40 protein-coding genes and 10 pseudogenes (1 of these 50 cut by a window edge) are annotated in these 57,671 nt (G+C 67.3%); 23 read left to right on the top strand and 27 right to left on the bottom strand.

Annotation, left to right across the window (positions count from 1 at the left end; translation table 11 throughout):
• Positions 1 to 48: 48 nt before the first annotated feature.
• The 3 genes and pseudogenes from MUG78_RS11205 to MUG78_RS11195 all read left to right on the top strand — a co-directional run bounded on the left by MUG78_RS11205 (position 49) and on the right by MUG78_RS11195 (position 3,018).
• Positions 49 to 1,011, top strand: coding sequence for an SDR family NAD(P)-dependent oxidoreductase (locus MUG78_RS11205; RefSeq protein ID WP_246994810.1), 963 nt, complete (start codon positions 49 to 51; stop codon positions 1,009 to 1,011).
• A gap of 61 nt (positions 1,012 to 1,072) precedes the next feature.
• Entirely contained in the window at positions 1,073 to 1,504 is a 432-nt protein-coding gene (locus MUG78_RS11200; RefSeq protein ID WP_246994808.1) for an SRPBCC family protein, read from the top strand.
• 36 nt (positions 1,505 to 1,540) lie between these two features.
• Positions 1,541 to 3,018: pseudogene (locus MUG78_RS11195) on the top strand (SDR family oxidoreductase).
• Positions 3,019 to 3,087: 69 nt separating this feature from the next.
• Here MUG78_RS11195 and MUG78_RS11190 read toward each other — a convergent pair.
• The 4 genes from MUG78_RS11190 to MUG78_RS11175 form a co-directional block, all read right to left on the bottom strand.
• Positions 3,088 to 3,411 carry a DUF3017 domain-containing protein gene (locus MUG78_RS11190; RefSeq protein WP_246994805.1) on the bottom strand — a complete coding sequence of 108 codons (324 nt, stop codon included), beginning with the start codon at positions 3,409 to 3,411 and terminating at the stop codon, positions 3,088 to 3,090.
• Positions 3,408 to 4,271, bottom strand: coding sequence for a bifunctional methylenetetrahydrofolate dehydrogenase/methenyltetrahydrofolate cyclohydrolase (locus MUG78_RS11185; protein ID WP_246994804.1), 864 nt, complete (start codon positions 4,269 to 4,271; stop codon positions 3,408 to 3,410). The genes MUG78_RS11190 and MUG78_RS11185 overlap by 4 nt, the downstream gene beginning before the upstream one ends.
• Before the next feature lie 83 nt (positions 4,272 to 4,354).
• Complete coding sequence (locus MUG78_RS11180) at positions 4,355 to 4,834, bottom strand: PASTA domain-containing protein (RefSeq protein WP_246994802.1); 480 nt, start codon at positions 4,832 to 4,834, stop codon at positions 4,355 to 4,357.
• A 265-nt stretch (positions 4,835 to 5,099) separates the two neighbouring features.
• Positions 5,100 to 6,476, bottom strand: a complete 1,377-nt coding sequence (locus MUG78_RS11175; protein WP_246994800.1) for an HNH endonuclease signature motif containing protein — start codon at positions 6,474 to 6,476, stop codon at positions 5,100 to 5,102.
• Positions 6,477 to 6,912: 436 nt separating this feature from the next.
• Here MUG78_RS11175 and MUG78_RS11170 point away from each other — a divergent pair, with 436 nt between their 5' ends.
• Positions 6,913 to 7,149: a YgaP-like transmembrane domain gene (locus MUG78_RS11170; protein WP_246994798.1), complete on the top strand. Its 237-nt coding sequence runs from the start codon at positions 6,913 to 6,915 to the stop codon at positions 7,147 to 7,149.
• 34 nt (positions 7,150 to 7,183) lie between these two features.
• Positions 7,184 to 7,666, top strand: coding sequence for a tRNA (cytidine(34)-2'-O)-methyltransferase (locus tag MUG78_RS11165; protein ID WP_246994795.1), 483 nt, complete (start codon positions 7,184 to 7,186; stop codon positions 7,664 to 7,666).
• 31 nt (positions 7,667 to 7,697) lie between these two features.
• Here the strand turns inward: MUG78_RS11165 and nagB are convergent, their stop codons facing one another.
• The 3 genes from nagB to MUG78_RS11150 all read right to left on the bottom strand — a co-directional run bounded on the left by nagB (position 7,698) and on the right by MUG78_RS11150 (position 13,041).
• Entirely contained in the window at positions 7,698 to 8,453 is a 756-nt protein-coding gene (gene nagB / locus MUG78_RS11160; RefSeq protein WP_246994793.1) for a glucosamine-6-phosphate deaminase, read from the bottom strand.
• Positions 8,454 to 8,523: 70 nt separating this feature from the next.
• The gene (locus tag MUG78_RS11155; protein WP_246994791.1) at positions 8,524 to 11,775 is read right to left on the bottom strand and encodes an error-prone DNA polymerase; all 3,252 of its coding nucleotides are present in this window, start codon (positions 11,773 to 11,775) and stop codon (positions 8,524 to 8,526) included.
• A 15-nt stretch (positions 11,776 to 11,790) separates the two neighbouring features.
• Positions 11,791 to 13,041: an MFS transporter gene (locus MUG78_RS11150; protein WP_246994789.1), complete on the bottom strand. Its 1,251-nt coding sequence runs from the start codon at positions 13,039 to 13,041 to the stop codon at positions 11,791 to 11,793.
• A 71-nt stretch (positions 13,042 to 13,112) separates the two neighbouring features.
• Between MUG78_RS11150 and MUG78_RS11145 the strand changes: the two genes are divergently transcribed.
• The 3 genes from MUG78_RS11145 (at position 13,113) to MUG78_RS11135 (ending at position 16,701) form a co-directional block, all read left to right on the top strand.
• Entirely contained in the window at positions 13,113 to 14,978 is a 1,866-nt protein-coding gene (locus tag MUG78_RS11145; RefSeq protein ID WP_246994787.1) for an SDR family oxidoreductase, read from the top strand.
• Between the two features lie 33 nt (positions 14,979 to 15,011).
• The gene (locus tag MUG78_RS11140) at positions 15,012 to 16,133 is read left to right on the top strand and encodes an alanine racemase (RefSeq protein WP_246994785.1); all 1,122 of its coding nucleotides are present in this window, start codon (positions 15,012 to 15,014) and stop codon (positions 16,131 to 16,133) included.
• Between the two features lie 196 nt (positions 16,134 to 16,329).
• Positions 16,330 to 16,701 carry a DUF1801 domain-containing protein gene (locus MUG78_RS11135; protein WP_246994783.1) on the top strand — a complete coding sequence of 124 codons (372 nt, stop codon included), beginning with the start codon at positions 16,330 to 16,332 and terminating at the stop codon, positions 16,699 to 16,701.
• Positions 16,702 to 16,747: 46 nt separating this feature from the next.
• Here the strand turns inward: MUG78_RS11135 and MUG78_RS11130 are convergent, their stop codons facing one another.
• Positions 16,748 to 18,352, bottom strand: coding sequence for a DNA polymerase Y family protein (locus tag MUG78_RS11130; RefSeq protein ID WP_246996979.1), 1,605 nt, complete (start codon positions 18,350 to 18,352; stop codon positions 16,748 to 16,750).
• Positions 18,353 to 18,369: 17 nt separating this feature from the next.
• Positions 18,370 to 19,170 carry a DnaE2-dependent mutagenesis accessory factor ImuA' gene (gene imuA' / locus MUG78_RS11125; protein ID WP_246994781.1) on the bottom strand — a complete coding sequence of 267 codons (801 nt, stop codon included), beginning with the start codon at positions 19,168 to 19,170 and terminating at the stop codon, positions 18,370 to 18,372.
• A gap of 120 nt (positions 19,171 to 19,290) precedes the next feature.
• On the opposite strand from imuA', the gene MUG78_RS11120 reads away from it, so the two are divergent.
• Together MUG78_RS11120 and MUG78_RS11115 are read left to right on the top strand one after the other, a co-directional pair.
• Complete coding sequence (locus MUG78_RS11120; protein WP_246994779.1) at positions 19,291 to 19,845, top strand: hypothetical protein; 555 nt, start codon at positions 19,291 to 19,293, stop codon at positions 19,843 to 19,845.
• A gap of 11 nt (positions 19,846 to 19,856) precedes the next feature.
• Positions 19,857 to 20,495 (top strand): hypothetical protein, encoded by a 639-nt coding sequence (locus MUG78_RS11115; RefSeq protein ID WP_246994777.1) that lies wholly within the window; start codon positions 19,857 to 19,859, stop codon positions 20,493 to 20,495.
• Here MUG78_RS11115 and MUG78_RS11110 read toward each other — a convergent pair.
• The gene (locus MUG78_RS11110; RefSeq protein ID WP_246994775.1) at positions 20,461 to 21,117 is read right to left on the bottom strand and encodes a response regulator; all 657 of its coding nucleotides are present in this window, start codon (positions 21,115 to 21,117) and stop codon (positions 20,461 to 20,463) included. The two genes, MUG78_RS11115 and MUG78_RS11110, sit on opposite strands and share 35 nt — an antisense overlap.
• Positions 21,114 to 22,334 (bottom strand): sensor histidine kinase, encoded by a 1,221-nt coding sequence (locus tag MUG78_RS11105; RefSeq protein WP_246994773.1) that lies wholly within the window; start codon positions 22,332 to 22,334, stop codon positions 21,114 to 21,116. The genes MUG78_RS11110 and MUG78_RS11105 overlap by 4 nt, the downstream gene beginning before the upstream one ends.
• Positions 22,335 to 22,450: 116 nt before the next feature.
• Between MUG78_RS11105 and MUG78_RS18445 the strand changes: the two are divergent.
• The 3 genes and pseudogenes from MUG78_RS18445 to MUG78_RS11095 all read left to right on the top strand — a co-directional run.
• Positions 22,451 to 22,594 (top strand): annotated as a pseudogene (locus tag MUG78_RS18445) (PspC domain-containing protein); the annotation flags it as partial.
• A 598-nt stretch (positions 22,595 to 23,192) separates the two neighbouring features.
• Complete coding sequence (locus MUG78_RS11100) at positions 23,193 to 23,699, top strand: LiaF domain-containing protein (RefSeq protein ID WP_246994771.1); 507 nt, start codon at positions 23,193 to 23,195, stop codon at positions 23,697 to 23,699.
• Positions 23,696 to 23,920, top strand: coding sequence for a hypothetical protein (locus MUG78_RS11095; RefSeq protein ID WP_246994769.1), 225 nt, complete (start codon positions 23,696 to 23,698; stop codon positions 23,918 to 23,920). The genes MUG78_RS11100 and MUG78_RS11095 overlap by 4 nt, the downstream gene beginning before the upstream one ends.
• Positions 23,921 to 24,025: 105 nt before the next feature.
• On the opposite strand, the pseudogene MUG78_RS11090 reads toward MUG78_RS11095, so the two are convergent.
• Positions 24,026 to 25,340, bottom strand: a pseudogene (locus tag MUG78_RS11090) (ISL3 family transposase).
• A gap of 99 nt (positions 25,341 to 25,439) precedes the next feature.
• Positions 25,440 to 25,886, bottom strand: a complete 447-nt coding sequence (locus MUG78_RS11085; protein ID WP_246994767.1) for a DUF732 domain-containing protein — start codon at positions 25,884 to 25,886, stop codon at positions 25,440 to 25,442.
• A gap of 285 nt (positions 25,887 to 26,171) precedes the next feature.
• Here MUG78_RS11085 and MUG78_RS11080 point away from each other — a divergent pair, with 285 nt between their 5' ends.
• The gene (locus MUG78_RS11080) at positions 26,172 to 26,528 is read left to right on the top strand and encodes a hypothetical protein (RefSeq protein ID WP_246994765.1); all 357 of its coding nucleotides are present in this window, start codon (positions 26,172 to 26,174) and stop codon (positions 26,526 to 26,528) included.
• A gap of 22 nt (positions 26,529 to 26,550) precedes the next feature.
• On the opposite strand, the gene MUG78_RS11075 is transcribed toward MUG78_RS11080, so the two are convergent.
• The 8 genes from MUG78_RS11075 to guaA all read right to left on the bottom strand — a co-directional run bounded on the left by MUG78_RS11075 (position 26,551) and on the right by guaA (position 33,529).
• Positions 26,551 to 26,958: a hypothetical protein gene (locus MUG78_RS11075; RefSeq protein ID WP_246994763.1), complete on the bottom strand. Its 408-nt coding sequence runs from the start codon at positions 26,956 to 26,958 to the stop codon at positions 26,551 to 26,553.
• A gap of 239 nt (positions 26,959 to 27,197) precedes the next feature.
• The gene (locus tag MUG78_RS11070; RefSeq protein ID WP_246994760.1) at positions 27,198 to 27,752 is read right to left on the bottom strand and encodes a VapC50 family PIN domain-containing toxin; all 555 of its coding nucleotides are present in this window, start codon (positions 27,750 to 27,752) and stop codon (positions 27,198 to 27,200) included.
• 3 nt (positions 27,753 to 27,755) lie between these two features.
• Entirely contained in the window at positions 27,756 to 28,217 is a 462-nt protein-coding gene (locus MUG78_RS11065) for a helix-turn-helix domain-containing protein (protein ID WP_246994758.1), read from the bottom strand.
• A 94-nt stretch (positions 28,218 to 28,311) separates the two neighbouring features.
• On the bottom strand, positions 28,312 to 28,959 hold the full coding sequence (locus tag MUG78_RS11060) for a hypothetical protein (RefSeq protein WP_246994756.1): 648 nt from the start codon (positions 28,957 to 28,959) through the stop codon (positions 28,312 to 28,314).
• An 11-nt stretch (positions 28,960 to 28,970) separates the two neighbouring features.
• The gene (locus MUG78_RS18300) at positions 28,971 to 29,930 is read right to left on the bottom strand and encodes a macro domain-containing protein (RefSeq protein WP_308221354.1); all 960 of its coding nucleotides are present in this window, start codon (positions 29,928 to 29,930) and stop codon (positions 28,971 to 28,973) included.
• Positions 29,931 to 30,003: 73 nt separating this feature from the next.
• Positions 30,004 to 31,581: a hypothetical protein gene (locus MUG78_RS11050; RefSeq protein ID WP_246996977.1), complete on the bottom strand. Its 1,578-nt coding sequence runs from the start codon at positions 31,579 to 31,581 to the stop codon at positions 30,004 to 30,006.
• A 193-nt stretch (positions 31,582 to 31,774) separates the two neighbouring features.
• Positions 31,775 to 31,909 carry a hypothetical protein gene (locus MUG78_RS18135; RefSeq protein ID WP_281499823.1) on the bottom strand — a complete coding sequence of 45 codons (135 nt, stop codon included), beginning with the start codon at positions 31,907 to 31,909 and terminating at the stop codon, positions 31,775 to 31,777.
• A 33-nt stretch (positions 31,910 to 31,942) separates the two neighbouring features.
• Entirely contained in the window at positions 31,943 to 33,529 is a 1,587-nt protein-coding gene (gene guaA / locus MUG78_RS11045; protein ID WP_246994754.1) for a glutamine-hydrolyzing GMP synthase, read from the bottom strand.
• A gap of 337 nt (positions 33,530 to 33,866) precedes the next feature.
• On the opposite strand from guaA, the gene MUG78_RS11040 reads away from it, so the two are divergent.
• From MUG78_RS11040 to MUG78_RS11015, 6 genes are all read left to right on the top strand, one after another.
• Entirely contained in the window at positions 33,867 to 34,208 is a 342-nt protein-coding gene (locus tag MUG78_RS11040; protein WP_246994752.1) for a hypothetical protein, read from the top strand.
• 295 nt (positions 34,209 to 34,503) lie between these two features.
• Positions 34,504 to 39,654: a DEAD/DEAH box helicase family protein gene (locus tag MUG78_RS11035; RefSeq protein WP_246994750.1), complete on the top strand. Its 5,151-nt coding sequence runs from the start codon at positions 34,504 to 34,506 to the stop codon at positions 39,652 to 39,654.
• 3 nt (positions 39,655 to 39,657) lie between these two features.
• The gene (locus MUG78_RS11030; RefSeq protein WP_246994748.1) at positions 39,658 to 42,477 is read left to right on the top strand and encodes a DUF8741 domain-containing protein; all 2,820 of its coding nucleotides are present in this window, start codon (positions 39,658 to 39,660) and stop codon (positions 42,475 to 42,477) included.
• Positions 42,474 to 46,379, top strand: a complete 3,906-nt coding sequence (locus MUG78_RS11025) for an Eco57I restriction-modification methylase domain-containing protein (protein ID WP_246994746.1) — start codon at positions 42,474 to 42,476, stop codon at positions 46,377 to 46,379. The genes MUG78_RS11030 and MUG78_RS11025 overlap by 4 nt, the downstream gene beginning before the upstream one ends.
• Complete coding sequence (locus MUG78_RS11020) at positions 46,376 to 48,616, top strand: McrB family protein (protein ID WP_246994744.1); 2,241 nt, start codon at positions 46,376 to 46,378, stop codon at positions 48,614 to 48,616. Before MUG78_RS11025 ends, MUG78_RS11020 begins: the two co-directional genes overlap by 4 nt.
• The gene (locus MUG78_RS11015; RefSeq protein ID WP_246994742.1) at positions 48,579 to 49,862 is read left to right on the top strand and encodes an McrC family protein; all 1,284 of its coding nucleotides are present in this window, start codon (positions 48,579 to 48,581) and stop codon (positions 49,860 to 49,862) included. Before MUG78_RS11020 ends, MUG78_RS11015 begins: the two co-directional genes overlap by 38 nt.
• 217 nt (positions 49,863 to 50,079) lie before the next feature.
• On the opposite strand, the pseudogene MUG78_RS11010 reads toward MUG78_RS11015, so the two are convergent.
• A pseudogene (locus MUG78_RS11010) lies at positions 50,080 to 50,643 on the bottom strand (transposase); the annotation flags it as partial.
• Here MUG78_RS11010 and MUG78_RS11005 point away from each other — a divergent pair.
• The 3 pseudogenes from MUG78_RS11005 to MUG78_RS10995 all read left to right on the top strand — a co-directional run.
• Positions 50,590 to 50,799: pseudogene (locus MUG78_RS11005) on the top strand (transposase); the annotation flags it as partial. The pseudogenes MUG78_RS11010 and MUG78_RS11005 overlap by 54 nt on opposite strands.
• 75 nt (positions 50,800 to 50,874) lie before the next feature.
• Positions 50,875 to 52,230: pseudogene (locus tag MUG78_RS11000) on the top strand (ISL3 family transposase).
• 18 nt (positions 52,231 to 52,248) lie between these two features.
• A pseudogene (locus MUG78_RS10995) lies at positions 52,249 to 53,301 on the top strand (IS256 family transposase); the annotation flags it as partial.
• Between the two features lie 41 nt (positions 53,302 to 53,342).
• Here the strand turns inward: MUG78_RS10995 and MUG78_RS10990 are convergent.
• From MUG78_RS10990 to MUG78_RS10970, 5 genes and pseudogenes are all read right to left on the bottom strand, one after another.
• Positions 53,343 to 53,801: pseudogene (locus MUG78_RS10990) on the bottom strand (helix-turn-helix domain-containing protein); the annotation flags it as partial.
• Positions 53,802 to 54,247: 446 nt separating this feature from the next.
• A pseudogene (locus tag MUG78_RS10985) lies at positions 54,248 to 55,366 on the bottom strand (ISL3 family transposase); the annotation flags it as partial.
• A gap of 78 nt (positions 55,367 to 55,444) precedes the next feature.
• Complete coding sequence (locus MUG78_RS10980) at positions 55,445 to 56,698, bottom strand: IS256 family transposase (RefSeq protein WP_246996975.1); 1,254 nt, start codon at positions 56,696 to 56,698, stop codon at positions 55,445 to 55,447.
• A gap of 146 nt (positions 56,699 to 56,844) precedes the next feature.
• A pseudogene (locus MUG78_RS10975) lies at positions 56,845 to 57,045 on the bottom strand (ISL3 family transposase); the annotation flags it as partial.
• A gap of 133 nt (positions 57,046 to 57,178) precedes the next feature.
• Positions 57,179 to 57,671, bottom strand: the 3' portion of a protein-coding gene (locus MUG78_RS10970; protein WP_246996808.1) for an IS30 family transposase. 527 nt of this gene lie beyond the right edge of the window; the window shows 493 of its 1,020 coding nt (coding positions 528-1,020); its start codon lies beyond the right edge, outside the window — the gene reads right to left on this strand; the stop codon is at positions 57,179 to 57,181.

The raw sequence follows: 57,671 nt of genomic DNA, 5'->3' as shown, positions 1-57,671 counted from the left end.
CCCCATGGCAGATGCCGACGCATGGCCCGCACGTGAGGCGTCGACCCGGTGACGGCCGCCGCCGCCTTCGACGCGGTGCTGGACCGCACGGTCGCACCGGGCTACTCCCGGTTCGGCTTCGCCGCCCGCCGACGCTGTTGGCCAGACGACGATCCGGCTCCCGGTGCCCTTCTCGGTCGCACCGCCCTGGTCACCGGCGCCAATTCGGGCATCGGCAAGGCGATCGCCGCGGGTCTGGCGGAGTTGGGCGCGACCGTGCTGATGACGGTCCGCGACCGCGAACGCGGCGAGGCGGCCCGCCGGGACGTCCTGGCGCAGCTGCCGGACGCGGATCTGGTGGTGGAGCAGTGCGACGTCGCCGATCTCGCCGCGGTGCGCCGGTTCGCCGACTCTTTGATCGACCGGCACGTCCGGCTGGACCTGGCCATCCACAACGCCGGGGTGCTCCCCGCGCAGCGCACCGAGGGCCCGGACGGGCACGAACTGTCGTTGACCACTCATGTGCTGGGCCCGATCCTGCTCACCGAACTGCTGCTTCCCGCGCTGGCCGCGTCCCCGGATCCAAGGGTGGTGCTGATGTCGTCGGGCGGCATGTACGCCCAGCCGCTGCCCGACGGCGACGTGGAGTACCGCTCGGGCGAGTACCGGGGCGCCGCCGCCTACGCGCGCAGCAAACGCATCCAGGTGGCGCTCACCCCGCTGCTGGCCCAGCGTTGGGCTAGCAGCGGCGTGACGGTCGCGGCCATGCATCCCGGGTGGGCCGACACCCCCGGCCTGGCCGACGCACTGCCCGGCTTCCGGCGTCTGACCCGGCCGCTGCTGCGCACCGCCGAGCAGGCCGCCGACACCGCTGTCTGGCTGTCGGCTACCGCGCCGACTCCCCCGTCGGGCCTGTTCTGGCACGACCGCCGCCCGCGCCCCACCCACTACCGGCCCGGCACCCGGTACGACGACGCCGCACTGCACCGAGTGTGGCGCCAGTGCGCCGTCGCCGCCGGGCTCGCCCGGTAGGCCCACGCACGGACACCACCATCATCGATGCCGAGAATCGGCCGACCGAAAGGACTCTCCCATGATCGACATGCAGCGTGAAGTGACCACCATGGCACCGCCGGCAGCGGTCTTCGATTACCTCGCCGACTTCCGCACCACCGAACAGTGGGACCCCGGCACCGTCCGCACGGTCCGCGTCGAAGGTGACGGCGGGGTGGGTACCCGCTATGCCAACACCTCGGAATTCCTGGGGCGCACCAGCGACGTGACCTACGAGGTGATCGACCTGGTCCCCGGCACCTCGATCCGGCTTCGGGGCGAGAATCACGCCCTGATCGCCCACGACACCATCACGGTGTCCCCGCACGGGGGCGGCTCGCTGGTGACCTACCGCGTCCAGTTCGACTTCCAGGGCCGCCTGCGCTGGGCCGAGCCGCTGCTGCGACTGGGCGTGCGCCGCCTGCTCGACAAGGGGGCGCACAGCATGGGTCGCGAACTGGCCCGCCTCTGACCTGTCGACCCACCCACCTCGCAGCAGGGAGCAGCAATGACAGATACCGGACCGCGCGGGCTGCGGGTACTGGTCACCGGTGCCACCGGCTACATCGGCGGACGCTTGGCGCCCCGACTGCTCGCGGCCGGCCACCGGGTCCGCGCGCTGGCCCGGGATCCGGCCAAGATCAGCGATGTGCCGTGGGCCGCGGACGTGGAGGTGATGCGCGGGGACCTGAACGACCCGGCCTCCCTCGAGGCCGCTTGCCGGGACGTCGATGTGGTCTACTACCTGGTCCACTCGATGGCCGGCGGCGGCGACTTCGCCGACGCGGAACAGCGCGGCGCTAAGAACCTGGCGGCCGCCGCGCGGCGAGCCGGGGTCGGCCGCATCGTCTACCTCGGCGGCCTGCACCCGGCCACCGGGCATCTGTCGACGCACCTGAGGTCGCGGCAGCAGGTCGGCCAGATCCTGATCGATTCCGGGATACCCACCCTGGTGTTGCAGGCCGGCGTGGTGATCGGTTCGGGGTCGGCGTCGTTCGAGATGATCCGTCACTTGGCCGACCGTCTGCCGGTGATGACCACTCCGCGGTGGGTGAATAACCGCATCCAGCCGATCGCGATCCGCGACGTACTCCACTATCTGGTGGCGGCGGCCACGGCGCCGCTGCCGCGCAGTCGGACTTTCGACATCGGCGGGCCCGATGTGCTGCGGTACGGCGAGATGCTGCAGGTGTACGCCGACGTGGCGGGGCTGCTCCGCCGCCGGATCCTGGTGCTCCCGGTCCTGACGCCGACGCTGGCCGGGCTGTGGATCGGGTTGGTGACGCCGATACCGCCGTCGCTGGGGCGGGCCCTGATCGAGTCCCTGCGCACCGAGGCCATCGTCACCGAACACGACATCGACGACGTCATCTCTCCGCCGGAGGGCGGTACCACCGGCTACCGGGAAGCCGTGGCGCTGGCGCTGGCGCGCATCGAGAACGGCGAGGTGGAGACCACGTGGGCCAACGCCTCACCGACCGCCGCTCCGGCCGATCCCCTGCCGTCGGACCCGTCCTGGGCCGGCGACGTGGTGCACACCGACGACCGCTCCCTGGTCTGCGACGCCCCGATCGAGCGAGTGTGGCAGGTGGTCGAGGGCATCGGTGGCGAACACGGGTGGTACTCGTTCCCGCTGGCGTGGACGGTGCGGGCTGGCTGGACCGGCTCACCGGCGGGGTGGGGTTGGCGCGGGGGCGCCGCGACCCGCACGTGTTGTACACCGGCGAGGCCCTGGACTTCTGGCGGGTCGAACGCATCGAGCGGCCCCGGCTGCTGCGGTTGCGCGCGGAGATGCGGACCCCGGGCGGCGCGTGGCTGCAGTGGGAATTGGAACCGCGCCCCGACGGCACGACGCTGCTGCGTCAGCGGGCCATCTTCTTTCCGAAGGGGCTCGCCGGCCAGCTCTACTGGTACGCCCTGGTGCCGTTCCACGGCATCATCTTCACCGGCATGATCGCCAACATCGCCGGCGCCGCGGACCGCTGACCCGGGCGTGAGTCCAGAGAACGGGCGCCGCCGCAGATGGTGCGGCGGCAGCTGCGTGCCGTTCGGCAGTTACAGCTGGTCGCCGGTGCCGAGGGAGTCGATGGAGGTGGCCAGCCAGATCACGAGCAGGCCCATCGACGCGAGAGCGCCGATGTCGAACGGTCGGCTGCGTACCTGCAGCAGGCCCACCTTGTCGGTGGGCACCAAGGTGCGCAGCAGGGCACCGAGAAGCAGCGCGGCGCCGAAGGCCACGCTGCCACGGCGCCACCGGTCGAACAGCACCAGGATCGCGGCTACCCCGACCACGGCCAGGACCGCGAAGAACGGAATCTGCCGCACCACGCGTCGCCACAGCCGCGCACGGCGCAGGGAGTCGACCTCGTAGGCGGTCACTGCGAGCGGGCCGCCAAGTCGGCTTCGGCGCGCTCCACGACGTTGACCAGCAGGAAGGCGCGGGTCAGCGGACCCACACCGCCCGGGTTCGGGGAGACGGCGCCCGCGACGTCCCAGACGTCCGGGGCCACGTCGCCGAGGAGCCCGTCGGGTCCGCGGCTCACGCCGACGTCGATCACGGCCGCACCCGGCTTCACCATGTCGGCGGTGATCAGGTGCGCGACGCCGGCGGCGGCGATGACGATGTCGGCGCGGCGCACTTCGGCGGCCAGATCGCGGGTGCCGGTGTGGCACAGCGTCACGGTCGCGTTCTCGCTGCGGCGCGTCAGCAGCAGGCCGATCGGACGGCCGATGGTGATGCCGCGGCCCACCACGACGACGTGCGCGCCGTCGAGCTCGATGTTGTAGCGACGGAGCAGGTGCACCACGCCGCGCGGCGTGCACGGCAGGGTGGAGTCGCGACCGATCACCAGGCGACCGAGGTTGATCGGGTGCAGGCCGTCGGCGTCCTTCTCCGGAGCGATCCGCTCGAGCGCGACGTTCTCGTCGAGGTGCTTGGGCAGCGGCAGCTGCACGATGTAGCCGGTGCACGCCGGGTCGGCGTTCAGCTCGTCGATCGCCGCGTTGAGCTCTTCGGTGGTCGCGTCGGCCGGCAGGTCACGGCGGATCGACGCGACGCCGACCTTCGCGCAGTCGGCGTGCTTGCCCTTGACGTACGAATGCGAGCCCGGATCGTCGCCCACCAGGATGGTGCCGAGGCCGGGCGTGATGCCCGCCGCACGCAGTGCTTCAACGCGTTGGGAGAGGTCGGTGAAGATCTCGTCGCGGGTGGTCTTGCCGTCCAGTCGAATCGCCGTCACGGTTTCCTATTGTTCCATTTACCGCGCCGATTCCCCATTGCGGCATGCGCGGAAGGTGACGCGGGACGGATCAGCGGGCCGGATCAGCAGGGGTTCGGCTCGCCCTTCTTGACCACCGAGAGGACCGCGTCGCCCTCCCCGATCGGCTCGCCAGCCGCGGGACGCTGCGCGACGACCACCCAGTTCCGATCCCACATCTGCTCGCGGGCCTGCCCGGTGGCGTCCTCGCTGCGCGAGAAGTAGACGCCGTTCTCCTGGATCTTGTTCTGCGCCGACTGCAGGTCCATGCAGACCACGTCGGGCATCTTGCCCTTGGCCGAGTTCTGTTGTCCCTGGGCGTCATTGGCCGCCGACTTGGGCGCGGCACTGCTCGACGATGCGGCCCCGCCGGTGTCGTCGGAGTCCTTCACGGTCGGGACGGTCGACGACGCAGCGCGGCTTACCGACTCGGTCACGGTGACCGTCGTCGCCGGCTGCTCCGACGACGATCCGCACCCGCTGACCGCCAGCACTCCGCACACCCCGACGACCAGCGCCCCCGCGCGCATTCCTGACCAACGCATGGTCCAGTTCTACCAGCGCCGTGCGACATCCCCCGACCCCCGACCGGCTCCGGGCAGCGTCCATCGCCCCCGGAGCCTGAGGAAGGGCCGAGGGATGTCGTTCACACAATGGAATTCTCAAACAACACATCGCGCCGGGACCCGCTCCCGACACTGCATACAGGTAGTTCTAGGTCTCGCCGCCGCGGCGAGAATCATTCGCACACAAGGTGCTTGGGACTACTGAGAGACTTCAGATCGTGAAACAGGCGTCGCAGGTGCGGAGTCAGGCCGCACCCGGCAACAACGTCAGCGTGCGCCGCGCGTTCGATGGAATCGGTTCCCGGAACCGCTGCGGGTGGTCCGGATCGGCCGGTGGCACGAACCAGGGGTGGCGGTCGTGCCCGATGAACACTTCCCACCCACCGTGGTGAATCAGCATGTGGTGGCGTCGGCAGAGCAAGACGCCGTTGTCGAGGCACGTCTGCCCGCCATGCTCCCAATGCTCGACGTGGTGACCGTCGCACCACGACGGCGGCGCACCGCACCCGGGGAACGCGCAGCCGCGGTCGCGCAGCACGAGCGCCTTCCGTATCGCCGGGGTGAACAGGCGCTTCTCCCGGCCCACGCTCAGCGGCACGCCGTGCTCGTCCATCAGCGCCACCGCCACGGAAGCCTCGCACATGATCAGTTCCGCGGTGCGCGCCGAGACCGGCCCGCCGAAGCCGAGCCACGGCACCGGGGTGTCGCTGTCGGCGAACGGAATCGCAATCGTCTGTCCCGCAACGGAATCGAGCACCTGCCCGTTCATCACCACGGCCGCCGGCACAGACAGCGTGACGTGCGGCAGCACTCCCCCGGACTCCGGGCGCTCCGAGTGCGCGAGATAAGTCCGCACCACCTGGGTCATCGCATCCGCGCGCCGCCGCTTGGCGGAGCGCTTGTCGTGCGAGCCGTCCGGTTCCGGCACCGGCCGGGTCAGCGGATCCAGCGCCGCGAACAGTTCTTCCGCGGCCACGGTGTCCAGGTCGATGGTCACCGCGACGCGTCCGTCGTCGGTGCGGTCCATCGTCATCTCGTTCAGGTCATCGCGCTCAGCGACCGGCACCTGCCCGTCCGCGACCTCGACCGGCGCGAGCTTGATCGCCCACGCGCGCGCCTTCTCCTTCACCCGGGCAGGCGTGGTCTGCACCATCAGCGAATGCACCACTCGCGCACGATCCTCCTCGGAGAGGTCCACCCGGCCTTCCACATGGCCCACACCGGTCACCACGGCATCGCCCTTCTCCGCCGACACCGCGCCATCCCGAATCCCGCGCGTCACCGCCCGCAGGCCCTCATCCGCGATCGCCCACCCGACCCGGACCGCACGATGGGCCACAGCCGGGGCCGCGCCCAGTTCGGTCATGATCGCCGCAGCGGATCGCACATGCTTCCGCGCCGGCAGCCCGCTCCGTTCGATCGCCGCGCACACCGCAGCCACCGAGTAATCGACGACGTTGCGCAACCGCAGCACCGCTGCGGCTATCGCGAGCAGTTCCCGGTCGTCGTCCACCGCGCGAACCCGCGCCAAGAAGCGCGCCAGATTGTCGACGCTGTCGTCGTTGTCGGTCACATCGTCGACCAGGAAGTCGGCGAGTTCGGTCAGGCCTGCTGCGTCCACTTTGGAGCACCTCCGGGTAGGAGAACGGGTCCAGCGGTGAACCGGTCGAGCTGCGCCACGGTCGGTCGCACAGCCACTCGATTCGATAGACGGGCAGAGGTATCCGCATCGTCTAACTCCAAGCTACGCCTCATATTCGATTAGCACAACAGTTCGTCGAAACTTTTTTCGAGCAATTTTCCGAAAGCCCCTACCGGGTAAAACAGAGGACTTTCGCCAAATTTACGCCCGGCCGCCGACACTCCCCGGCGCCATTCAGTCGCATGACTGCCACCCACGGCCCGCCGTGGCCACTATGACCAAGGCGCCCCCCGCGGACGCCGGTGATCACCCTCCACCGGGGTCGTCGCGCCTGGATTTCATACCCCATGGGGTATACAGTGGAGCGCAACGCCCCTCGAAGGGCCACGAACCGACACGAACCCAAGGAGCCACCATGTCGATCTCGCGCTACAAGAACTCCACGCTCACCGTCGACCGCATGGTCCCCGCACTGGCGTCCCTCATGCTCTTCATCAGCATCGCCCTGGTGGCCACCCTCGGCCCGTGGTGGCTGTTCTTCACCGGCTTCATCGCGCTGAACCTCGGGTTCTACGCGTACGCCGGCTGGTGCCCCGCCTCGCTGATCATGGAGAAAGTCGGACTCGGCCGCTACGCCGTCTGCACCCGCTGATCCCCGCGCGCCGCAAGGCGCGATAATGGGAAGCGTGCCCGAGCCCGAGTTCCAGCTGAAGATCGTCTACTACCAGCCGTGCATCCCACCCAACACCGGCAACGCGATCCGCATCGCGGCCAATACCGGCGCGGAGCTGCACCTCATCGAACCGCTGGGGTTCACGATGACCGATCAGCAGGTCCGTCGGGCCGGGCTCGACTACCACGAGATGGCGAACGTGACGGTCCACCCGGACCTGGAAACCGCGTGGGCCACCATGCAACCCCAGCGCGTCTTCGCCTTCACCGCGCACGCCGACACGTTCTTCACCGAGGTGCAGTACCAGCCCGGCGACGTACTGCTGTTCGGCCCGGAACCCACCGGGCTGCCCGACGAGGTGCTGAACCACCCGCTGATCACCGCGCAGCTCCGCATTCCGATGCTCGCGGGCCGTCGTTCCATGAACCTGGCCAACGCGACCAGCGTCGCCCTCTACGAGGCGTGGCGCCAGCAGGGCTTCGCCGGCGCCGTCTGAGTCAGGGCGCCCTGGGCCAGGGCTCCCTGAGTCAGGGCGCGAGCTTGTTCTCGTAGGCGTTGAGGTAGTACTCGACGTCGCGCAGCTTGATGGCCGCGGCACGATCCACCACCACCGTGGCGTGCGCGTGCCACTGCAAGATCGACGCCGGGCACGACGCCGACAGCGGACCCTCGACGGCCGCGGCGATCGCGGCGGCCTTGCCCTCCCCCGTGGCCACGAGCACGAGCCGTCGTGCCTCGGTGATGGTGCCCAGCCCCTGCGTGATGGCGTGCCGCGGCACATCGTCGAGCGAGTCGAAGAACCGCGCGTTGTCCATGCGCGTCTTGTGGGCGAGCGTCTTGAGGCGGGTCCGCGAGGTGAGCGACGACGACGGCTCGTTGAAACCGATGTGCCCGTTGCTGCCGATGCCGAGGATCTGCACGTCCACCGGGCCGACCCGTCCGATGAGCTCGTCGTAGTCGCGCGCGGCGGCCCGCGGGTCGGCGGCCATGGTGTCGGGCAGGTGGACGTCGCCGATGTCGATGTGCCCGGTGAAGTTGTCGTGGATGAACCGCGTGTACGACTCCGGGTGGTCGGCCGGCAGGCCCACGTACTCGTCGAGCAGCACCGCGGTGACCCCCGCGAACGACAGTCCCTCGTCGCGATGCCGCCGGATCAGCTCCCGGTAGGTCGGCAGCGGTGACGAGCCGGTCGCCAAGCCCAGGGTCGTGGCACCGCCGGTGACCGCCTCGGCGACCGCGTCGGCCACCACCAGCTCCGGGTGATCGGTGATCACGACCTCCATGCGCCTACCTGCTTTCCACTCGTCCTGTTCGAGAAGTTCGTCTGCACAGTATCGCCCGGTGCCGACAGCGCTATTGCCAGTCCCGCGATCGGGTGCCGACCCGCAGATCCAAGTGCGCAAGCCGATCGGCGACAACGGTGACCGCCCCCTCGGCGTTCTGCACCTTCCCGCGCACCAGCAGCGCCGACGCGGTCTGCGCCAGCGTCCGGTAGCGCGTCCACAGCCCCACCGAGCACACCACGTTCACCATCCCCGTCTCGTCCTCGAGATTGAGGAAGGTGACGCCGGCCGCGGTGGCCGGCCGCTGCCGATGAGTCACCGCGCCGCCGACGGTGACGCGCGTGCCGTCGGGCACCGCCAGCAGGCGGTCGGCCGGGGTCACCCCCATCGCGTCCAGCCGCGGCCGCAGATACTGCGTCGGATAGCTGTGCGGCGTGATCCCCGTCGACAGGGCGTCCACGGCCGCCAGTTCCACGTCGGACATGCCGGGCAGGGTGGGCGCCGACCGCGGCGAGACCACCGGCAACTGCTCTTCACGCAGGCCCGCGGCCGCCCCGGCCTCCCACAGGGCAGCTCGACGATCCAACCCCAGCGACTCGAACGCCCCCGCGGTGGCCAACGACTCCAGTTGCGCCGCAGTCAATTCCGTCCGCCGCGACAGGTCGGCGATGCTCTCGTACGGCCCGCGCGCCACCCGATCGTCGACGATCCGCTCCGCCGCCGCGTCGCCGAGCCCGCGCACCGCGGCCAGTCCGATCCGGACGTCGAGCCCCCGATTCTCCAATTCCGCATGTGCCACAGAGCAATTCACGTCGGGTCGATGCACCGTCACGCCGTGCCGGCGCGCGTCGGCCACCAACGACTGCGGCGAGTAGAAGCCCATCGGCTGCGCCCGCAGCAGCGCCGCACAGAATGCCGCCGGATGGTGCAGCTTGAACCACGCCGAATAGAACACCAGCGAGGCGAAACTCTGCGAATGGCTTTCCGGGAAGCCGAAATTGGCGAACGCGGCCAGCTTCTCGTAGATCCGATCGGCCGTGGGACCGGTGATCTGGTTGACCCGTTCCATGCCCTCGTAGAAGCGCACGCGCAGGCGCTCCATCTTCTCCGGGGACCGCTTGGAGCCCATCGCGCGCCGCAGCTGATCGGCTTCGGCCGGACCGAAACCGGCGACGTCGACCGCCAACTGCATCAGCTGTTCCTGGAACAGCGGGATCCCCAGCGTGCGGTCGAGCGCCTTGTGCATGGACGGATGCTCCACGCTGGGCGCCTCCTGTCCGTTGCGTCGTCGGATGTACGGGTGCACTGAGCCGCCCTGGATGGGGCCGGGCCGGATCAGCGCCACCTCCACCACCAGGTCGTAGAAGTTGCGCGGCTTCAGTCGCGGCAGCGTCGCCATCTGGGCGCGCGACTCCACCTGGAAGACGCCGACGGTGTCGGCGCGGCACAGCATGTCGTAGACGGCGGTCTCGGACAGATCCAGGCGCGCCAAGTCGACCTCGATGCCCTTGTGCGCGGCCACCAGATCGATCGCGTAGTGCAGCGCCGACAGCATGCCCAGGCCCAGCAGGTCGAACTTCACCAGGCCGATGGCGGCGCAGTCGTCCTTGTCCCACTGCAGCACGCTGCGGCCTTCCATCCGCGCCCACTCGGTGGGGCAGACGTCGGCGATCGGCCGGTCGCAGATCACCATGCCGCCCGAGTGGATGCCCAGATGCCTTGGTAGCGAAGAGATCTCGGCGGCCATGGCGCGCACGTCGTCGGGCGCCGAGTCGGGCGTCTTGCTCCACGCATCCTGCTGACCGGGGTCGTAACCCAGCGCCCGCGCCATGTCGCGCACCGCCGACCGACCGCGGTAGGTGATCACGTTGGCCACCTGCGCGCTGTACGCCCGACCGTGCCGGGCGTAGACGTACTGGATCGCCTCCTCGCGGCGGTCGGACTCGATGTCGACGTCGATGTCCGGCGGACCGTCGCGCGCCGGCGACAGGAACCGCTCGAACAGCAGCCCGGCGCCCACCGGGTCGACGTTGGTGATGCCGAGCGCGAAGCAGACCGCCGAGTTGGCGGCGCTCCCCCGCCCCTGGCACAGGATGTCGTTGTTCTTGCAGAAGCTCACGATGTCGTGCACCACCAGGAAGTAGCCCGGGAAGGTCAGCTGCTCGATGATGTCCAGCTCGTAGTCGATCTGCCGGTAGGCGTCCGGGCGCTGCGCGCGGGTGCCGTACCGGTCCGCCGCGCCCCGTTCGGTGAGTGCGCGCAGCCAGGTGGCCTCGGTGTGGCCGTCCGGGACGTCGAACGGCGGCAGCTTGGGGGCGATCAGGCCCAGCGAGAAGGCGCAGTCGGCGGCCAGTCCGGCGGCGTTCTCGATGGCGTCCAGGTGTGCGGGCAGCAGCAGCGCCATCTCGTCGCCGCTGCGCAGGTGCGCGCCGCCGAGCCCCGGCAGGTGCGCGCCGATGGTCGCCATGTCGGTGCGCGCCCGTACCGCGGCCACCGCCGTCGCCAGTCGACGACGCGGCGGACCGGAGAAGTGCGCCCCGGTGGTCGCGACGGTGGTCAGCCCGAACTCGGCGGCCAACCGCGCGAGCACGGCGTTGCGTTCGTCGTCGTCGCCGGTTCCGGTGGCGGTCAGTTCCACCACCACGGACTCGCGGGAGAAGCGGTCTACCAACTGCCCCAACGCTTTTCGTGCCTCGGCGGCGCCGCCGGACGCCAATGCTCGACGCACCGCGCCCTTGCGGCAGCCGGTGAGCACGGTCCAGTGCCCGGCCGCGGCCGCGGTGATCGCGTCGGCGTCGTAGCGCAGCAGCCCCTTGCGGCCGCCGCTCATGTGCGCGTCGGCGATCACCCGCGAGAGTCGGCGATAGCCCTCGGCGTCGCGGGCCAGCACCAGGAGATGGTCGCCCGGCGGATCCACCGCGCCGGCCCGCGCGGAGTCCGGTTCCAGCGACAGTTCCGCGCCGAAGACCGTCGGTAGCCCGTACTCGCGGGCGGCCTCGGCGAACCGCACCACCCCGTAGAAGCCGTCGTGGTCGGTCAGCGCCAGACCCGTCAGGTCCAGGCGGCGGGCCTCGGCGACCATCTCCTCGGGCAGGCAGGCGCCGTCGAGGAAGCTGTAGGCGCTGTGCGCGTGCAGCTCGGCATAGCGCAGCCGTGACGGGGCGGGTTCGACGTCGTCGGCGACGAACTCACCGCGCTTGCGCGACCAGGCGGGCGAATCCCCGCCGTCGCCCGGCGGATGCCCCGGCGCGGCGAGCGGCGCGCGCCCGGACAGCACCCGCTCCATCTCCGCCCAGCTCGGCGGCCCGTTACCCCATCCCACGGACCCATTTTAGAACTACTGTTCGACAGATGCCATCGGGTGACGAGGCTCCCGCGTACCGAAGTAGTTGACGGCCAGCGCCGCCGCGGCCCCGGCCGCGCAGAGCAGCCCGAAGACCTCCGTCGTATGCGGCAGGCCCCACTCCAGGGCGGCCGCACCGATCCCGATCGCCGGGAAGGCCAGGCCCAGGTAGAAGCAGAAGAACAGGGTCGACGTGGTGGCGGCGCGCTCATCGGCGGGCGCGGCCGTGGCGACCTGCGCGACACCCTTGGACATCGTCGCGCCCTGGCCCGCGCCGCCCACCACGCCGGCGATGATGAAGCCCGCCGCCGAGTTCCCCAGGATCGCCGCCGAGATGCTCGCGCAGCCGATCAGCAGCAGGAGGCAGCCGATGAGGATCAGCGTGCGCTCGGGCACCGCGCCGGTGGCCAGCTGCATCACCGCCGACCCGGCGAACACCGCGAAGACCGCGGCACCCTGGATCGCCACCGAATCGATGCCCATCGGGTCGCTCAGCAGGCTGGGCGCCACCGCGCCGTACAGGCCCAGCATCGCGAAGCCCACCACGCCGGGCAGCACCGCGCGACGGAAGGCGGGGCGCGCCGCGACTGGCACCGTCAACCGATGGAACTTCGGGATCCGCAGCGGCTTCTCGCGGGTCACCGTCTCCGGCACCGTCAGGATCGCCAGCACCGCGAGTACCTGCAGACCCAGCAGGATCCAGAACACCGTGCGCAACGGCTCGAAGTCGATGAACTGCACCACCAGACCGCCGAAGAGCGGCCCCACGCCCAGCCCGAAGACGTTCACCGCGGTGGCCAGGAAGGAGGCACTCGACGGCTTCCACTTCTCCGGCGCCAACTCCACCATGTGGACGGTCGCCGTGCCGACGAAGATGCCCGACGACAGCCCGGCGAAGAAGCGGGCGATCAGCAGGACCGCCAGGTCGTCGGCCACCAGGAACAGCACTGTGGAGATCAGCGCGGAGCCCAGGGCGGCCACCAGCATCGGTTTCCGGCCGAAGACGTCGGACCAGCGGCCCACGCCGAACAGCGCCACCAGCACACCGAGCACGTAGGTTGCGAAGATCACCGTCACGATGAAGACCGAGAAGCCGAACTCCTCGCGGTAAATCGGGTACAGCGGCGTCGGCAGCGTCGTCCCGGCCATGATCAGCAGGTAGGCGCCGGCGACGGTGATCACCGCGCCGACGCTGCGCCGCGATCGGTGCTTCCACGCGGCCTCGAGAGTCGACAGGTTGTGCATGCAGTGAACCTAACTGAAATGATTTCGTTTCTAACGGTCCTCTGACCGCCCATGTGTGAGAACCTGTTCTAGTGAACCGATTTCTCGTGACCGGAAGCTGCGGCCTGCTCGGCCGTCGCGTGCTCACGCGACTGCTCGCCGACCCGAGCGCATCGGTGACCGCATTGGTCGACACCGAGGACCTCCCGCGACTGGCCGCCATCGGCGAGAAGATCGACGGCGGGGATCGCATCACCGCCGTCGTGCGGCTCGACGACGAGAGCCTGGACGCGGTGGACCACGTTCTTCACCTCGGCGACGCCGGCCGTCCCGATCCGGAGGAGACGGCCCAGCTCGTCGAGTTCGCCGTCGCCCGGGACGCCATGCTGCACCACCTGTCGTCGATCGCGGTGTCCGGTGATCACGACGAGGCCTTCTCCGAGGACGACTTCGACCTCGGCCAGGAGTTCCCCACCGCCGCCCAGCGCGCCGCCTTCGACGCCGAGAAGCTGGTGCGCGAGACCGAAGGCCTGCGCTGGCGGATCTACCGGCCGTCGACCATCGTCGGCGACTCGACGACCGGCGAAATGGACCGGATCGACGGCCCCTACTACTTCTTCCCGTGGCTGCGCGGGCTCGGCAGACTGCCGTCGTTCCTGCCGCTGCCGGTCTTCGGTGTGGGCTTCGTGAACGTGGTCCCGGTCGATTACGTGGCCGACGCCCTGGTCGCGCTGATCGGCCATGAGCCCGACGAATCCGGTCGGGTGTTCCACCTGTCCGATCCCGAGCGCCGCACCCTCACCGAACTGTTCAACGCGCTGGCCCCGGCGCTGGATGCGCCCCGCGGTTTCGATCTGGTGCCCGGCGTGCTGGCCCGCCCGCTGCTCGCGGTGACCGCCCACAATCCGCTGCGCACCGGCCGCGACCTCGTCGTGCAGCAGCTCGGCATTCCACCGGAGACCATCGACGACGTCCCGGTGCCGATGTACTTCCTGTCAGACGCCAGCACCGCGACGCTGGAAGACCTCGGTGTGCGGCTGCCCGAGCTCGACGACTACGCGCCGCGACTGTGGGCGTACTGGAGTGAGCACCTCGACCCCGCGCGGCACCGGCGCGACGACGAGCGCGGCCCGCTGGTCGGCAAGAACATCATCATCACCGGCGGATCGTCGGGCATCGGCAAGGCCACGGCGCGCATGTGCATCACGCGCGGCGCCAACGTGATCCTGGTGTCCCGCGAGGCCGACCAGCTGATCGAGACGGTCGACGAGCTGAACGCGGAGCTGCCCAAGCCCGGATTCCCGCTGGGCGTCGCGTCGGCCTATCCCGCCGACATCACCGACGAGGCGTCGGTGCGCACGCTGATCAAGTCGATCATCGCCGAGCACGAGCACATCGACGTCCTGGTGAACAACGCCGGCCGCTCCATCCGGCGGGCGTCGGTCAACGCCCTCGACCGGGCCCACGACTACCAGCGCCTGATGGCCGTGAACTACTTCGGCGCCGTGTACATGACGCTCTCGGTGCTGCCGCACATGATCGAGCGGCAGTCCGGGCACATCGTGAACGTGTCGTCGGTGGAGGTGCAGAGTCGTGCGCCGCGGTTCGGCGCCTACGCCGCGTCGAAGGCCGCGCTGGAGGCGTTCGCCGACGCGACCGGCGCCGAAACCCTGTCCGACCACGTCACTTTCACCAACGTGCGGCTGCCGATCACGCGCACGCGGATGATCGCGCCGACCCGCGCCTACGAGTCCCGGCGCGGCATCTGGGGTGTCGACAAGGCGGCCAACCGGATCCTCAAGGCCATCGTCGAGCGGCCCAAGCGCGTCAACTCGTTCTGGGGCGACGTCGCCGAGTTCGGCCACTGGGCCGCGCCGCGCCTCACCAACCGGATCATGCACCAGGAGTACCTGGCGGTGGCCGAGTCCGAGGCCGCCCTCGGCACCGCCTCGCGCTAGCGCTTCCGCGGGTCCCGGCGAATACTGGCGCTTATGACCGACACCCCGTATCTGCTGGTCGACGACGCCGTCCTCCGCCGCAACGTGGCGGCGCTCGCGGAGCGGGCCGCGGCGAGCGGCCTGCAGGTGCGCCCGCATGCGAAGACGCACAAGTGCGCGCAGGTGGCCGCGCGCCAACGCGATCCTGGGCCCGGTCTCGACGGCGCCGTCGGGTTCACGGTGGCGACGATCAGCGAGGCCGAGGCCTTCGCCGACGCGGGCTTCACCGACCTGTTCCTCGCGTATCCCTTGTGGCTCACCGAGTCCAAGGCCGCGCGCCTGCGGTCGTTGGCCCAGCGCGCCGCGCTCCGGCTCGCCGTCGACTCGGCGGCCGGCGCCCAGCGGATGGCCGAATTGCTCGGGGACGCTCCGGTCGAGGTACTGGTCGAGGTGGATTCCGGCATGCGCCGCAGCGGTGCCGCACCCGACGACGCCGGTGCCGTGGCGGCGGCCGCCGTCGCCGCCGGGCTGTCGGTGATCGGCGTGTTCACCTTCCCCGGCCACGGCTACGGTCCCGGTTCCGCGCGCGCCGACGCGGCCCGGCAGGAGGCGGTCGCCCTCGCCGCGGCCGCGGACTCGTTGCGCCGCACCGGGATCGAGCCGACGGTGATCAGCGGCGGCTCCACCCCGACCATCGCCTTCGCCGACGCCGGCGTCCTCACCGAGATCCGGCCCGGCGTGTACCCGTTCAACGACGCCCAGCAACTCGAACTCGGCTCCTGCACCTGGGACGACATCGCCCTCGTCGCCGTCGCCACCGTCATCCGTGCCTCGTCGTCCCCGGGTGAGAGCCCTCGCCTCGTCCTCGACGCGGGAAGCAAGACCCTCGGCGCCGACCGCCCCGCGTGGGCGTCCGGCTTCGGCCGACTCCTCGACCACCCCGACGCCCGGATCGTCGCCCTGTCCGAGCACCACGCCGTCGTCGAGTTCCCCCCAGCAGAATTCCCCACAGTAGAGTTCCCGACTGGCGCGAAAGACGTTCCGGCCCTGGGTGATCGGGTCCGCGTGGTCCCGAACCACGTCTGCTCCGCGGTGAACCTGGCCGACGAGCTCCTCGCCGAGACGGCCGACGGCGTCGAACACTGGCCGATCATCGCTCGCGGCGCGAACCACTGACCGCGTATTCTCGAACCGTGGCAGTCGCTGCCACGCCTCGCGCAATCGATGGTGAAGTGCTCACCTGACACATTCGTGGAGAGGACTGGGCCCGCTCAGGACATGTCCGCAATGGAGAACGCGCAACTGGACCGCCGACGGCGGTCGAGTTGTCCTGTCCCTGCCGCGATGAGCGGCGCGAGAGAAAGTCCGTGTCATGACTGAGTCTCCCTCCCCCAAGGTCAGCAAAGATCAGCTGGCGGTGACCGAGAAGATCGACTCGATGCCCGAGCCGTACCGCTCGGTGGCCCGTCGACTGCACCACACCATCCTGTCCGCGGGACCCAAGCTGAAGCCGCGGCTCTGGTACGGCATGCCCGGCTACGCCACCGCCCGCAGCGCACCGGTCCTGGTCTTCTTCCGCCTGGACGACGACCTGATGAGCGTCGGCATCACCGAGAAGGCCTATCGGGCACCCGGGCCCGACGCTCCGGACACCCTGATGCCGTGCGCCTGGTTCTTGACCGAGCTCGACGACGCCGGCGCCGACCGCATCGCCGAGGTGGTCCGCGCGGCCTTCGCCGAGTAGCCGCCCGCCGCATCGCACCGTTCGTACCGCCGCTTCGTCGGGGGCGTCATTCGTAGACGCCTTCGACGGACCAGCGGGCGCCGCGGAAGCACAGCAGCAGCGCGCGCGAGGTGCCGGACTGTCCGGCCTCGTCGAGCAGCACCTGGGCGCGGGCCGCGACCGCGGTGTTCCGCGCGAACGGCGCCGTGTCGTCGTCGGTCACCGGAGCGCCGTCGTCGATGCCGAACGGCCAGGGCCCGGCCCACCACTGCACCCGTCGACGGCCGCGCCCTAGCATCACTTCGACGGGTTCGGCGCTGAAGGCGCCGCGCGCGGTGACGGTCACCGGGTCGCCCGCGGCGTCGAGCAGTTCGGCGTCTCCCACGGTCAGCAGCGCGGGCAGCGGGCGCGCGAGGGCATCCGGCCAGGCCGCGTCGACCGGCCGGTCCGGGGCGGCCTTGTCGCCGTAGGTCACCAGCGAGACGCGTTCGGCCGGGCCGCGTCCGCCGCTGGGCACCGGCACCCGCACCGCTTCCCCGCCGAGCAGCCCCTGCACGCGCACCAGGGAACGACGTGCCCGCTCGCCCAGCCCGGTGCCCGGATCGGTCGGCAGTCCGGCCCCGGTCAGCGCGTGCTGCAGGCCACCCGGATCCACCAGCTCCACCGGCTCCAGGATCAGGCGGGTCAGGGGTCCGTCCGGCCCCGACCCCGTGCCCGCCGTGGTGAGCCACCCCTCCAACTGCCAGCGGATGCGGTCGGCGGTGGCCTCCGGGGTCAGCGGTTCCGCGCACCGCCACGTCCGCGAATGGCGTTGGCCGCTGTCGGTGATCGCGTGCACGGTAAGCCGGGTGCAGGCCAGTGCCGCCGACATGAGCCGACGGTGCAGGTCCTCGGCGAGCCGTCGACCGAGGAAGGCCGCCGCGTCGATGCGGTCCACCGGCGGATCGCACTGATAGGTCACCTCGAGGTCCGGCGGGATCGGTGCCCGCGACGGACGACGACCCGGCCGCCCCGCCGCCATCCGATGCGCGCGGACGGCGTCGGACGAGAAGCGCGACGCCACGTCGGCGGGGTCGAGGGCCGCGAATCGGCCGAGCGTCCGAAGCCCCAAGCGCCACAACAGGTTCACCAGTTGGTCCCGCTCCGGAGACGACAGCGACGGCTCGATCGCGAGGTCGGCGACGGGCCGGTCGGCGAGGAAGTCGGCGTCGGATCCGGGCGGCACCACGCGCCCGGAGCGGGCGGCCAGCACCGCGGTGAACAGATTGTCGGCCACCCCGACCCGCCCGATCACGCCGACCGCCTCGACCGCTTCGGCGACGGCCTCGGCCAGTTCGGTCTCCCCGCCGAAGTAGCGGCCGGCGCGGTCGGCGGCCATCACCAGCAGCCCGGGGCGCAGCACCTCGGTCATCGGGACCACGGCGGTCACCGCGGTGGTGACCGGATCGAAGAAGCGGCCGTCGCGGTGCGGATCCGCCGGTGTCACCTGCAGTTCCGGGCAGGTCGACTGCGCCTGCCGTTTACGCATGCCGCGGCGCACCCCGGCGCGTCGAGCACTGCGCGAGCAGGCGACAACCCGCCCGGCAGCCAGCACCGCGATCGGTTCGCCGCCGACCAACCCGAGTCCCCGCGCGGCCGCGACGGCCGGCCAGTCCGGACACCACAGCGCCATCACGCGCTCCGACGCGGTCAATTCGCCACCGCCCAACCCGCGCGCGCGGGTGCCGCGGTCCGGCGACGGGTCGGTTCCACCGCTTCCAGCCGCAGGCTGCCGGGTTCCCCGATGCCCGGGGTCACCAGTTCGCAGCGCAGTCGGCGGGGCGCGATGCCGGTGCCGGACACCTCGACGTCCACCTGCAGTCCGCCGATGCGGCCGTAGCCGTTGCGCCGCAACGGAAGATGGCGATAGCCGGCCACGTCCCCGGAGAAGCGGACCGACGCCCCGGGCCAAGCGCCGGGCGGACCGACCACCAGCAGCGTCGACGCTTGTCGTCGTGCCCGACCGGTCAGCACGCGCGCCCGCGACGGCGTGACCCGGTCCACTCCGACCACCACCAGATCGATGCCGTCCAACAGCACCGCCGTCACCTCCAGCCGATCCCACGCCCCACTCCCGCGGGTCGACGGCGACTCCACCACCGCGATCCGCCCGAGGTCGGCTCCGAGATCCGCCGCCATCGCGAGGTTCAGTTCCGGGAGTCCCACCACGGCCGCGGTCGCACCAGCGGCACTGGCGGCCGCGAGCAAGGCGACCGGCAGCGTCATCGCCCCGCTCACCGAGACCACGGAGCCGGGCGCCAGCCCGCGCCGCGGCAGCAGTTCGGCGATCGGCGTCGGCACCGCCAGCATCGTCGAACCGCCCCCAGAGGATTCACTTCCGGAGGATTCACTTCCGGCGTTCGGGGCCGCATGGGGGCGGCCGGACATCTGCGCGAGCGTTCGCCGCAGTGCCGCCACGGTGGCGGCTTTCTCTACACTTTGATCGGACATGCGCTTCCCCTCGCGTGAGACGACCATTCGCTCCAGCGGCAGGGAAGATACCGTCGTTCGAACTTCTGTTCGTACAGTAACCCCGGGGTCCGACAATCGTCAACGAGAGGGATCGAGAGCATGCAGCAGCGCCTATTCGCCCTGGTCATCGCCATTCTGGCCACCGTCGCGGGCTGGCTCACCACCCTGACCTGGGCCGACATCGGCCCCGCTTTCGATACGCCGTTTCAGTGGAACGGCTTCGGGACCCTGACCACCGATCTCGATGAGGGATCGACCGCCGACCTCCAGGCGACGCCGCTGGGCATGTGGGTCGCCGTCGCCTGCCTGATCGCCCTGGTGGCCGCCGTCGCGATGGCCGTCCCGACGCCCGCGCTGGCCAATCCGCTGCGCCCGATCGCCGCCGTTGCCACGCTGATCGCCGCGGTGATCCCGATCGTCGTGCTGCTGCGCCCGAGTACGTTCCTGGGCGGCGTGTTCGACGCCATGGGGATCGGCCCGATCCTCACCGATGACCACTACGCCGACATCGTCGACGAGGTCCTGGCGCAACCCACCCTGATCGCCCTGGCCGTGGTGCTGGTGGTGCTCGCGGCCGTCTGCGTCGCCGCCGCCCTGGCTGCTCGCCCGGCGAAGCCCGCCGCGGCTGCGGAAGCCGCGGCGGCAGCCGAGTAGATTCGGACATCATGCAGCAGCAACAACGACGTCTCTATGCGTCGGTGATCGGCGTGGTCGCCGTCCTGGCGATCGCGACCACTCTTCTCCCCTGGGTGTCCCTGGACATGCTCGGCACCAAGGTCACCTGGAACGGCCTCGGCCAGACTTCTGACCTCGCCTTCTCCGAACGAGGTATCGGCCCGCATCCGTACGGGTGGTGGGTGGTCGCGGCCGCGTTCATCGCGATCCTGTCCACCGGTCTGTTGCTGAGTTCGAGCACTGTCGCCCGCAAGGCCACGGCGCCGGCGCTGTGGCTGACCGCCGCGGCCGCCCTCGCCGCAGCTGCGGTCCCGATCACCGCGCTGGTCGATCCGCCGTGGCTGATCGGCGACTTCGTGGTCGACATCGGCGCCCAGAATCTCGCGGAACTGATCGGCCGCGAGTTCCTCGTCGTTCCGGTCCTGAGCTTCACCATCGGCGCGCTGGTGATCCTCGCGCTGCTCGCGATCGCCACTGCCCTGACGGTCCGGCCGATCCGCATGCGCATTCGCGTCAGCATCGATCGCGGCACCGAGAAGAAGCCGGCCAAGCCCGCCCCGGCCCGCACCGTCGTGATCGACGACGACGAGCCCGCTACCCGATCTGCCGGTTCACCGCCCAGCGCGTGAGCGCGTTGCGGTTGGACTGCTGCGTCTTGCGCAGCACGTTGGAGGCGTGCGTCTCGACGGTCTTCACCGAGATGTACAGTTCCTCGGCGATCTCCCGGTAGGTGTAGCCGCGCGCCAGCAGGCGCAGCACCTCCATCTCGCGCCGGGTGAGCGAGTCCAGTTCCGGATCCAGCGCGGGCTCGGGCACCGGCGAGCGGCCGGTGAACGAGTCGAGCACGAAGCCGGCCAGGCGCGGACTGAACACCGCATCGCCCTCGGCCACCCGGCGCACGGCGTCGGCCAGTTCGCTGCCGCTGATGGTTTTGGTGACGTAGCCGCGGGCCCCGGCCCGGATGGTCGCGATCACGTCGGCGGCCGCGTCGGAGACCGACAGCGCCAGGAACACCGGTGCCTCCGAGCCGATCGCGTCGGCCACGCCGCGCAGCACGGCCACGCCGCCGCCGGCGGGCATGTGGACGTCGAGCAGCACCACGTCGGGCCGCTGCTCCACGATGCCGGCCACCGCGTCGGGCACGGTCCCGGCGTCGCCGATCACCTCGATCCCCGCCTCCGACGCCAGCTCGGCGCGGACGCCGGAGCGGAAGACGCCGTGGTCGTCGACCAGGAACACCCGGTACGTCATCGAACCTCCTGTTGTGCTGCGCGACGCGGCAGGCGCAGCGTCACGTTGGTGCCTTGTCCAGGGGCCGAGCGGACCGTCGCGCTGCCGCCGGCGCGTTCCATGCGGCCGGTGATGGATCCGGAGATGCCCTGCCGGTCGTCGTCGACGGCGTCGAGGTCGAAGCCCACGCCGCGGTCGCGGATGAAGACTTCCACGTGCTCGTCGAGCACTTCGGCGTACACGTCGATCTTCTCGGCGCCGGAATGCTTGGCGGCGTTGACCATGGCTTCGCGAGTGGCCGCGACCAGGGCGCTGGCCGACCGCGCCCACGTCTCGTCGCGCAGTTCGGCCGGGCTGGTGTCGCCGACGGTCACCGCTTCGATCTCGGTGCCGTACGACGATTCCACCTCCGCGCCGAGCGCGGCGATGGCGGCGGCGAACGACTCGCGCTGCTGCGCCGGGTCGCCGAAAAGCCAGATCCGCAGTTCGCGTTCCTGCCGTCGTGCCAGGCGAGCGACGGTCTCCGGGTTGTCGGCCTGCTTCTGGATCAGGGCGAGGGTCTGCAGCACGGAGTCGTGCAGGTGGGAGGCGATCTCCTCGCGTTCGGCGTCGCGGATACGGGCGGCGCGTTCGGCGTCGAGCGCCCGCAGCAGTCGCATCCACAGCGGCACCGTCAGCAGCACCACGCCCACCAGCGTCGCCAGCACCGCGAGCACCGTCGAATTGACGCCGCCGAGCGCCGACCCGCCGGCCACCACCATCACCACCAACCCGCCGATCACCAGCACCGCGCCGCTGATCAGCCGCAGCCAGGTGAACGCGGAACGATGGGCGCCGCTGCCGAGGCCGGTCACGTCCACTTCGCGCCACACCAGCGCGGCACCGCCGAGAGTGATGCCCACCGCGACCAACTGCTGGGCCGGAGCGTTGGAGGCCAGCATGAAGCTGGCTACCAGTGCGACGAGGCCCAGCGCGACGAGGCCGTAAGCCTGGCGTCGTTCCCGCGACGGCGCGCGTTGGGTGTCCTCGCCGAGCGGCACGAAGAACCACAGACCCGCGTACGCCATCGCGCCCGCGCCGGCCAGTGCGGTGAGGACCACGAAGACCACGCGCACTCGGAAGACGTCGACACCGAGGTGGTCGGCGAGGCCGCCGGCCACTCCGCCCACCACTTTGCCGCCGTTGCGCCGGTGCAGCGTCGGCGTCGTCGTCGTCGTGCGGGATACGTCGGTTCTCATCACCTTCGATACTGGCACGCCCGGAGGCTTTTAAGCGCGCCCCGCGGCAGAGTTCAGGGACCATCTCAGGGTGGTTCCCGATACCTCGGCGTCGGCGCCGACACCAGGATGGAGTCATGGACACAACGACGCTCTCCGACCTCTGGGCCACCCGTCCCGTTCGACGTCGACAAGGCCACAAGGTGGCCGGCGTCTGTTCGGGCTTCGGTGCGCGGTACAACGTGGATCCGACGTTGGTGCGCGTCGCGCTCGTCGTGGCCACGATCTTCGGCGGCGCCGGGATTCTGCTGTACGTGATCGCCTGCTTCGTGCTCCCCGCCGACCGCACGCCCCGCGCGGAGAGTCCCGCCGAACAGCACCACGGCCACTTCCGCTGGGGCTCGCTGATCCCCCTCGTCATCCTCGCGGTGGTGCTCTCGGCGATCTTCGGCGGCGACAACTGGAGCGGCAGCGGCATTCTCAGCACCGGCCTCCTCCTGTTCGGCTGGTGGCTCCTCTACCAACGCACCCCCACCCTCCCCCGGCACCTCCGCCACTCCACCCCGACCCCTGAGCCTGTCGAAGGGTCTTCACTTCCGTTCCTGAACCTGTCCCCACCTCTACGGGCCCGACATCCCCGATCGCTGAGCAGGTCCCGGTCCCTGAGCCTGTCGAAGGGTCAACCACGACGACGGTCGCCGAAGGCCCACCCACCCCACCCGCCTGGGACCCGCTCGGAGCAGCCCCTTCGCGTGGGATCTCCCTCACCCGCGCCCACCGCCGGCCCCAGCCCGACATCCGCGCTCTCCCGTCACCCCGATCACGCTGGGCCTGGCCCTGCTCGTAGTTGCCGGCGGCACCGCCGCGCACACGGCCGGAATGGACTGGTTCACCGTCAGCCGGATCGCCTCCCTCGCCCTGCTGGTGATCGGCGGAGGACTCCTCATCTCCGCCCTGCAGCGTCGCCCCGAGGGTGCCTCGAGCTCCGGACTGGTCTCGCTCGGCGCCCTGACCGCCGCCGTCGTGATCGTCTCGGCACTGGTCGACGCTTCCGGCTGGAATCCGCCCAAAGGCGGTATCGGCGAACGCAATTGGCCCGTCACCGAACAGTCCCAGCTGCGTGACCATTACGAGCTGACCGTCGGCTCCACCGTCTTGGACCTGCGGCAGCTGCCCTCCCTCGACGCTGACCGAACGATCAGCCTGGAGCAAGGTATCGGCGAGATCGTCGTCTGGCTGCCCGACGACGTCCGCGTCCGCCCGGAGTGCAGCGTCACCGTCGGCGACTTCGCCTGCCCGCCCAACGTCGTGGGCGGCAAGGACGACAGCCCGATCCTCACCATCAACGCCCACGTGGGCATCGGCAATGTGGAGATGAAGCAATGAACGACGACCTGCAGAACGCTGACCCGCACGCCGCGCCCGAACTTCGCCGCAGTCCCTGGCTGGCGGTCGCCGGTCTCCTCGCGATCGCTGTCGGCGCGTGGGGTGTCGCCGGCGGCCCCGACCTGCCGGATCTGACGATCCTGCCGTGGGTGCTGATCGGCGTCGGCGTCGTGGCCGGAGTGGTGCTCATCGCGAGCGGTCTGCGTCGTCCGTCGAGCTGATCGATGGCGATCCTGTCGTATCCCGCCGCCGCCCAAGCCACGCTTCTATCGGCGGTTATCGCACACCGGTCAAGAACTCTGGACAGTAAGCCGGCTCTTCGTATTTCAGAGTGCGTTGACCCTTTCGGCGAGCTGACCGGAATGCAGTAGGGACCGCAAGATGTAGTGGTCGAGGTTGCGGAAGCCCTGGGCGATTCCGCGGAGGTGTTCGAGGCGTCCGTTGATGGCTTCGACGGGTCCGTTGGAGACGCCGGTGTCGAAGTAGGCGAGGATGTCGGCGCGCCTGTTCCATAGGCTTCGTCCGAGTTGAGCGAGCTCGGTCAGGCCGGCGGGTAGTCCGGTGCGGATCCGTCGCAGGATCTTGTACATGAGTTTCTTGCCCTCGCGGCGGTGTCGGTGTTCGTAGGCGGCGATGAGCTGCTGATACACCTGATAGGTGATCTCCACGGCGGCGTGTGCGTCGTGGCTGGTCAACGACTCGAACAGTCGGATCTTCTGCTTGTCGGTGAGGAGTTCGGTGCGGGTATGCAGGATCCGGCGGATCTTGTAGAGCGGGTCGTCTTTACGGCCCCGGTGCCCACACACCTGCTGCTGGATCCGTTGCCGGCACCGGTCCAATTTCGTCGCGGCCAGATGCACGACGTGGAACGGATCCATCACCACCCCGAGCGGTGGGGAGTTCTTCGGTGGTGGCGCTCTTGTAGCCGGTGAATCCGTCCATCGCCACGACCTTGATCCGATCCCGGAACCGTTGGTCTCGCGCCTGCATCCACTGCTTGAGGACCTGTTTGGATCGTCCGCCGATCATGTCGAGCAGCCGTGCCGGGCCGGTCCCGTCGATGACCGGAGTCAGGTCGATCAGGACCGTGACGAAACTCGGTTCCCCTTGTCCGCGAACATGTTTCCACTTGTGCTCGTCCACACCGAGGCAGCGGACCCCGTCGAGGTGGTCGCCGTCGTAGACCAAGGCGCGAGCGGCGTCTGTAGCGATCTGGTTGACCGTGCTCCACGAGATCGCGAGGTTCGCGGCCACGGCGGCCACGCTCATCTTGTCGACCACGATGCGCTGCAAAATCCAGCGTTCGGTCCTGGTCGTGACCACTGCTCGCGGTCGGGCGATGTGGTCGATCCTCGCGCGGAAGACCGACCTGGAGCAGTCGCTGGTGTGGCAGACGAACCGCGGAACCGCCACGTGCAGGAGGACTGGATAGCCGGCGGCGGGCGTGTCGGTCAGGACCCGTACGACCCGATCGCGTGGTTGACCTGCCATATTGCAGTCCGGGCAGCGTCGATCGGGGTCGAGGACCTCGCAGAAAATGTGGGTCCGGTCATCGGCGCCGACGGCCGCACCGGTGATCGTCACGCCCAACTCGACGGTTCGGCAGATCGTGTCGGCAACATCGGAAGTAAGCTCAGCCATGGGTCCTGTGGTGTGCGTCGGGGTTGTTGAGGAACTTCCATGATCACACCCAGGGCCCGCCTACATCTTGTGGTCGCCCGCGCTCGTCCCGAACCTCACCTACGCACTCTTAGATCCGAAGAGCCAGTAAGCCTTCACCGACGCAGAGAAGAGGTTGACACCCCGGTTGAAGTCGTTGCCGGTTTCCACCGTCAAACTTCCGTCATCACCTTCTTCACCACCCACGAAAATCTTGAGAACGTCGGTCTTTGACGCTCCTTCGCGCAGCCGCTGGCAGACGCCCTCTCCGATCTCGATCAGATCCGCGTCCTCGCCGACCCTCCAGTAGTCATCCAGCTCCGAAAGAAACAGCCGGTCCGGGCCGGTGAGTTCACCTCGGCGATAGCTGGTCACAGGGGTCGAGTCCTCACTCGACAAGTTCTCCGCAGCTATCGTGCTTGCCGTCTTGTCGATGGAATCTGCCGAGCAAGCACTGAGCCCCATAACAGCAGCAGCGCCGATAGTCAGAAACACTCCGAAATGTTGACCGCGCATGATCCGCAGCACCTTCCTCTCATGTTGGTGAGAGGACTATCTCTCATGGCACCGACAAAATGATTCGTGCCAGCCTGGGCAGTTGACTTGAAATCATCAGACGCACCTAACTTGCATATTCAATTACAAATTGATTCGCTCGCAACTAATCTCAGGCACAGCATGCAATTGAGAACATCTGGCCGACTTCGTTTTGGGGAATGGCGACTAACGACGAATCTCGCGCATCAGGATCGGCGACTGCGCCATTCCAGCTGACCGCCGATCTTGTCGTACGCCGCCACTACTCTGCGCGGCATGGAAACCACGAAGACCTCTGACGCCATTTGCCCGGTGCCGCGCATGATGGGCTGGTTCGACGTCGCCGCCCGCGTCCGATACGCATCCGACGACGGCAAGATCGTCCGCTACGCGCACGACACCTACCTCGACGCGCACGACCAGGACGGCCCAGTGTTCATGGGCGACGGAATCGAGATGATGTTCCACCACCTCGGCCTGCAGCTTCCCCGCGGCGAAGAGCTCTACAACTTCTGCGACGCGGTCACCGCCGGCTTCGCCGAAGCCACCGCAGTCGAGATCCCCCTCGACGACGGCGAACTCCTCCTGGAACTCACGCCCTGGCAGGAAGTCCCGGGCAGCCTGCTGAGCTAGCGACTGCCCGGAGCCACCGAGCTCAGACGAGTCCTACCGCGCGCTGCCACTCGGCGACCGCCGAGTCGAATTCCCGGTAGAACTCGTCGAGCCGGTCCTGTTCGCGCTGCTTCGCCGCCAACACCTCGACGTCGTTCTCCACCGGCGACAGATCCAAGCCATGGATCGGCTGAGCTGCCCGTGCCTGACCGCACACCGCGCATTGAGCCCAGCCGAACACGCACCCGGCGCACTCGCAGTCGTCGCCCCAGCAACGGCCGGGACCGCACTCCTCCCGGCACCGGCCTGACTCCTCGACGACCAAGCCGAGCTGTTCGCGCACGACGTGGAATTGGTGCCATCGTTGCGCCGACGCTTCGCTGTAGCGGCGGGCATGTTCGGCGAGCGACCAGTTGACGGGAGCCAGCGCCCGTACCTCACACAGCTCCACGGCGCCCCGCAGGACGTTCGCATTCGACAGCCGCGTCGAGCGGCTTCGATGGCCGATTGGACAGCACGAGGAATGCGTACTGGCGGGAATCGAAGTAGTCGTCATTCATGGGGTGAGGCTAAGCCGCGGGTACGACAATCTCCGAGGTGAAGCGTGGTTCTCGCACTTCGACCGACTGCTCAGGAAAGCGCTTCTCGGTCGTCGCCGACGATCTGCACCTCCGCAGCCGGCTGAATCGCCTAGACCACCGCTTTGGAGAACTGAGGAGTAAGCGGCCCGAGTGACTCAGCAAGGCCGAGCACAGAACGAGGCGGATGCTGGTTTCGTCCTACCAGTTCTGCCATCGCGCCGAGAACCAGATCGGGGTCCAGATCGAGTTGATCGAGCAAAAACTCGTCCGGCGTGATGGCTTCGACATCATTAGGGGTGCACGCCCGTTTCGGGAAGTCCCTGACGTTGGCAGTCACAATCAGTGCAGCACTAGAAGAAACGGCAGCGGCCAGGACGTGCCGGTCCTTACGGTGGTTCTTCATCGATGGCACGAGCGTCGAGTACCCGGCCGCGTGATCCTCGGCATGAGGGAAGGCTCGACGCATTTGCGTGATCCGACGATCGATCTGATCCTCGGTGAGCCCGAACGACTTCTTCCGCAGGTTTCGTTCGACCTCATCAAGCAGGTCTGGAGTCCAGACTGGATCAAACAGGTCGTGAGCTGCCAGCGTCAGGAGCAGGTTGTTCAGATTCTGCGGCAGCATCACGCAGGCGTCCAGGACGACGCGGAAGGACGAGGCCATCTGCTATCGGGTGGCGGTGAATCCATCGGGACCGGGTGCGGTCGGCTCCGGCGCAGAAAGTCGGTCCAGCGCGTCCTCGCGTTGCTCCCGAATTCGCTGCTGATAGGCCAGGACGTCCACCAACTGGATGCGGCGGTGACGGCCGGGCCTGGTACTGGGGATTTCGCCCTCGCTGAGCAGCCTGACGAGTGTGGGTCGACTGATGCCGAGGATGTCGGCGGCCTCCTGCGTCGTCAGCTGGGTCCGTTGCGGGGTGAGAGTGACCGCGGTACCGGAGGCAAGAGTCGTGAGCGCAGCCAAGAGGAGTTGGCGGAGCTCGTCGGGGAGCTCCGCCGATTGGCCGCCCGCCTCGACGGTAAGGCCGCCTGGCGCATTGAGAACGTCCAGGAGGTGGTCGAAGCGACGCTGACCGACCGCACCGCCCGGGTTGCCGGGAAGCACCGTCTGCTCCATCAAGGCTGTCATAAGTTCATGGTAATTCGAAAAATACGAAAGGTCGATGGTCGCGTACTCGCAGCTGCCGTCCCACTCACAACGTCAGAGTCACCGCTGGGGTGACCTACCGCAGCACGTCCAACGTCGGGATCTGCGACTTCAACATTTCCAACTGGCTCTGGATCAGCGCGAAGTCGGTGACCGGCTGAGACGCGTTCAGTCGGATCTGCGCGGCGCTGGTGATCGCGTCGTCGAGACCGTCGCGGAACACCTGCAGCCGGGACCACGACTCCTGCGCGGCCTGAGTCTGCGGACTGCCGGCCCCGGTGAAGCCCGGCTCCAACGTGCGGCCGAGCGACGCGAGGTCCTCCGCGAGCGTCAACTGCGTGTGCAGGTCTCGAGAGACCTCGCCCAACCAGCCACGGACCGACTCCGCCCGAGTCGCCGCGCTGACCTCGTCGAACACGCGGATCTTCTCGTAGCAGATCGCCAAGCACTGGCCCCACCCGTCCGTCGCCGACATCCGCGGTGGCGGCGGAAAGTAGCCCGTCGCCGGTGCGAAAGCAGGCGCCGGATGGACCTGCGGCGCCGCCGGCCGACGACGGTGTCGGATGTACAGGAACCAGAACACGACAGCCGCCACGAAGTAGAAGATCGTCCCGCCGACCCGATCGGCGGCGGTGTTCCCGTCGGTGAAGGGCATCACGAACACACCGATCGTGCAGAACACCGCGAGGGCGATGCGCCAATGCTCCTTGAAGAAAGCCTTCATTGATTCCCCACTCACTCCGAACGTGCCGAACCCGCATCGACCGGCGGCGGCGCAGGCAGTCTGTCGTTTCCGAACCATCCTCCCCGACGCCAACCGTAGTCGTCGAACGCCCACGGGAGCTGGTCGCCGGAGCGACTGAGCTCCACGAGTTGCCGGAACCACTCCGCATATCGCGGGTCGGAGCGCTTCTCGGTCAGCTTGAGCTCGGCAAGGATCAAATCGCCGACCGCGCGCAGCGGCGTCGCGCCGGTCACCACACCGCGGGCGAACTGCTCGACGTCGCTGTTGCTGTAGACGATGGTCGGCGACGTCGGCACTTCGAATCGGACGTCCGGCTGGTCGCGGGTCATGCCGGCCTCGATCTGCAGCCGCCAGTGAAAGCCCGACGGGCTGATCGACGGCAACGCTCGCACGTTCTCGTACCCCCGACGATGCAGATCTTCGATGCCCTCCAGGAGCCGAATCGGCACCGACGTGCCCAGGTAGTAGCGCAGTCGCTTGGCCAGCCCTTGATCCGGCGTCACCACTGCCACCGATTCGACCCGGGTGTCCGTCGCGGCGATGGTGTCGATGGCGACGGCGATCGCGTCCTCCAACGGCCAGCCGTAGGCGCCGGCCGAGATCAGCGGGAACGCGACCGACTCCACGCCGAGCTGGTCGGCCACCGCCAGGCTGTTCCGGTAGCACGACTCCAACAGGACCCGATTCCGTTGCCCCGCAGCGAAATTCGGTCCGACGGTGTGGATCACCCAGTCGACCGGCAGGTTCCCGGCCGCCGTGTAACCCGCCTGGCCTGTGGGCAGCCCGTCGGGGAATCGCCGAATGCAGTCCTCCAGCACCAGCGGTCCGCCGACGCGGTGGATCGCTCCGTCGACTCCCCCGCCGCCCCGCATGCGCGAGTTCGCCGCGTTCACCACGGCGTCGGTGGCGATCGCGGTGATGTCGCCGCGCACGATCTCGATGTCAGTCATGGCGTGATTGTGCATCGCCCCTCCGACAACCAACGGCCGTCGGGAGCTGGATCGATCTAGTGCCGGGCTCTGGTCAGCGGATCACCAGATCGTTCTTGGTGGCACTGAGCGTGATCGCGGCGATCTGCTTGCCGCGCATCCAGCCGTTCACGAACCGCTTGACCGCCGGGTCGGTCTTCCGCTTGGCCCACACCGCGTCGGGCAGTTGGACGGCACCGACCAGGTGCCGCGGCTTCGCTGTCAGCCCGGGCTGCGACGGCGACATCCGCATGCCGTCCGCCGTGTGCAGAAGGACCGGAATCCTGGTGCCGCTCGGGGTGATCACCGCCGCCTCCCGGGTGGTGACCGCGGGATCGAAGTTCTTCACCGACAGCGTGTAGCCGGACGGGTCGGCCTTCAACCCGATCCGATCCAACATCCGCGGATCGACGATGCTGTAGGGCAGACCGACGTCGATCAGCGTCTGGCCGTCGACCAAGGCCGTGCGCGACGGCAACGAACCGGTCAGGTTCCAGGGCGCCGGCGCAGACAGCGTCTCGGCAGAACGATCGACCGACGAGTTCTCCAACAACTCGCCTTGCAGTTCGCCTCCGGTCTCGGTGAACTGCCACTGCTGCGCGTGAAGTCGCTTGTGCCAGAACCCGGTTCGGCCGTCGCGCCGCCCTTCCACCCGCAGTTCCCGGTTCTCCGCGCAGGGGCCGGGCGAGAAGACGGTGAGCGCCGACGTGATCTCGCCGGGGATCTTCGGCTGCGACTCCCATTCCGGTGCGGGCAGTTGGACGGCCGCGGTGGAGCGGTCCAGCAGCTCCTGCGGCAGGCTGCCGGCCGACGGCTTACCCTTCTGCGAGTCCCAGCTGTAGCGGAAGAACACCGAGTCCGAGCCGGAGGAGTCGAAATCGAAAGTGCGCGTGAACATGTCGCCGTAGCGGTTCGTCACGAAGATGGTCGACGCCGACGCCGACAGCGCCACCATCTGAAGCCGACCACCAAGTGGGCTGCCGATCTCGTAGCTGCGGTCGTTCGGGAGCCACGGGTCGGCGTAGCCGATGCGGCTGCCGTCGCCGTACAGGTACGGAACCATGGTCATCTTGGCGCCGCCGCTCGGGTGCACGCGGCCGGCGATGTCGAGGTACTCCTTGTTGTCCCACGGCGACGTCACCGACAGCGCCCAGCCATTCGGCCGCACGGCGTCCGCCGGGAGCGTCTGACCCGAACCGGTCCAGAGCATTGCGCCCCAGCTCGACGTCCAATTCCACAGCAGCGGCGACTGATTCACCGGATCCATAGTGTAGATCCACCGATTCTTGTCGATGGCGACCAGTTCGTCGTCGTCGAGCGAGATCGCGGTGAACTGACCCTTGAGGCACGACGGCAACGGCACCACCCGCCACTGTTTGCCGTTCCGCGGCCGTGCCAGCAGCTTGCCGCCGGGCAGCAACGTGAACTCCCAGTACCGGTTGAACTGGGTCCGCTCGGTCCGCAGATCGACCCGCGCGGGAGCAGAAGTGCCGGTGTACCGCGGGAAGGTGTCGAAGCCGCGCCGATCACCGGTGGACGGAATCCCCGGCGGCACCTGCCCGGTGCCGAACGGAACGCACGCGGCGGGGCGGGACCGATCAGCGCTCGCCGGACCTGCGACCACTGTCTGCATCAGCGGCAGCAACCCGATCGCGGCGACAGCCGCAGCGGCAACTCGTCGACGGGCCCGATCCGATCGCGAGATCTCGTGTCCGCCAGACAGTTTCGCAGGCTCACCGATCAATGCGTCGCTCCTCCGTGCGGCAGGTCATGCCGGGGACAGACGCTGCGTTGGGTGGTCGCTTCCCATCATGCAACGCGAACGACTACGGATTCAGCATCTCGCGACACTGCTCGGTTGTGTGTTGCGCGATGCACTCGGCCCACTTGGTCTGCTCATCGGCCCACTTGTGCTGCGGCGTCTGGCCGACGTTCGCGCGCCACTGGTAGTCGTCGCACATGATCGCGACGCCAAACGCCTTGCGGCGCCCGGCTCACTCCCACTCGATGGTGCCCGGCGGCTTGCTCGTCACGTCGAGCACCACGCGGTTCACGTCCGGCACCTCGTTGGTGATGCGGGTGGAGATGATCTCCAGCGTCTCGTAGGGCACGCGCGTCCAGTCGGCGGTCATCGCGTCTTCCGACGAGACCGGGCGCAGCACGATCGGGTGACCGTAGGTCCGTCCGTCGCCCTGCACGCCCACGCTGCGGACGTCGGCCAACAGCACCACCGGGCACTGCCAGATCTGACCGTCGAGACCGGCCGCGGTCAGTTCCTCGCGGGCGATCAGGTCGGCCTTGCGGAGCAGGTTCAGTCGGTCGGCGGTCACTTCGCCGACAATGCGGATCGCCAGGCCCGGGCCGGGGAACGGCTGCCGGTTGACGATCTCCTCGGGCAGGCCCAGTTCGCGGCCCACCGCGCGGACCTCGTCCTTGAACAGCAGGCGCAGCGGCTCCACGAGCGAGAACTCGAGGTCCTCAGGCAGGCCGCCGACGTTGTGGTGGCTCTTGATGTTCGCGGTGCCGCTGCCGCCGCCGGATTCGACGACGTCCGGGTACAGGGTGCCTTGGACCAGGAAGTCGATCGTCTGGCCGGCCGACGCCTTGTCGCCGAGCACCTCGGACACCGCGCCCTCGAAGGAGCGGATGAACTCGCGGCCGATGATCTTGCGCTTGGTCTCCGGGTCGGACACCCCGGCCAGGTGGCCCAAGAAGGTCTCCTCGGCGTCGACGGTCACCAGGCGCGCACCGGTCGCTGCGACGAAGTCGGTCTGCACCTGCTCGCGCTCGCCCGCCCGCAGCAGGCCGTGGTCGACGAAGACGCAGGTGAGGCGGTCGCCGATGGCGCGCTGCACCAGCGCCGCGGCGACAGCGGAGTCCACGCCGCCGGACAGGCCGCAGATGGCCAGACCGTCGTCGCCCACCTGTGCCTTGATGTCGGCGATCAGCGACTCGGCGATGTTGGCCGCGGTCCACGTCGGCTTCAGACCGGCCACCTCGTACAGGAAGCGGGTCAGCACTTCCTGCCCGTGCGGCGAGTGCATCACCTCCGGGTGGTACTGCACGCCGGCCATCCGACGGTCGAGGCACTCGAACGCGGCGACCGGGGCGCCCGGCGTCGAGGCCGTCACGGTGAAGCCCTCCGGCGCCGACTGCACGGCGTCGTTGTGGCTCATCCACACCGGCTGGGTGTCGGTGAGGCCGTGGTGGAGCACGCCGCCGTCGCCGGCGACGTCCATCATGGTGCGGCCGAACTCGCTGACGCCGGTCTTGGCCACGGTGCCGCCCAGCTCAGCGGTCATCTTCTGGAAGCCGTAGCAGATGCCGAACACCGGAATGCCCTGGTCGAAGAGCTGCGGATCAATCGACGGCGCATCGTCGGCGTAGACCGACGACGGCCCGCCGGACAGGATGATCGCCGCCGGGTCCTTCGCCAAGAACTCGGAAAGCGGCGCGTCGTGCGCGATCACTTCCGAGTAGATGCGTGCCTCGCGCACCCGTCGCGCAATGAGCTGCGCGTACTGGGCACCGAAGTCGACGACGAGGACAGGGCGCGGGTGGTCAGCCGAGGATTCCGTCACGGAAGTCAGTCTATCGGCGCAAGCCCTCGATCCCCGAGTCAGCCCGAAGAACGCTCAGCCGCTGTTGCCCGCCGTCGCCTTCTTACCCAGCCCCGCGCTGAGACTGCCGCACCGCTTCAGATCGGCGTGCTACCGCCAGCCTGCAACCCATGCTCGTCGCACGGGAGGGCACGCCAACTCCTCTGCGCGTCCGCCCTTGCTTGCGGCCACCGATTGGTTTCACCAGTTGCCAGCACACCCCTCCATCGCTTGACCAGCGCGTTTACAAGTGCCGCAACCAAAAACACCCCGGTGTTCCACTAGTTCCGCTCGTCCACCTCCAACGAAAGGAACTCCGATGTTCATCCCCATCGCCTTCATCATGGCCCTGATTCTGTTGCCTCTGGTCGCAGCGGCTGCGAAGTTCGCCGTCGCCCCCGCGGGCGGCCTCTCCATGCTCGGGCTCGTCGTCTGGCTCACGGCAGGCTTGTGGCCGGCGGTTCTCACCGTCGGAGCGATCCTCGCGCTGTGTGGAGCATTCCCCCGCATGGCGTATGTCGGTGCCGTCGTTTGGGGCGCGATCCTCGGCCTGCCCACGTTCCTGCTCACCGCCGCAATCGGCGCACCGATGTGGCTCGCCGCGGGGCTCGGCATTGTCGTCGCGTCCGTGCCGTTCAGCAGTTTGACCAAGACGGCCTGACCGGCTTCCTCGACGCGCTGCCGCGCACCTAAAACACTGGCGCGGCGGCGCGTCCTTCCCTTCGGATTTGCCCCACTTCATTGCGGTAGGCCTCGGCGACGTCAGCCAAGGTGCGGCCGAGCCGACACAGAGTTCTGACCAGCAGGAGTAGCAGCACGCGGCCACCGGTTCGGGTGTGGCCCCTGGGGCATGTGCGCAGAAGACGCCAAGTAGTGTCGGCATGCACCGATAGTGTGAGGCTGGTCGCAATGCCTTGCGGTCGAAGCAGGTATTGAACGACCTAGATGGGGGGAGCATGGACGTCTTCGGAGTGCACGGTCAGATGATCGACGATTATCGCTCCTTCACGTCGTCGTCGGTCGACGTTCTCGACCCGACAATTCGCCAACACATCGACGACTTGGCCGAGTCGAATGAACAGTGGCCGGAACCGTGGCTCTCCCTCAACCCGGTGTTCGCCTCCGGCGGGTCGATCGACGAACTCGTCACTGAGGGTCTGCTGCACCCCGAGTGCGAACGGATCTTCCGGCCGAAGTCCGGCCCGGACGACGCGGGCGGTCGACCGATCACGCTGCACCGCCACCAGCGCGAGGCGATCGAGGCCGCGGGTACGGGACAGTCCTATGTGCTGACCACCGGCACCGGTTCGGGAAAGTCGCTGGCGTACATCATCCCGATCGTCGATCGCGTCCTACGGATGGATCCGAAGCCGCCCGGCGTGAAGGCGATCATCGTGTACCCGATGAATGCGCTCGCCAACAGTCAGGTCGGCGAGTTGGAGAAGTTCCTGCGCTACGGATTCGGCGAAGGTGGCGAACCGGTGACCTTCGCCCGCTACACGGGTCAAGAGTCCGCGGAGGAACGGCAGGCCACTCTCCGGAATCCGCCGGACATCCTGCTCACCAACTACGTGATGCTCGAGTTGGTGCTCACTCGGCCCGAGGAGCGGCGCCGCTTGGTGCAAGCCGCCCAGGGGCTACACTTCCTCGTTCTCGATGAACTGCACACCTACCGGGGGCGTCAGGGCGCCGACGTCGCCATGCTGGTCCGCAGGGTCCGCGATGCTTGTCAGTCGCCGAATCTGCAGTGCGTCGGAACCTCGGCGACGATGGCCAGCGCCAGCACCGCAGCCGATCAGCGATCAGTCGTTGCGCAGGTTGCCAGTCAGGTTTTCGGCACTGAGGTGACTCCAGACCGGGTGATCGGTGAGACGTTGGCGCGGGCGACGATCGGAGATTCGGCCGACGAGTCGACCCTCAACAGCGAGATCCTGGCCGGTGGCGCTGTCGGCGACTATCAGCAGCTCGCCGCGTCCCCACTGGTGACCTGGATCGAGTCCGAGTTCGGTCTGGCCATCGACGATGCCACTGGCGCGATCGTCCGTCGACGACCCGTCACCGTGCACGATGCCTCCGCCCGGCTCGCCGGCCTGACTGGCCAAACCCGGGACGAATGCGAGACCGCGATCCGGGCCACGCTGATGGCGGGATCGGCGCAGCCTCATCCGACCACGGGGCGCCCGCTATTCGCCTTCCGACTGCACCAGTTCCTGTCCAAGGGCGACACCGTCTACGTGTCGATCGAGCCCGAGGACATCCGTCACGTCACGTCGACATACCAGGTCGTGGTGCCCGGCGAGCCGCACAAGGCGCTGATGCCGTTGGCCTTCTGCCGCGAGTGCGGCCAGGAGTATCTGGTGGTGGCGCGCACCGAACAGCGCAACACCGTGCGCTACCGACCGCGACGCGACCGGGATGCGAGTGGTGGTGACGACGCCAACGGCTACCTCTATGTGTCCACCGACCAGCCGTGGCCGGCCGATCCGATCGCCGACGGCCGTTACCCGGACTCGTGGATCGCCGACGGTCAGATCGTCGACCGCCTCAGCAAGCACCGGCCGCGACCGGTGCGCGTCGGTCTCGACGGCGCCGAGACTGACGACGGCCTCCCGATGACGTATGTCCCGTCGCCCTTCCGCTTTTGCCTGCGCTGCAAGATCTCCTACGAGCAGGCACGCGGGAGCGACTTCGCCAAGCTCGCGACGCTTGACGCGGAGGGCCGTAGTTCAGCGGTCTCGGTCCTGTCGGCGTCCATCGTCCGATCCCTGAAACAAATGCCTGCCGACGCCCTGCCCGCCGACGCCCGCAAGCTCCTCACCTTTGTCGACAACCGCCAAGACGCGAGCCTGCAGGCCGGTCATTTCAATGACTTCGTCCAGGTGGTGCAATTGCGCGGAGCCCTGCACCGCGCGCTGACGCAGTGCGGTTCGCTGCGCCACGACGATGTGGCGCAGCAGACCGTTGCAGCGCTGGGCCTCCCGTTTGACTCGTATGCCCAAACTCCCGACGCCCAGTACGGTGCACGAGCGGCGGCCGAGCGCGCCTTCGCCGGGTTCATCGAATACCGCCTGTATGCGGATCTGCAGCGCGGCTGGCGGGTCACCATGCCGAACCTGGAACAGACCGGACTCCTACGCATCGACTACGAGTCGCTGCCGGAGATCGCTGGCGACTCCGACTTGTGGCGGGCCACCGCGGCCCCATTGTCGTCAGCGCGCAGCGGCGAGCGCGAAGATCTGTGTCGCATCGTCCTCGACGAGTTCCGACGGGAGTTGGCGATCGACGTCGAATGCCTGTCCCTCGACGGCTACGAACGACTCCGCAGGTCCTCAGATCAGCACCTGACTGGGTTGTGGGCGCTCGCCTCCCGCGACATCGCTCCCATCGTGGCCAGTGTGTCCACCCGCAGCGGCTCCCCCGGCCGCCCCCGCCAGGAAGTACGTTTCACCGGCCGCTCCGCCCTGGGCCGCTACATCAAGGACCGCAGCGGTCTGCGCCGGCTGGACGGCACCGCACTCGACACCGCAGACGCGCAAGAAGTGATCGAGCATCTGCTCGACGTTCTCGCCCGCGTCGGACTTCTGAACAAGGCCACGAATACGCCAGCCGACGGCCCCACGTACCGACTCAAAGCCTCCGCAGTCATCTGGGCTCTCGGCAACGGTGTTGCCGGCGCGCCGGATCCGCTGCGTCGAACGGCCGCCGCCGACCAGGGATTGAGGATCAATCCCTTCTTCCAAAACCTGTACCGGGATACCGCCGCCTCTCTCGCGGGCCTGCGGGCGCGCGAGCACACCGCCCAGGTCGAGTCGCACGATCGACAGGAGCGAGAGGACGAATTCCGTTCCGGCGCACTGCCATTGATGTTCTGTTCCCCCACCATGGAGTTGGGCGTCGACATCGCCAGCCTCAACGCCGTCGGTCTTCGCAATGTGCCGCCGACCCCGGCTAACTACGCGCAGCGATCCGGCCGGGCCGGCCGGTCCGGGCAGCCGGCCCTGGTCGTCACCTATTGCGCCACCGGCAATTCCCATGATCAGTATTACTTCCGCCGGTCGCGCGACATGGTCGCCGGTTCAGTGGCTGCGCCGCGTCTGGACCTGACGAACGAGGCCCTCCTCGCTTCGCATCTGCACGCACTGTGGCTGTCGGAGACCGGCGCCGACTTGCGGTCGCGGATGCCGCAGCTACTGGACGTCGGCGATCCAGGAAAGCCGATCAACGCCGATCTCGCCACGGCGATCGGCGATCCGGATGCGATCACCCGAGCCATCGCTCGTGCCGAGCAAATCACTCTGCCGCTGCGCGAGGACCTGGAGCGGACGCCGTGGTGGCACGAACAGTGGGTGGCCACGGTCATCGGCGCAGCACCGCGTTCCTTCGACGCCGCATGCAACCGGTGGCGGGACCTGTATCAAGCAGCAATGGCCGACCAGGATGAGCAGAACCGGATCGTCCTGGACACATCAGCGCTACCCAAAGCCCGAAAGGCCGCCGAGTCGCGGCGTCGTGAGGCCGAACAGCAGCTCCGCCTGCTGCGAAACGAAGACTCCGACCGCGGCCATTCGGACTTCTACACCTACCGATACTTCGCCTCCGAAGGTTTCCTACCCGGGTACAGCTTCCCGCGGCTGCCGTTGGCGGCCTACATTCCCGGCGTGCGATCGGCCGCCGGACGCGGCGACGGCGGCGACTACCTGCAGCGTCCCCGCTTCCTCGCAATCAGCGAGTTCGGCCCGGGTTCGCTCATCTACCACGAGGGCGCCCGATACGAGGTCCAGCGAGTGCAGATCCCGATGGCAGCCGGTGGTATCGGGACTGTGGACTTGCAGGATGCGCGCCGCTGTGAGGAGTGCGGCTATCACCATCAGCGGCAGGCAGGGCTGGACGTGTGCGAGAACTGCAGCGCGAGCCTGGCACCACCGCGCACTCAGCTGATGCGCATGCAGACCGTCTTCACCCGTCGCCGCGAACGCATCTCGTCCGACGAGGAGGAGCGTCGTCGGGCCGGGTTCGAAATGGAGACGTCGTTCCGGTTCAGCCAGCACGGCCCGCGATCCGGTCGAGTGAATGCCGCCGTCGTCGGCAACGACGGTCCCCTCGCCGAACTGACCTACGGCGACACCGCCACGGTTCGGGTAACCAATCTGGGGCGTCGCCGACGGAAGAATCCCAACGTGCTCGGCTACTGGCTCGACACGGTCAAAGGCCATTGGCTCAGTGATAAGGCCGCCGCCGATGCCACACCGCAGGACGACGATCTGCCGGCAGCCGATGAAACGCCCACAAAGGCCAAGGTGATCCCCTATGTGGAGGACACCCGCAACATCGCCGTGGTGCGACTGTCGGCGAGCGTCGACGAGACGGTCGCCACCACGCTGCGCTACGCGCTGGAGCGCGGTATGGAGGCCGAGTTCCAGCTCGAGGACTCCGAGCTGTCCAGCGAAGCCCTCCCTGATCCTGCCGAACGGGCCCGCATGCTGTTCACCGAGTCCGCCGAAGGCGGCGCGGGGGTCCTGCGGCGGCTGCACGCGGAGCCCGACGCACTGGCGCGGGCGGCTCAGCGGGCACTGGAGATCGCCCACTTCAGTCGGACGGGCGACGATCTGGCCCACGCCGACACCGCGCGGGAGCGCTGCGAAAAGGCCTGCTACGACTGCTTACTGTCGTACGGAAACCAGTCGGATCACCAGCTGATCGACCGCCACGCCATCCGGGATCTACTGTTGGCGCTGGCCTCAGCGCGCACCACTCCCGAGACACAGACCGTCGGCGCGGATGCGGCTGCCGCTGCCGCGCTGTCCCGCTGCCGAACCGAAGCCGAACGGCGATTCGTGGAGTTCCTGGTGGCCAACGAGTTCCGCCTCCCCGACGCCGTGCACTTTTCAGTGGGCACGGCATCGGCTGACTTCGCCTTTTACGGCGAAGGATCGGGCACCGCGGTCCTGATCGACTCGGCCGACATGTCGGCCGGTCCGGGACGGGATGCAGCGGCCGAAGATGAGTTTCTCGACCACGGCTGGTCGGTTCTTCGACTCCTCGAGAACGGCGATTGGCTCACTGAAGTACGTGCGAACAGATCCGTGTTCGGCGCAGGAAGGACGTAGGCAATGGGGTTCGCTCCGGGCAATCTGGTTTCCGCACGCGGTCGTGAATGGGTGGTGTTGCCCAACAGCACCGACGACTTCTTGGTGCTGCGCCCCCTCGGCGGACTCGACGACGACATCGCCGGGGTGTTCGTCACCGAAGGGGTGGCCCCTGCAGCGTTTCCCCCGCCCGAGCCCGCCGATCTTGGCGATCACTTCAGCGCCCAGCTTCTCACCAACGCACTGCGCATCGGTTTCCGGTCCACCGCCGGACCGTTCCGCTCACTGGCCTCCATCGCCGTCCAGCCCCGCGCCTACCAGCTGGTGCCACTGATGATGGCCTTGCGTCAAGACGTGGTACGTCTGCTCATCGCCGACGACGTGGGTATCGGTAAGACGATCGAGGCCGGGTTGATCGCCACTGAACTGCTGGCCGTCGGCGACGCGCGCGGACTGTCGGTGCTGTGCAGCCCGGCGCTGGCCGAGCAGTGGCAGTCCGAGTTGCGCGAGAAGTTCGGGCTAGAAGCCGAGCTGGTTCTGCCGTCGACGGTCCGCCGCCTCGAACGCGGCCGGATCGGCTCCGAGTCCATCTTCGAGCGCTACCCGATCACGGTGGTGTCCACCGACTTCATCAAGAGTGCCCGACGGCGGCACGAATTCCTGCGGACCTGCCCAGACTTGGTGATCGTCGACGAAGTTCACACCTGTGTGACTGCGGTCGGCCAAGGTGGCGCCGGACGCACCCAGCGTTACGAACTGATCCGAGATCTGTCTGCGGACCGCAAACGCCACATGATCTTCGCCAGCGCGACCCCCCATTCGGGCAAGGAAGAGGCGTTCCGGAACCTCCTCGGGTTGCTCGATCCAGCATTGGCCACAGTCGATCTGGAAGATCGGCGCGGCCGCGAACTACTGGCCAAACACTTTGTCCAACGTCGTCGCGGCGATATCCGGCGTTATCTCGACGAGGACACTCCGTTCCCCAAGGACCGACTCATCAAGGAGGTTCCGTACGCGCTGTCGCCCGAATACCAGGCGCTGTTCGAGAAGGTCCTCGACTACGCGCGAGAGACCGTGCGCACCGATCAGGGCGACCTAACCAAGCGGGTCAACTGGTGGTCGGCTCTGGCGCTTCTGCGGGCACTGGCCTCCTCACCGCGGGCCGCTGCGCAAACGCTGCGGACCCGCGCGGCGTCGGCGGCCGCCCATTCACCCGCCGAAGCCGATGCGATCGGCCGCGCGATGGTCCTCGATCAAGCTGACGACGAAGCGCTGGAAGCAGCCGACACCACCCCTGGCGCCGACACCGGTGACGAACCGGGTGGAGCCGCGGCTCGACGGCTGCGCGGTTTCCTCAACGACGCCAAGAAGTTGGAGGGTAAGGCGGACAAGAAGATCGGCGCACTCGTCAAGGAAGTCAAAGCGCTCCTCGCCGAGGGCTGTGATCCCATCGTCTTCTGCCGCTTCATCGACACGGCCGAGTATGTGGCCGAACACCTCGACAAGGCCCTTGGCAAGAACGTCGCGGTGCGAGCGGTCACCGGCACGCTCCCACCCGCAGAACGCCTGGCCCGGATCGACGAACTGACCGCGAGCGAAGGCCGTCACGTGCTGGTGGCGACCGATTGCCTGTCGGAAGGTGTGAATCTCCAGGAGAGCTTCCAAGCCGTCGTCCACTACGACCTGGCTTGGAATCCGACGCGCCACGAACAGCGCGAAGGCCGAGTCGATCGGTTCGGGCAGCGGGCTGACCAGGTACGGGCGATCACTCTGTACGGCCGCGACAATCAGATCGACGGCATCGTCCTCGAGGTGTTGCTCCGCAAACACGAGGCGATCCGTCGGGCGACGGGCGTGTCGGTGCCTATTCCCGACAACAACTCGGCCGTCCTCGAGGCACTGATGGAGGGGCTGCTGCTGCGAGGCCAGGATGCGGAGCAGTTGTCCCTCGACTTGGGGGTACGGGAGAAGCAGGAATCGCTCTACCGGGAGTGGGAGTCGACCGCCGAACGCGAACGGCTGGCTCAGACCAAGTACGCCCAGCACGCGATCAAGCCGGAAGAGGTCTCGGCCGAGGTGGCGGTGGCGCGCGCCGCTCTGGGCACTGACGAGGACGTAGCGACGTGTGTCGAGCACGCCTTGCGGGCGTTGCATTCGACGATCACTCCGACCGAGGAGGGCTTCACCGCCACCCTCGCACCGTTGCCGGTCGGGCTTCAGGATGCCTTGCCCCTCGGGCGTCACGATCCACTCCCGTTTTCCGCAGACCTTCCGGTCCGACGCGGCGAGGCCGTGCTGAACCGGACCGACCCCAGCGTCGAGGCCATCGCGCATTATGTGCTCGAATCGGCCCTCGACTCGGCCCTCGACCCCGCCCTGCGCCCGGCACGCCGGTGTGCGGTGATCCGGACCGCGACGGTGAGTACCCGCACCACCCTGCTGGTGGTGAGGTACCGATTTCACTTAGAGCTGCCGTCCCGCTCGGGAACCCGGGAGTTGATCGCAGAGGACGTCGCCACCCTCGCCTTCGAGGGAGCCCCGGCACAAGCGCGATGGCTCGACGATGCCACCGCGGCCGGCCTGCTGGCGGCCACCCCCAGCGGTAACGTCCCGACTCTCCAGGCCGAGCAGTTCATCTCCCGTGCGCTCAACGGCCTGCCGGACCTGTCAGCACACCTGGATCAGACCGGAGCTGCGCTGGCCGATCATCTGCGGGCCGCGCACCGTCGTGTCCGGCAGGCATCCGCGGAGATCGTCCGCGGCCTGCGCGTGGAAGTCGAACCGAACGCCGATGTGCTGGGCGCCTTCGTCTTTGTTCCGCCGATCGTGGAGGCACAGCAGTGAGTGCACGACCGCTGTCCGACGGCGACTTCGCCGGTATCCGAATCCAAGGTGGGCTCCTCCCCGCCGATCTGCCATCGACACTGGCGGCCGGATTCGACCCGACCGGGAAGGTGCTGTCGGCCAACGACTTCCACCTGGCCACGGGCGAGTCGGTGCGCGACGCCGCCAACCGGGTGTGGGCATACCTGCGGGGTGTCTGGACCGGTTATCGGGAGGCGCTCGCGGCGCTCCCCGTCGACGCACCGACTGCGTCGCTGACCCGCGAGCGCTTCCTGCTGGTGCTGCTCGATCAGCTCGGTTACGGCCGCGTACCGACCACCGGCCGCGGCGGTATCGATGTGGATGGACACTCCTTCCCGGTGTCCCACCTGTGGGAAGCCACTCCGATCCATCTGCTCGGTTGGGGCACTCCGCTGGACACCCGCACCAAGGGGCTGGCCGGTGCCGCCGGGTCGTCGCCACAGTCGATGGTGCAGGAACTACTCAATCGCAGTGACGATCACCTGTGGGCGATGCTGTCGAACGGACAGGTACTTCGGCTGCTGCGCGATTCCACCTCGCTGGTGGGTTCGGCGTACGTCGAGTTCGACTTGGAAGCGATCTTCGACGGCGACTTGTTCGCCGATTTCCTACTGCTGTACACCTTGTGCCAGGTGTCGCGGGTGGAGATCCGCGATGACGCTATCGGCCCGGCCTCGTGCCGGCTGGAGCAGTGGCGCACTGAGGCCGTCGAATCAGGTTCGCGTGCGTTGAACCTGCTGCGTGACGGTGTGGTCGATGCGCTCCGCACCTTGGGCAGCGGCTTTCTGACCCACCCGACCAACACCGATCTGCGCGGCAATCTGGCCGCTGGAAAACTCTCGGTGGACGATGTCAACCACGCACTGCTTCGCGTCGTCTACCGGCTGCTGTTCACCTTTGTGGCCGAAGACCGCGATGCGCTGCTCGATCCGTCGGCGACACCCGAGGCCCGGCAGCGGTATGCCGACTACTTCTCTACCGCGCGGTTGCGCACGACAGCCCGGCGGCGCCGCGGCGGCCGCTACGCCGATCGCTGGCGCGCACTGACCCTGGTGTGGGAAGGCCTGGGTCGCGAACAAGGGCACCCCGAATTGGGCCTTCCCGGTCTCGGCGGCTTGTTCGAGCGCGGAGACCTCGACAACCTTCTCCTTGAGTGTGAGCTGTCCAACGAGGCCCTCCTCGCGGCGGTGCGCTCGTTGTCGTTGGTGCGCGAACCCAAGTCGCAGGCGCTGCGCGTGGTGGATTACCGCAATCTGGGTGCGGAGGAGCTGGGCAGCATCTACGAGGCGCTCCTGGAGTTCGTTCCCCAGTGGGATCCAGCGACCAAGCGCTACACCCTCGACATCACCTCGGGCAATCAACGCAAGGACACCGGCTCGTACTACACCCCGACCTCCCTGGTGGAGTCGCTGCTCGACACCGCGCTGGACCCTGTGCTCGACGCCGCGGTCGTCTCCGCCGACGACGCCCAGGGGTCGGTGGCAGCGTTGCTCGCGGTGACCGTGTGCGATCCGGCGTGTGGCAGCGGACATTTCCTGGTCGGTGCGGCCCGCAGGATCGCCAAACGGGTCGCGGCGATCCGCACCGGAGATCCCGAACCGGCACCGGAGCAGGTGCGCTCGGCCATGCGCGAAGTGGTCTCGAGCTGCATCTACGGCGTCGACATCAATCCGCTGGCCGCCGAGTTGGCGAAAGTGTCGTTGTGGATGGAGGCCTTGGAACCGGGGCGCCCGCTCACCTACCTGGATGCGCAGATCAAGGTGGGCAACGCTCTGATCGGCGCCACCCCACGGCTGCTGGCCGAAGATCTGCCCGACGCCGCATTCAAGCCGATCGAGGGCGACGTCAAGCAGATCGCCACCGCAACCGCGAAGGCGAACAAGTCCGAACGCGGCAACCAGGGCAGTCTTTTCGACCTGGGCGCCTCGATCACCGCGAACACCGGCCTGGGTGCTCAGTTGGAGAACGTGATCGGCACGCAGGCGCTGTCGCTGTCCGACGTCCACGTCCAGGCAGTCCGAATGCGCGCGTACACCGATTCCACCGAGTATCGACGAGCTCGACTGCTCGCCGATGCGTGGTGCGCCGCCTTCGTGTGGCCACTCCATCCGGGAGCCCCTACCCCTGTCACACAGGCGACCCTCATTGCGCTGCGCGCCGGGCACGACCTCGACGCCAGACAGACGGAACACGTCGCGCGGCTAACCGCCGAGTACCGATTCTTCCACTGGCACCTGGAGTTCCCGCACCTGTTCCCCACCACGGCAGCTCCCGGAGACGCCGTCGACGAGGAGACCGGCTGGGCCGGCGGCTTCTCGGTGGTCCTGGGTAATCCCCCGTGGGAACGAGTGAAGCTGCAAGAGCAGGAGTTCTTCGCCGCCCGAGATCCGGAGATTGCGACCGCGCCGAACGCTGCGGCCCGCAAACGGTTGATCGCGCACCTGCCGGAAAACAATCCAGCTCTGTACCAGTCGTTCGTCGCCGAGAAGCGACGAGCCGAAGGGACCTCCCACATCCTGCGCAATTCCGGGCGCTACCCGTTGACCGGCCGCGGTGACATCAACACCTACGCAGTATTCGCCGAGGCCGACCGAAGTCTGTTGGCCGGACGAGGCCGCCTCGGTGTGATCCTCCCGACCGGAATCGCCACCGATGCGACCACACAGTACTTCTTCAAGGATCTGGTCACCAGCGGCTCGATCGTGAGTTTGTACGACTTCGAGAACTCGCGCCCGCTGTTCGACGGCGTGCACCGCAGTTTCAAATTCTGCCTGCTCACCCTAGCCGGCCGCAGCACTCACGAGCCGCGCGCCGATTTCGCCTTCTTCGCGCACGACCCCACAGATCTGCAACGGCCGGATACCTGTTTCACCTTGACCCCAGACGAGATCACCCTGCTGAACCCGAACACCGGCACCTGCCCGGTATTCCGGTCACGCCGCGACGCAGAGATCACCTTGGGCATCTATCGACGAGTCCCCGTCCTGATAAACGAGAACGACCCGGTGAACGGCAACCCGTGGGGCATTAAGTTCATGCGAATGTTCGATATGTCGAACGACTCGCATCTGTTCCACACCCGCGAGCAACTCGAAGCCGACGGCTGGGTCCTCAACGGCAACGTCTTCGAGGGGCATCGCGGCGGACAGCCCGAACGAATGCTCCCGCTCTACGAGGCCAAGATGATCCATCACTTTGACCACCGGTGGGCCACCTACGAGCCCGACGGCACCACCCGCCTCGTCACTGCTGACGAAAAGGCCGATCCTTCCTTCGGCGCCATACCGCGGTACTGGGTGGCGGAATTAGCAGTGGACAAGAAACTCCCGAGAGACCCCCGTGCCACCTACTTCGCTGGCTACCGCTGGATTAGCAATGCGACGAATGAACGTACGCTAATCGCATCTCGATTCCCACGTTCTGGCGTCGGAAACAGTCTTCCAATCATGCGGACGGCGCACCAATCAGCTCTATTGGTGACGATGATGAGCACCTTCGCCGTCGACTACGTCGCTCGCCAAAAACTGGGTGGCCAGAATATGACTTTCGGCACTGTGGAGCAACTCCCCATTCTGCCGCCATCAATGTTCACTACCATCCACCGGTGGAGTGGCAGCAGTCTGGATCAGTGGACTTCCGCACGAACTGAAGCGCTGGACGGGGGGCTGTCGGACTCGACCCGCAAGAACATTCGCGCAGAACTCGATGCCGCGTTCTTCCACATGTACGGCATTAACCGGAACGACGTGGACTACATCTTGGACACGTTCCCGATCGTCAAACGCAAGGACGAGGCCGAGTTCGGCGAGTACCGCACCAAACGGCTCATCCTGGCAAACTATGACGCGATGGCAGCGGCAATGAACGGAGACGGGGAGTGACCATCGAGGGCGCGAGTATGGACCGGCCGGGCGCACCGGCGGTGGAGCTGATCGGCCGTCGCTTCATCGATGAGGGGTTCGGTGACGGCGAATCGGTATTCACCCCAGGTCGCCGAATCTGGACGGTGGAGTATTTCCAGGAGCTCAAGAAGATGTTCGTCGACCGACCCGATGCGGGTTCGTCTGACTTCTTCAGCAAGCTCGATCTCCAACTCGCCTCGGCGTCGTCGAACGCAATCCAGTTGTTCGCCGAGTTGTTCACCGTCAACCTGCTGCCGCTGGACGACTACACCCCGGGCAAGAAGATCCAGCTGATCGAGAAGGTGCTAGCCAAGTGCCGCCCCTCGGTCGCTATTCCCAGCGAGGTGGCCGCAGCGCTGTCACGCGGCGTCTTCGGCGGCGGTGTTGCCTTCAAGACCTACCGGTGGGCGCAGCTCAGTGTGTTGATCGAACTCGGTCTGGAGATTCGTAGCCTCCCCGCCGCGGAACGTGAACGCATTCTGGCCGACCCGTTGGCCTTTCGCGCGTTGGTCAGCCCCACTCCTAAGGAATCCCAGCCCGCTCAACGCCAGAGCCTGCTGTACCTGGCGTTCCCGGACTTCTTCCTGCCTATCGTGGCCCGCAAGGACCGGGTCGCTATTCGCGACGCCTTCGCCGGCGACTACCTCGATCGTCTGCCCGGCGACGTCGACGTCGACCTGCACGACATCTACCGCGCGATGGTGGACGCCCAGGGCGGTCCGGTCGACTTCTATATCTCCCCGTGGAAGGAGATCTGGCAGCCGCCTTCCTCGCCCGACCCGGAGCCGACCGACGAGGTGACGCACGCCTGGAGGGTATACGGCTCCGGCGTCAACGGCCGGGACATGGTGCCGATCTGGCGGCGTAAGGGCACCGTCTCACTGTCGGCCAAGTTCCTCCGGGAGGTCGAAACCGGCATCGACAAGGACACACTGCGCAAGATCGTCGAGGACGACTACCGCTCGTCCTCCTACTCAGTCCGCCAAGACAAAGCCGATGAGTTCTACGCGTTCCTCAACCGGATGCACCCTGGCGACCTCATCGTCACCAGTAGCCGCGGAAGCGTCCATATCGGCACGGTGACCGGCGAGGCTGAACACGTGCGCAGCAGCGACGGCCGGTCGAATCTGCGCCGACCCGTCAGCTGGAACACCCGGCCGATCAGCAACGAGGAGGTGCCGAAAGACCTCGCGACGCGCCTGGCCTCCCAGGGCGAGGTGGTCGACCTGACCTCTCATATCGACACCATCCGGGAGTTGATGGGCCAGCGCCCAGACTTCACCCCGGCCAAGGGACTCAACATTCCCGACCCGGACGACAAGCTCGCCACTCGGTTGCATGTCCCTTCGTCCTGGCTACAGGAGTGCGTCACGCTGCTGAGGGATCGACCGCAGCTGATCTTCTATGGACCGCCCGGGACCGGAAAGACCTATCTGGCCAAAGAACTCGCCGGCTACCTGGTCGGCGAGTCGAACGTCAAGATCGTGCAGTTCCACCCGGCGTACTCCTACGAAGACTTCTTCGAGGGCTACCGCCCGGCGCAGAAGGGCGCCGGCCAGGTCGGGTTCGAGCTGCGCCCGGGTCCACTCCGACGGCTGGTCGACAAAGCGAACGAAAGTCCCGATGCCACGTTCGTCCTGATCATCGACGAGATCAACCGGGGCAATCTCGCAAAGATCTTCGGCGAGCTCTACTTCCTTCTCGAGTACCGCGACGAGGGCATCGATCTGCTCTACAGCTCAGCCGATTCCGAGCCGTTCATGTTGCCGCGCAATGTGATTCTGCTCGGCACCATGAACACCGCCGATCGGTCCATCGCGCTGGTCGACGCGGCGATGCGCCGGCGCTTCGCTTTCCTGCCGCTGCATCCGGCGGAAGAACCTACCAGCGGCATCCTTCGGTCCTGGCTGCGCGAGGAGGGCCACCCGCAGGAGGTGGCGGACCTTCTCGATCAACTCAATGCGCTGATCGACGATGAGGACTTCAAGATCGGGCCGTCGTACTTCATGCGAGCGGCGGTCTTCACCGACGGCGGTCTGGAACGTGTGTGGAAGACGTCGGTTCTCCCGCTGCTGGAGGAGTTCCATTACGGCGACCGCAGCGTCGACGTGTCTTCTCGGTACGGCCTCGACGCCATCCGGAAGGCGGTAGCTGCGCAGCACGCGGATCCTGACACCGATGTCACCGATTCCACTGGCCCAGGCAACGACGTCTGAGACACCCACGATGACGACACCTCGTCAACTTCTCCTGACGGAGGGCGGGACCGCACAGCGAACGACGCTGACCGCCGATGAGTTTCAAGCCATCAGCGGGCTGGGCCTTGCCACCGCCACCCCGACTCTCGTATCCGGGGTCTACGAGGTGGCCCCCGGCAGCAAGATCGGGGCCGTCTCCGTCGGCGATCTCCAAATTCTGGTGCGTCCCAAGATCACCGATCTGAATCGACTGATCTTCTTGCTCGGCTACACCCGCCGTCCGGTCTGGCGCGACGACCCGGTCGAGCTGGCGCGCGACGACGAGCTGTTCCCCGCATTGGCCGAAGTCTTCTCGAGGCTGGCCACCCGCGCGACCGACGTCGGACTGCTGCAGGGCTACCAGACCGTCACCGACACCTTGCCGGTGCTACGCGGGCGCGTGCTGGCCACCGAGCAGATGACGCGACGATTCGGCCTACCGGTGCCACTAGCCGTGGAGTACGACGACTTCACCGTCGACATCGCCGAGAACCGTCTGCTTTTGGCTGCGACCCTGCGGCTCCTAGGTGTCGCCGGCCTGTCGCTCGATGCACGCCGCCGGTTGCTGCGACTTCGACGTCTGCTCAGCGATGTCTCCGCCCCGGTTCGCGGTGCCCCACTTGACGAGTGGCACGCATCGCGACTGAACACGCGCTATCACGACGCGCTCCGCCTCGCGGAGATCGTGCTCGGCGCCCAATCCTTTGAACAGCGCGTCGGGGACCTGACGGTCACCGGCTTCATGTTCGATATGTGGCGGATCTTCGAGGACTTCGTCGGTACCGCCCTCGGGGAGGAGCTCGGCGACCGCGGCCATCGGACTGCCACCCAATTCACCAGCCATCTCGACGTCGACCGCCAAGTGACGATGAAGCCCGACCTCGTCTGGCTCGGTGACGGCAACCGTGTCCTCGGCGTAGTCGACGCGAAGTACAAAGCAGAACGCCCCGAGGGTTTCCCCAACGCCGACCTCTATCAGGTGCTCGCCTACTGCACCGTGTTCGGATTGTCCGAGGGCCACCTCGTCTATGCCAAGGGCAATGAGCCAACCAGGACGCACATCGTGCGCGGCAGTGCGGTTGCCATCCACTGCCACACTCTGGATCTCGCTCTTCCGCCGGCCGAACTGCTCATCCAGATTGACCAACTAGCCTCGACCATCTCCGAACAGCCCGTCAGCGGACTGTCTCGAGCTCGGGTTGCTCCTCGTACGCCGCCTTCTTGAAAGTCCCTAGCAATGCGGAGAACGACGAGGCAACTCTCGTGGTCAGCGACACCACGCCGTGACTCGTCATTTGCTACCGATTCAGTCGGTTCCATGATCCGCCATCGCTTGCGAGGTCCATTCGCGGTTGAAGGGCCACCAGCTACTGACCCACGCCCGGCCGCCACGCGGCTATCGCTTGTGTGAGCGCATTGAAGGTTGACCGGCTCTTCGTATTTCAGAGTGCGTTGACCCTTTCGGCGAGCTGACCGGAGTGCAGTAGGGACCGCAAGATGTAGTGGTCGAGGTTGCGGAAGCCTTGGGCGATTCCGCGGAGGTGTTCGAGGCGTCCGTTGATGGCTTCGACGGGTCCGTTGGAGACGCCGGTGTCGAAGTAGGCCAAGATGTCGGCGCGCCTGTTCCATAGGCTTCGTCCGAGTTGAGCGAGCTCGGTCAGGCCGGCGGGTAGTCCGGTGCGGATCCGTCGCAGGATCTTGTACATGAGCTTCTTGCCCTCGCGGCGGTGTCGGTGTTCGTAGGCGGCGATGAGCTGCTGATACACCTGATGGGTGATCTCCACGGCGGCGTGTGCGTCGTGGCTGGTCAACGACTCGAGTAGTGCCCCATAGAGTGGTGTAGCCCGGTGACCGGGACCATGACGAGCAGCGTGTCGTTGCTCGGAGCGGGAGCGGTCACCGTGTGATCCTTCGAGGAATCTCCTACAACCCACTCGAACGGAGTCATCACGATGACCGCACCACACATTGTCGACCCTTCGGGCTTGCTGAGCCAAGCCCTGAGCGATGCGTCGCCGGACTTGATGCGCGAACTGCTGCAAGCTGTGATCAACGCCCTGCTCTCCGCTGATGCCGACGCGGTATGCGGCGCTGAATGGGGGCAGCGATCAGCTGAGCGCACCAACCAGCGCAACGGATACCGGCACCGCGCCCTCGATACTGGCTCTTCGATCTTGAACGGGCAGTCCCTGGTCAGGGCGGTCGCGTGTCGTTGACGTGAAAGGCCCCTGACCTTCGTGATTCTGGATGTTGCGAAGCATTCAAGAATCGAAAGAGGGGCAGGGGCCGTGTCCGAGCCTACGTCGTTGTTGCTGGGTCTGGAAGGTGTGCAGGTCGTTGGGGTCGAGCGACGGCCAGATCGCACCAGGGTGGTCGATGTGGTCACCGCAGATGGGGGCGCGGCGTGTTGCCCTGACTGCGGGGATCGATCGTCCTCGGTGAAGGAAAGGACAATCACTACGCCACGCGATATCGGGTACGGCCCTGACCCAATCCTGTTGCGCTGGAACAAGATTCGCTGGCGTTGCCGAAACCAGGCATGCGAGCGGAGCACGTTCACCGAGGCCATCAATCAGGTGCCGGCCAGGCGACGCACCACCGGACGGCTGCGCGAGCAGATGGGCCTGGCGATCGGAGATGCGGCACGTTCGGTCATCGAGGTTGCCGCCGCGCATGGGGTGTCCTGGCCGACCGCCCATGCCGCGTTCTGCGAGGTCGCCGACCGCGTTCTACAGCAGCCGCAACCAGTACGGGTCCTCGGGATCGATGAGACTCGTCGGGGCCGGCCACGCTGGGAACGCGACCCTGATGGCCGCTGGTATCGGATAGATCCGTGGGACACTGGATTCGTCGACCTCGCGGGCGATCAGGGCCTACTCGGGCAGGTCACCGGCCGCACCTCGATGGCGGTGGCCCAATGGCTCGCCAAGCAGAGTCCTGAGTTTCGGTCCTCGATCACCCACGTTGCGATCGATCCGTGTGCCGCGTACGCCGCCGCCGCAGCCCAGGCACTGCCCGATGCGCAGCTGGTGGTCGACCACTTCCATGTAATCAAGCTCGCCAACGACATGGTCACCGCGGTTCGGCGGCGGGTCACTTGGGATCAGCGTGGGCGCCGTGGCCGGGCAGTCGATCCAGAATGGGCGAACCGGCGCCGCCTACTCACCGCCCGTGAACGCCTCTCCGAGCACAGTTACGCCAAAATGTGGAATGCGTTGCGCGCCAAAGATCCTGGCAACGAAATACTGGCCGCCTACATCGTGAAGGAAGAACTACGTGGCCTGCTTGCGCTGGCCCGTAGCCGACCCGACGACCACCATCTGGCCTACCAGTTCTACAAGTTCTTGGACCTATGCGCTCAGGTGAATCTGCCAGAAGTTGTCAAGCTCGCAACCACGATCGAGAAGTGGTAGCCAGCGGTGGCGGCATTCATCGGCACCACGATCGCCAACGCCCGCACAGAGGGCTACAACCGGCTCGTCAAACAGGTCAAACGCGCCGCATGTGGCTTCCGGAACCTCGAGAACTCACGACGCCGGATACGATTCCACTGCACCCGCAAACAGCGGGCAGGCATCCAGATTCACTGCTGAGGTGCCCGCTCAACTTCGAAGAGCCTCGATACTCGGGTCGGAACGATCGATGTCGCTGTCCCCAAACTGCGGCAGGGCACGTATTTCCCGGAATGGCTGCTCGAGCGGCGCAAACGCTCCGAAGCAGCGTTGATCACCGTGGTCGCTGACTGCTACCTCGCCGGGGTGTCCACCCGCCGCATGGACAAGCTTGTCAAGACACTGGGGATCAACTCGCTGTCGAAGTCCCAGGTCTCGCGGATGGCCGCTGATCTCGATGAGCACGTCGAGCAGTTCCGGCACCGCCCCTTGAGTGAAGCGGGCCCGTTCACGTTCGTCGCCGCGGACGCGTTGACGATGAAGGTCCGTGAAGGTGGTCGCGTGGTCAACGCGGTCGTGCTGGTCGCGACCGGGGTCAACGCCGACGGGCGCCGAGAGGTCTTGGGCCTGCAGGTAGCCACCGCGGAAACCACAGTGGCGTGGAACAGCTTCTTTGCCGACCTGGTCGCCCGCGGCCTGACCGGAGTCCGGCTGGTAACCAGCGATGCTCATGCCGGCCTCGTCGAAGCGATCGCAGCGAACCTGCCCGGGGCAGCATGGCAACGCTGCCGCACCCACTACGCGGCGAACCTGATGAGCGTCACCCCGAAAAGTCTGTGGCCGGCAGTCAAAGCGATGCTGCACTCGGTATACGACCAGCCCGACGCCGCCTCGGTCAACGCCCAGTTCGACCGACTGCTCGACTACGTCGACACCAAACTGCCTGACGCGCACGATCACCTCGACACCGCTCGAGCCGACATCCTGGCCTTCACCGGTTTCCCCGAAGGACTCTGGCAGCAGATCTGGTCTAACAACCCCAACGAACGCCTCAACCGGGAGATCCGACGCCGCACCGACAGCGTTGGGATCTTTCCCAACCGTGACGCGATCGTCCGTCTGGTCGGCGCAGTCCTGGCCGAACAGACCGACGAATGGGCAGAAGGCCGCCGCTACCTCGGCCTGGACATCCTCGCCAAAAGCCGACTCACCCCCGTCCCCGCCACCGGAATCGAGGTAAACGCCGACACCACCCACGAACTCAGCGCTTAACCAGCACCAACGAAGGATCGCAGCGCTACACCACTACTCGGGACTTGACCGCGAGCGGCCTCTGTGGTGATCGTATTGACGGTTCTCCAGGCGATACCGAGGTTGGCGGCGACTGCGGCCACGCTCATCTTGTCGACCACGATGCGCTGCAGAATCCAGCGTGCGGTCCGTGCGGTGACCACCGACCGTGCCGGGGCGATGTGATCGATCCTCGCCCGAAAGACCGACCTCGAGCAGTCGCTGGTGTGGCACACGAACCGCGGAACCGCCACGTGCAGGAGTACCGGATAGCCGGCGGCAGGAGTGTCAGTCAGGACCCGGACGACCCGATCGCGTGGTTGACCTGCAATATTGCAGTCCGGGCAGCGTCGATCGGGGTCGAGGACCTCGCAGAAAATGTGGGTCCGGTCATCGGCGCCGACGGCCGCACCGGTGATCGTCACGCCCAACTCGACGGTTCGGCAGATCGTGTCGGCAACATCGGAAGTAAGCTCAGCCATGGGTCCTGTGGTGTGCGTCGGGGACGTGTAGGAACTTCCATGATCACACCCAGGGCCCACCTACATCTTGTGGTCGCCCGCGCTCGTCCCGAACCTCACCTACGCACTCTCAGATCCGAAGAGCCGGTTTACCCGCGTCAGCAAGTTCGTCTGCGCGGCGCAGCTTGCGGACGACGTCCTCCGCGGAATGCTTCTTCCGGCCAGCCATTGCCAGCACGCCGGTTTTGGCGTCCGCATCATCGCTGCCGCCAGCAGTTCACCGAGTCACCGGACTTCGAGTTCGCCGTGGCCCGCACGGTGGCCGACAACCAAGGTGCCCACGCGAAGATGAGCGATTACTTCTTCAGCCACACCCACCTCATGGTCCGACATCGCGAAGTGGTTCTACCACGTGGTCGCCGACCAGGAGCCCAGCTTGCCACCAGCCTTTGCCGGCTCTTCGTATTTCAGAGTGCGTTGACCCTTTCGGCGAGCTGACCGGAATGCAGTAGGGACCGCAAGATGTAGTGGTCGAGGTTGCGGAAGCCCTGGGCGATTCCGCGGAGGTGTTCGAGGCGTCCGTTGATGGCTTCGACGGGTCCGTTGGAGACGCCGGTGTCGAAGTAGGCGAGGATGTCGGCGCGCCTGTTCCATAGGCTTCGTCCGAGTTGAGCGAGCTCGGTCAGGCCGGCGGGTAGTCCGGTGCGGATCCGTCGCAGGATCTTGTACATGAGTTTCTTGCCCTCGCGGCGGTGTCGGTGTTCGTAGGCGGCGATGAGCTGCTGATACACCTGATAGGTGATCTCCACGGCGGCGTGTGCGTCGTGGCTGGTCAACGACTCGAACAGTCGGATCTTCTGCTTGTCGGTGAGGAGTTCGGTGCGGGTATGCAGGATCCGGCGGATCTTGTAGAGCGGGTCGTCTTTACGGCCCCGGTGCCCACACACCTGCTGCTGGATCCGTTGCCGGCACCGGTCCAATTTCGTCGCGGCCAGATGCACGACGTGGAACGGATCCATCACCACCCGAGCGGTGGGGAGTTCTTCGGTGGTGGCGCTCTTGTAGCCGGTGAATCCGTCCATCGCCACGACCTTGATCCGATCCCGGAACCGTTGGTCTCGCGCCTGCATCCACTGCTTGAGGACCTGTTTGGATCGTCCGCCGATCATGTCGAGCAGCCGTGCCGGGCCGGTCCCGTCGATGACCGGAGTCAGGTCGATCAGGACCGTGACGAAACTCGGTTCCCCTTGTCCGCGAACATGTTTCCACTTGTGCTCGTCCACACCGAGGCAGCGGACCCCGTCGAGGTGGTCGCCGTCGTAGACCAAGGCGCGAGCGGCGTCTGTAGCGATCTGGTTGACCGTGCTCCACGAGATCGCGAGGTTCGCGGCCACGGCGGCCACGCTCATCTTGTCGACCACGATGCGCTGCAAAATCCAGCGTTCGGTCCTGGTCGTGACCACTGCTCGCGGTCGGGCGATGTGGTCGATCCTCGCGCGGAAGACCGACCTGGAGCAGTCGCTGGTGTGGCAGACGAACCGCGGAACCGCCACGTGCAGGAGGACTGGATAGCCGGCGGCGGGCGTGTGATAGTGCCCCTTGGGGTGGTGGACTTCGGATCGGGCGTAGAGTCACGCGTTCTGATCAACGAGTCGTTGTGAACGCTATGCGATGTGGGCTTGCGCGTCCAGGAGTGCGGCGGCCTTGTCCTTCTCGGCGAGGACCTCGCGTAGCTCGTCCATGGAGACCTCGGACATGTATCTGCGGGTGACTTGCCATTCGTCGTGTGCGTCGATCACGACGGCGGTCGCGAGTCGGAGGAACGCGGCGGGGTTCGGGAAGATCTCTACGACGTCGGCGCGTCGTTTGATTTCCTTGTTCAGTCGCTCGATCGGGTTGTTCGACCAGATTTTCTGCCAGTGCGGCTTCGGGAACGCTGAGAATGCCAGCACGTCGGTTTTCGCGTCCCGCATCATCGCTGCCGCCTTGGGGAACGGCCCGTCGAAGGTGTTGGCGACTTGATCCCATTGCGCGGCAACATCTTTCGCTTCGGTGTGAGCGAAGATAGTCCGCACTCCGGCGGTAACGACGGGCTGCTGTTTCGCCGCGACCGCTCCGTGCAGGTTCCTCATGAAATGGACGCGGCACCGTTGCCACGTGGCACCCGTAAACTGTTGTGCCACAGCGGTTTTCAATCCTGCATGGGCGTCAGAGATGACCAGATGCACCCCGTGCAGCCCACGGGCCTTCAGGCTTGCCAGGAACTCGCGCCAGAACTCGTACGATTCGCTCTGCCCGACAGCGGTACCCAGGACCTCGCGGGTGCCGGTGATCGACACACCGGTAGCCACTATCAGCGCCTGGGAGACCACGTGCGCGCCGACACGGACCTTGCAGAACGTGGCGTCGCAGAACACATACGGGAACTCGGTGTGGGTCAGTGAACGCTCCCGGAACTCGGCGATCTCAGCGTCGAGACCTGCACAGATCCGGGATACCTCACTCTTGGAGACCCCGGAGTCCACGCCCATGGCCCGCACCAGATCGTCGACACTGCGGGTCGAGATACCCTGCACGTAGGCCTCCATGATCACCGCGTAGAGGGCCTTGTCGATCCGGCGGCGTCGTTCCAGCAGGACCGGGAAGAACGACCCAGCCCGCAGCTTGGGAATCTTCACCCGCACATCACCGGCCGGCGTTGAGATCGTCTTGGGTCGATGCCCGTTTCGGACCGTCGTTCGGTCCGCCGAGCGCTCGTAACGGCCGGCGCCGATCGCCGCTGTCGCCTCGGCCTCGATCAGGGCCTGCAAGCCAGCCCGCAGGATCTCCGGGAGCACTCCGGCAAGACCGAGTTCGTCGGATCGGAGTGTGCCGAGTTCAGTCAGTTGCTCGAGCAGGGCAGAATGGTCGTGGGTCATCGCGTGATTGCCTTTCAGTTGAGTCACTTGTGAGGTAACTCACTGATCATCACGCGATGGCCCACCCCAACGGCGACACCAAGCTCTCCGGCGTGTCCACCGCCCTCAGCGAGCCACCAAACCCCACCACTCCAGGGGACTCACCCGGGCGTGTCGGTCAGGACCCGTACGACCCGATCGCGTGGTTGACCTGCCATATTGCAGTCCGGGCAGCGTCGATCGGGGTCGAGGACCTCGCAGAAAATGTGGGTCCGGTCATCGGCGCCGACGGCCGCACCGGTGATCGTCACGCCCAACTCGACGGTTCGGCAGATCGTGTCGGCAACATCGGAAGTAAGCTCAGCCATGGGTCCTGTGGTGTGCGTCGGGGTTGTTGAGGAACTTCCATGATCACACCCAGGGCCCGCCTACATCTTGTGGTCGCCCGCGCTCGTCCCGAACCTCACCTACGCACTCTTAGATCCGAAGAGCCTGGCGGTGTCAAATCGTGGAAGCAACGTTGTCTTTGAGTAGGCGTTCGAAGGCTTCCCTCGGGGTGTAGAAGCCCAGGCATTGGCGTGGCCGCTCATTGAGCTCGCGGGCGATCGCTTCCAGGTAGAGCTGGTCGGACGGGATCTCGGTGCCCTTGGGCAGGTACTCGCGGATCAGGCCGTTGGTGTTCTCGTTGGTAGGTCGTTCCCATGGTGAGCGGGGATGAGCGAAGTAGATCGGCAGGTCGGCGGCGACGGTGACGCTGGCATGCTCAGCCATCTCAGTGCCTTGATCCCACGTCAGCCCTTTCCGCATGAACTGCGGTAGTCCCCGCAGGTGATCGATCAGCACATCGGCAACACCCGACGCTTTCTTCCCGTCTGGCAGACCCAGGATCAGCGTGTACCGGCTCGTGCGTTCCACCAGTGTTACCGCCGCGGACTGGCCGGCCTTCCCGACGATCAGATCCCCCTCCCACCAGCCCGGCACCCGCCGATCAGAT

It is taken from the genome of Gordonia alkaliphila (assembly GCF_023017165.1).
GTDB lineage: Bacteria > Actinomycetota > Actinomycetes > Mycobacteriales > Mycobacteriaceae > Gordonia > Gordonia alkaliphila.
The sequence above is the reverse complement of the archived record's forward strand: the minus strand, read 5'-3'. Positions and strand labels throughout refer to the sequence as shown.

Excerpts from the sequence above, each read along its gene's own strand:
- MUG78_RS11200 (WP_246994808.1), top strand. The coding sequence starts at position 1,073 with ATGATCGACATGCAGCGTGAAGTGACCACCATGGCACCGCCGGCAGCG.
- MUG78_RS11180 (WP_246994802.1), bottom strand. The coding sequence starts at position 4,834 with ATGCGTTGGTCAGGAATGCGCGCGGGGGCGCTGGTCGTCGGGGTGTGC.
- MUG78_RS11170 (WP_246994798.1), top strand. The coding sequence starts at position 6,913 with ATGTCGATCTCGCGCTACAAGAACTCCACGCTCACCGTCGACCGCATG.
- nagB (WP_246994793.1), bottom strand. The coding sequence starts at position 8,453 with ATGGAGGTCGTGATCACCGATCACCCGGAGCTGGTGGTGGCCGACGCG.
- MUG78_RS11150 (WP_246994789.1), bottom strand. The coding sequence starts at position 13,041 with ATGCACAACCTGTCGACTCTCGAGGCCGCGTGGAAGCACCGATCGCGG.
- MUG78_RS11140 (WP_246994785.1), top strand. The coding sequence starts at position 15,012 with ATGACCGACACCCCGTATCTGCTGGTCGACGACGCCGTCCTCCGCCGC.
- MUG78_RS11135 (WP_246994783.1), top strand. The coding sequence starts at position 16,330 with ATGACTGAGTCTCCCTCCCCCAAGGTCAGCAAAGATCAGCTGGCGGTG.
- MUG78_RS11130 (WP_246996979.1), bottom strand. The coding sequence starts at position 18,352 with ATGGCGCTGTGGTGTCCGGACTGGCCGGCCGTCGCGGCCGCGCGGGGA.
- imuA' (WP_246994781.1), bottom strand. The coding sequence starts at position 19,170 with ATGTCCGATCAAAGTGTAGAGAAAGCCGCCACCGTGGCGGCACTGCGG.
- MUG78_RS11120 (WP_246994779.1), top strand. The coding sequence starts at position 19,291 with ATGCAGCAGCGCCTATTCGCCCTGGTCATCGCCATTCTGGCCACCGTC.
- MUG78_RS11115 (WP_246994777.1), top strand. The coding sequence starts at position 19,857 with ATGCAGCAGCAACAACGACGTCTCTATGCGTCGGTGATCGGCGTGGTC.
- MUG78_RS11110 (WP_246994775.1), bottom strand. The coding sequence starts at position 21,117 with ATGACGTACCGGGTGTTCCTGGTCGACGACCACGGCGTCTTCCGCTCC.
- MUG78_RS11105 (WP_246994773.1), bottom strand. The coding sequence starts at position 22,334 with ATGAGAACCGACGTATCCCGCACGACGACGACGACGCCGACGCTGCAC.
- MUG78_RS11100 (WP_246994771.1), top strand. The coding sequence starts at position 23,193 with ATGGACTGGTTCACCGTCAGCCGGATCGCCTCCCTCGCCCTGCTGGTG.
- MUG78_RS11095 (WP_246994769.1), top strand. The coding sequence starts at position 23,696 with ATGAACGACGACCTGCAGAACGCTGACCCGCACGCCGCGCCCGAACTT.
- MUG78_RS11080 (WP_246994765.1), top strand. The coding sequence starts at position 26,172 with ATGGAAACCACGAAGACCTCTGACGCCATTTGCCCGGTGCCGCGCATG.
- MUG78_RS11070 (WP_246994760.1), bottom strand. The coding sequence starts at position 27,752 with ATGGCCTCGTCCTTCCGCGTCGTCCTGGACGCCTGCGTGATGCTGCCG.
- MUG78_RS11065 (WP_246994758.1), bottom strand. The coding sequence starts at position 28,217 with ATGACAGCCTTGATGGAGCAGACGGTGCTTCCCGGCAACCCGGGCGGT.
- MUG78_RS11060 (WP_246994756.1), bottom strand. The coding sequence starts at position 28,959 with ATGAAGGCTTTCTTCAAGGAGCATTGGCGCATCGCCCTCGCGGTGTTC.
- MUG78_RS18300 (WP_308221354.1), bottom strand. The coding sequence starts at position 29,930 with ATGACTGACATCGAGATCGTGCGCGGCGACATCACCGCGATCGCCACC.
- MUG78_RS11050 (WP_246996977.1), bottom strand. The coding sequence starts at position 31,581 with ATGCAGACAGTGGTCGCAGGTCCGGCGAGCGCTGATCGGTCCCGCCCC.
- MUG78_RS18135 (WP_281499823.1), bottom strand. The coding sequence starts at position 31,909 with ATGTGCGACGACTACCAGTGGCGCGCGAACGTCGGCCAGACGCCGCAG.
- MUG78_RS11040 (WP_246994752.1), top strand. The coding sequence starts at position 33,867 with ATGTTCATCCCCATCGCCTTCATCATGGCCCTGATTCTGTTGCCTCTG.
- MUG78_RS11035 (WP_246994750.1), top strand. The coding sequence starts at position 34,504 with ATGGACGTCTTCGGAGTGCACGGTCAGATGATCGACGATTATCGCTCC.
- MUG78_RS11030 (WP_246994748.1), top strand. The coding sequence starts at position 39,658 with ATGGGGTTCGCTCCGGGCAATCTGGTTTCCGCACGCGGTCGTGAATGG.
- MUG78_RS11015 (WP_246994742.1), top strand. The coding sequence starts at position 48,579 with ATGTCACCGATTCCACTGGCCCAGGCAACGACGTCTGAGACACCCACG.
- MUG78_RS10980 (WP_246996975.1), bottom strand. The coding sequence starts at position 56,698 with ATGACCCACGACCATTCTGCCCTGCTCGAGCAACTGACTGAACTCGGC.